The following is a 57,671-nucleotide window of genomic DNA, read 5'->3' as shown; positions in this document are numbered from 1 at the left end:
CTCGTTATGCCTTTTGTCAAGCATCGCGGGATTATCCATAGTCCGGAGTTTGCCGGTGTCTTGAGTGTTAGCGTGGTTTCGTTTACTGCTACACAGCCGCTCTTGTTCCAGGCACTAGGCTTAGGCCTGCTGGCCGGATGGTGGTCGCACTTAGTAGGGGATTCAGTGACGGTGGAGGGGATTCGTTCGGTGCTCATTCCACGCCTCAAAGTGGCGCTCAATATTCTGAGAAACGGCGGCGCCGCCGAACGATGGATTGCCAGAGGTTGCTGGGTGAGTAGTATTGCATTGTGGCTTATTACATTCTAGTAAACCCAGAAGGGAAGAGAAAAATGAAAATAAAAAAGACATGGACCCTACTATTGGTCCTTTTTAGCATGTTTGTAATGCCGATGATGGCCTATGCCGATGATAATCCAATCACCAAGATCAAGGAAAAGTTGAAGTTCAACTGGAAGGTGCTAGACGGACTGGACTTTGTCTTTACACCGATTGGACTGTTTATCTCTTTAATTACAATTGCAACATTGATTTTTGTAGTGGTCCGAGTCATTATGAAACTGGTAAAAATCAGTACAGGTAAAGGTACAATTAAGGACAAATGGTTTTGGATCGAAGCCGGTATTCTTGTATTTATTGTCTTCCTCTTTATCAGCGGGGCATTCTTTAGCTTTCTGGAAAACGTTTATAATTGGACCTCCACCCAAGATCTCGGGGAAACCGTGGAAAAGACTTCGTTTATCCAATTATTGGATGATACCCGTAAATTCTCTTAATGGCTGCGCTGAAGATGGACGACGATTATATCTCGAAAATGAAAAAAATGTATACCGTTGATCCGGGTGTGGTGGATGATATGAACTGGTTTTTGGTCTTAGCAGGAGCAGCAGGGACGATTCTTTGTGTCCTTGCTCTTGCCTACTGGTTAATCCGTTTTTTTGCTTTCCTGCTCTCTGTTAGCCGGGGAGTTAAAAATTTGAAAGATACCAAGTTCTGGAAGAACATGGGCGTAGCGATGCTGATCATTCTCTTATTCATGACAGGCTCTGTTTTCACCTTGTTGTCTCAGTTTTATGATTATATGGCGCTATGGGGGTGGGGAGCGTGAGGAAACGTATTGGTCTACTGACAGTCATACTGATGATGTTGATCGGCATGACCAGTAGTGTAGTTCAAGTTCAGGCTGCATCCAGTCAGGTCATGCAAGCATCTGATATCAGCGGGGTGAAGACAGCATCTGCACTGCCCACACCCACAACAGCACCGAACGGTGCAGCAGAACCTGCGGAGCGTGAGACGAGTTGGTATATCCCCGATTGGGTAGACGACATGATCCATAAGGTTGATGAGATGATCCAGTCGTTTAAAGACCTGATGTCCGGCAAGCTGATCAAAGATGCCATTGAAGGCCTCATCGTGCTGTTGGTGGATGAGCTCATGACTCCTCTCTATGATGCGTTCGCCAAGAGTTATTTGTTTACACCACAAATAGCCGAAATCGCTTTGGTGCAATCCGGTTGGTCCATATTTATGATCATCGGCCTTGTGTCGCTATTTATCGGGATTTCTTGGCTTGCTTTTAAAATCATTAAAGGTAAAAAGGACCTGGGCAGTTTGCTCAAGGTCTTTTTAATTTGCTTTGTTGCTACCTATTTCTCCTTAACAGCGCTGAACATTGCCAATGTCGGCATCAATTGGATGGCCAGCAAGATGTTCGAAGGCATTATCGGCACCAGCAGTGTTACGTATGAGGGACTAGATGGCCAACAAATTTTAAAAGCCATGATTGTTGGCTCGGATGGAATAACGGAAGCCTCATATGCTGCTCAAACCCTTGGTGAATTAACGGCATCTACAAGCGGCGGGATTTTTAGTCTGCTCAGTTATTTGTTACTGGTAGTACTACCTTTGTATATCGTAGCGGTGCTAAAAACGTTGGTTCTGATGTTTATGGCCATCCTAGTGAATCTGTGGATCACCCAATCTGCCTATACAGGTAAATTGGAGACGATGATTGGGTTTGCCAATTTGTATTTGCGGACCTTAATTGTCGGACTGATCTGCGGATTACACTGGGCCATATTTGTCAAAATGCAGACCGACTATGGTGAGGGTACCGGCTTTTCCGCAGCGATCGGAATTCCTCCGATCATCTTCGCAATTCTCAGTGCACTAGCCTTGCTGGTATTCTTTTTCTTTTTCTGGATAAAGCCGCTGATGAAAGCGGCGCAAAGCCCGATGACGCTGAATGGAGCCAATGTAGTGGAGTCGATGGGGAAATGGGGAGAACGTACTTCAACGTCTCTGGATTCCATGGGAAAACGGATGGGTTCCGAGGGTGTGCAGAAGAAGGCGCTCAGCATGAAAGAGGGGAGTAAACGGATGCAGGAAGCGGCAAAACGCATGCGTACCCAACGCAGCGTGGGCAAGGACAAAATGGTGTCCAATCTCACAGGAGGATTGTCTGAATCGGTGCAAGGTATTGTCTATCAAGAGCCGGAGCAATGGCTGGAAGAAGGCGGACAGGTCCATATCGGTGTTGAACATGAACTGGCGTTTGGAGAGTCAGAAATTAAATCGTCGGCACTAAACATTTCCACGGTTTTGGGAGAAGAAGGATTTAGAAGTGTTTCCCTCCTGCAGGCACCGGTAGCCCAGCGTAAAAAACTGACCGAGAAGCTAAGTACTCTTAAGAAAGAATACAAAGAAGATGTACAGTGGGACGAGAGTACTGGAGAACTAATTTTGGCTGGTGAAACCCTCGATATGCTGCCGCAACTGCAGAAGGAAGGGTTTAATGTATCGGATGTGCGTGAAGGCATGTATAAGGATGGGGCTTTCGTGGATCTGAACAACACACCAAAGATTACGAAGCTGGAGGACTCCTCCAAAGCTGAGCAAGCGGTGGAACAAATTAAAGAGTCCTTACCACTCTATACCCAAGCCAAATTGCCCCAAGACAAAGCCTCTGCTGCTTATCATGCATTGCAAGATCGCACCGATGAATACCCTTGGGTTAAAGAGTTGCTGCTGGAGCAGGGGGCGTTATGGGTGCCCGATGATTACATGGAAGAAGCCACTGAAGTGCTGGAGGGGATGATGGCCCAAACCAGCCGAAAGATACGGTGTAATTTCCCGCGTCACTCGCAGTTTGCTGCCAGCATGTTGGATGAATGGAGGCGTTCCAGTACATCGAAAGGGCTGTCGGAAGTGCTGGAGCTCGCTAAAGATGAGTCCCATGTCTTTGTTCCCGAAGAACTCCTAACGGAATTCCAGAAGGCCTACGACTCGTACCGAAAAGACCGTACCCCTTACTGGCGTGCTAAGGATGGCACGGTCTACGTGATAAAGGATCGGGTACCAGTCAACTATGGACAACCGCCATTGGATGGATTAGATATGGGGAGTTTCGAGAAATTGCAAAAGGAAATGCTGCACCGGCATGAGCAGCAGCGGGAGAAGGAAAGCCAGGATGCAAAAAAGAAGGAAGCTTTGTCGAAATCGAAAACGGCCGGAAAACCGAAAGAATAAGGGCAGGTGAATAAAAATGGATCAGGAGAATCAGGACCGGGAAGATGAGCTCCTGCGGGCAAGCTTTATGGGCGATATCCGTGAGGACGTACAGTTTTTGGGACTTTCCCTGAGAGATATTGGCTGGATTGTAGCGACGACTCTGGTGATCGGGGGCTTCCCTTTTCTAGTTCCGTTCCCGGTCGTGTTCAAAATGACATGGATTGTCGTGATTTTTATGGTGAGTACAGTGGGGCATATGCTCAAATGGCCGTATCGCGTAAAGCGCTACATCCATGATGTACAGCAAAAAAAAGAAGGAACCGGTGAAGACATCGGTTCCTTCCTTGGCGTGGAGGAAGACGGATGGCTCTACCGCAGCGGGAAGACGTTGCATGTGGTTTTCTCGTTATCGGCAGTCCCCTGGAAGACTGCTGTATATGGGCAGAAACGGACACGGGTCGGTGGCTTTGAACAGTTTCTGCGTGCGATCGTACAGGAAGGATTTTCTGCCCAAATCTCGGCAGAGCAAATTCCCGATGTAAGGCATGAGCTGTGGAACGAGAAACGAAACCGCCCGGCTAAGAGTGAAGGCATTCAGCAAATGAAGCAGAACCGTATCGAGATGTGGGATCGGTTGGCGCGAAACGGCGAGGCATTACGCAGTGAATATACCCTGACCCTCACCACGTCGGAATCCAAGATCAATATCAGGGAGCGGGAGGATGAACCTGCCGATCTCAATCCAGGCGAGCTGAAACGGTTCCGACTACTAAGTGAATTGAAGGAGAAGAAAGATCGGGTGCTGAACACACTCACCGCTCATGGAGGGCATTCTACGTCCCTATTATCCGGTTTTTCACTGCCGGAGATCCTAGGGCGCTGGTGGGACCGCACCACTTGGGAATCCTGGAAAATGGCTGAAGGTACGTGGGCCGAACCCAGCTTGTCTGAAGAATTTGAGGATTTGGAAGAACAGGAGGAGCAAGCAGTGGAGCGTTCGATATTTAGCCCGTCCCTTGCAAAATCCATTCATGATGAACCCATGGAAGATGAACTTGAGGATGCAAAAAGCTCTGAGATCAAGGAGGAAGAACACTTCCTGCCATTGGTCGTCGAAGAAGTTCTTCTGAACTCTAGGATGTCTAAGAAGGAAAGGTGGCTGCGTAGCTGCAAAAAGGGGTTCTCCAGCCTCAAGAAGACCTGGAGTGACTCCATCCTTCCTTTGTTAAACAAGTGGACGAGGATCTGCCGTTTGGAGTGGCAGAAATTCAGAAAACGTAAAGTTGTAGACCCAGATGAGTTAGTGGAGGAAATGCTGGAGGAGCTGCCTGGAGAGGAAGTGCTGCAGACAATTCTGCCTCGCACCGAACAACTCCGAAAGGGGCTTCAAGGGATTGTGCTGCTAACCTCACCTGTACCGAGTGGAGTGTCTTTTTTAGCCGCAAATCTGGGGGTGGCTGCAAGCCTGAGTGGTAGCTCAGTGAGTATTGTGGATTTATCGAAGGACCAGGGAACCAAGACGGTGCTGAATCCGTTAAAACATCCTTTGGATTTGGAAGGATGGGACACCTGGTCTGGCAAGGCAACAGACTGGTTATTGTTTACGCCAATGTGCTATCCGTCTTTGATGCAGGTGGAGCAGCTGCTTCATCGCCGCGTAGTAGAAGACGGACTGGTCATTGCCGAAATTCCGTGGAACTATCCCGAACGGGAGACGCTGATGCAACGTTATCGTTCCGTGGCGGTCGTGGACTGTGACTATCATCATTGGCTGCAGTTAAAAGAAGCGGTCTCACGTTGGGAGGGTGAGTTCTGGCTTAACCGGAGTACCCCGGAGATGACTTCCAAGATGATTTCACTGCTTAAGGAGCAATATAAGCAGTCCTTCGCAGAGGTCTATCCGTATTTTCCAGCAGCAGATTATTGCTTGTACCAAGGCCGGCCCCTGGCTCTTGATCCGGCGCTTCGCACATCGTTGAATGTGAATGTACAACTGAACAGAGAGGGGAAATCCAATGAGCCTGCTCAAACATACGAATCGGTTAGTTAAACGTTGGATGAAACGTTCACGGCATGTCGTCGTGAATGCACTGAACGGAAAAGACGATAAGACAGGACACTTTGTTCGAGTGCTCATGGTCCAGGAGTATCCTCCTGAGATTATTGCTGGATATCTCGATCACTTGGATGGTGTCGTTACCAAAGCCGGGGCAACTTTGCGCAAGACGATTCGTTATGCACAAAGCGATATCAAATTTAACACCGGGATGAAATATAAACTGAACCGTTTGACGGCAAGCATCGATGATCAGAGCGAAAACGACCCGGCGCGGAAGGCAGAGATTGCTGCGAAGGAAACCATTCTTGCCTTGCGGGACTCTACTTTATCGAATGACCACAAACTGGTTGAAGTTCAAACCTTTTTGACGTTATCCGCACCGAAGCTACATCAGATCGAGGCAGCAGAGGCGGGTCTGAAGCTTTGGTTTGATAACATGTCTGGAAGGCTCAATGAATTAAAGCGTGAACAGAATGAAGCTATGCGGCAGACCGCCCCCGCGTGCGATCCTTACACGAATCACAGTGAATTTTATAACAAAACCCATTATGGGCGTGTCACGACAGATTCTGTAGCGGCACGCACGTATCCAATGACCCGAGGCTCGTTTTCAGACGCCGAAGGGCTTTATTTTGGTCGCCGGACCGAGGACGGCGGCTTTTGTTTTGTCAATTTATGTGACCCGGATGATCCACGGGCGCAGAATATTACCGTGTTTGGTAAGACGGGAGAGGGGAAAAGTTACTTTCTTAAGGCGCTGGTAGTATCGCTCCTGGAAGAGGGGGTTCATGTGTTTGTCTTCGATCTGGACGGGGAGTGGCGTGAGCTTTGTGCATATGTCGGAGGCGTGTACATCGATCACACGACGGAAGAAGGTCGTTACTTTGAACCGCTAACGATTATGCCAGCCATCACTGAGATCGATGAGGACTGTGTGCAGTATAATCGCTCTCGGTACAAGATGGCCGAAAAAAGCGGTGTGCGAACCTTTTCGCTGCTTGGGGAGAACTTAACACGCCCGGAAATTTTTGAAGTAGGTGAAGCGATCCGCAGAGTGTACCGGGCAGCAGGGATTGATAAGAAAAAGCCGGAAACCTGGAATGCTCCCACCGGGCCGAAGCCGACGATTCACGCCGCGTTCGCGGAAATTGAAGAGGCTTCTCGCACGAATGAAGATGCCAAAAGCTTGTACGACAAGATCAAAATTTATTTTATTGGAATTTATGATGATATTTTTCAAATTGAGGAGGCTTCCAGTTTTCATCTTAAAGCCCCCCTTGTGGTTTATCGAGTGGGCTCCGGTGAGGAAGACGAATCCAAGAAGGATGAATCGACCAAGCAAGCACAGATTAAAATGTCGATGGCTTTTGAACAAGTTAATGCCAATGTCCACCTGCTTAAAATTGCCGGGCAAGACTTCTCTGCTGTGCTGGTGGATGAAGGTCAGCGGCAGTTGCAAAATCCGGAGCTTCGCAGTTATGTATTCACCTGGTACACGGCCATTCGTAAGCAGAATGGCATGATGATTTTGGCAGGGAATTCTCCAGCCATAATGCTGGATACCGCAGCAGGTGTGGGAATGTGGGAAAACACAAGTGTCCGTGTCTACTTTTATATGGAACAATCGGCCGTACGATTACTCTCCTCCCACGCGGACCTTCCCGTGGAGATTCAGGAACTGATCACCCAAAATGAAGGTACGCAGCGGTACATTTTAGAGAATCACAAGAGGTACGATGAACTGATCATGCACGTGCCGCCTGAAGAACATGTCCTGTACAAAACGCGGGGTCTTAAAACCGCAGGATAAAGGAGGGGGACATGTGGAAGTCGTCAAAAAGGCCAAAGATATCAAGAAAACGATTGCTCTGATTTCGGCATTGGGTTCCCCAGGTATCGGTTTGGTGCTTATCTTATTTGGAATCGTAGCACTTATTATATTGTTTGTATTTTTACCATTTATGATTTTTTCGGATGCGGACACATATAAGACTCAGCCTGCAGGCGAGTATGCCTGGGGGGCTCCGGTGCAACTAGATGTAGACGGCTCCGGATATACTTGGCCAGTGCCTACGATTCCCCGGGTGTCTTCTCCTTTTGCTATGCGGGATTTGTTTGGAACAACCCGAATGCATAAGGGCATAGATATCGCCAATGGAGCCGCGAACACCGAGCTGCAGCCTGTCTATGCGATGGCTGCTGGAACGGTGACTGTAGCCGGATCGGCCAGCGGATATGGACAAGCGATTTACATCGATCACGGTTCTGGATTGGTCACTAAATATGGACACCTATCCACACAGATGTTTGTGTCGGTGGGCGAAATGGTGAGTAAAGGTCAGCTGATTGGTACAATCGGACAGGGCATTGTAGGGAGATCTACCGGGCCGCATTTACATTTTCAAGTCGAACTGAACGGAACGCCGGTCAATCCATTGGATTATATCCAGGTACCCGGCACAGAATTGCCAAGCTTGCCAAGTGAGCTGGGGTATACGCCTTTAAATATTGATTATGTGTTTCAGTTTTTGGATGAGCGAAAATCAGCACTGGCAGATCGCGGCTTGCTGCAGCTGATCGATGATGCCGGAAGGACCAAAAATGTATCCCCCTATCTCCTGATCGCAATTACTGGCCAGGAGCAGTCTTTTGTTCCACGGAAAAATAATCATGCCTCGCAGATTATCAAGAATCCTTGGAATGTATTTGGCTGCTGGTGTAAAGGCAAGGGGGCTACACTGACAACCGGTGAGTCTGCGCAGATCGCGGCCAACACCATTATTAAGTTATCGAAGGACCGACCTGACGGACGAGACCCCATCCAGTGGCTATCAGCGAAAGATAATCCTCGTGGGTACTACGCGGAACACAATGGCTGGTGGATTGGGGTATCCAAATACTTCAAGCTTTTATTAAAAGGGGGCGGTTAAGTGAATTTAACAGTGGTTATTATTGCGATACTACTATGGGTGTTTTACAAGAAAGGCAGTAACGGCCTACCGACCTGGTTAGTCAAAGCTTTAGGTGTGTTTCTAGTAATCATGTTGCTACGTAACTTGAATGAAGCCTATCATTTTATTTTTGACGAGTCAGACGCGTGGTGGCCACTGGTGAAAGAAAATGCTGCTCGTTTTAATCAGCAGCTTAGAGACTTAATCCAAACCATGATGAAGGGAAGTTGAGTCACAGTGAGCACTCCAGATCCACCGAAAAAGGAGACGTTTAGCCAGTTCGTAAACCGATTAACAGTCTTCGCTGCACTCGGGAGTGTAGCCGTACTGTTTTTGGGCCCCGTCCCGGAATTGAGCAGTTTGGCACACATGGTTCTTCGATATGCTTTGACATTATGGATATGTATTGTGGGCGTGCCTCATCTCACTGCACTGACTTGGAAGAATAAAAGTAGCATAAGGCTAAGGCTTGTACAGGTCCAGCAAATGATTCGGAATCGTGAATGGAGATTGAGTAGATCATCACCGGACATCTCGCTGACTAAACTGCCGAGTGCCGGAGGCATTGAGTCTATTCCAACGGCACCTCAAAGTGCTGAATCTGGTAGCTCGCAGAATTCGCTAACAGGGGATCGGAGTAGCCACCAAGTACCCTATGCTCTATTCCCGCCGAATCCCCGGCCATATTCCTCATCAACCTTATCATCGGAGCAGGCTTCTGAGCTCATCTTCAACACTGTACAACTGGCGGGGCTTAAAATGGATGAACCTCCTGAAATCTTGTCCATCGATGCAGGTCCTACACTGCAAACCATCTCGTTTCGCCTCCCCGCCCGTCTGCAGCTGAGTGATCTGGTTAAAAAAAGGGATGATCTGGCCAACCATATCGGACATGACCGTAGCTTTTCAGTAACCTCATCCCCTTTTTCCAGTGCAGCAGCTTTTGTGCTTCCGCATAAGGAAAGAGCATTTGTCTATATGAGTGACATGACAAGGGATCTGATGGTATTCGCAGAAAAAGCTCAACTGCCGATGGTCTTTGGGAAGGACATGGAAGGGAATCCGATGCTGGTGGATTTAGCGAAATTGCCGCATCTTCTGGTAGCAGGGGCTACCGGCTCGGGGAAATCCGTTTTTATCAATGGGTTGCTCACTTCGTTGGCCACTACGCGTTCTCCGCAGCAAGTCCAGTTTCTGCTCATTGATCCCAAAATGGTCGAGTTTACGATGTATACCGGGTTGCCGCACCTGATCTCCCCACCGGTAACTGATCCGAAACGGGCGGCACTGACGCTCAAAAAGCTTGTTGTGGAGATGGAAAAGCGGTATAAGCGTTTTGCTGAAGCTGGAGTACGCAACTTGCTTCAGTACAACCGGAATCATCCTCTGGATCAGATGCCTTATATCGTCACCGTGATTGATGAATATGCAGACTTGATGGTGATTGCCCGGAATGATGTGGAGGACACAGTACAGCGGCTGACCCAAATGGGACGAGCTGCAGGACTCCATTTGATCTTGGGGACCCAGCGCCCCAGCGTGGATGTCGTGACGGGTGTTATTAAGTCCAACCTGCCGTCCCGGGTAGCTTTTCATTTATTGAGTGTCTATGACTTTAAAACGGTGATGGACACAGGTGGTCCGCATTTGCTCGGTGGCGGGGACGGCATTTGCATGCTGAACGGAGGAGGGCAGAAGAGATTCCAATCGGCAGCAATCAGCGCTGATGATGATGATACGACTCGTTATATTGAAGAGTTAAAACGTTATTGGCAGAATGAAGTACGGCTAAAGAAAAAAGATAGGGGAGTGGAAGCAAATGGGGTTTCATCTTCACTCATTACAATGACCGATGAGGAAGAAGTGGAGCCATTGGAAGTGGAGGATGAATTTCTAGAAGAGACACCGATGAACACAGTCCCATCGCAGGAATGGACTAATTCGGAAGAAGAAGAAGAGATGCCTTCCATCAATGAAAGTGTGTACGATCAAGTGATTCGCATAGCGAGTGGGCATAACGGTGTTTCTGGAAGGCTGCTGCAGCATGAGCTTAACATTGACTATGTCACGGCAGCAACATATGTAGAACAACTCAGCAAAGAAGGGAATGTCGCACCCGAATATGATCCGGAAACGGGACTGAAACCCTGGCTGGTGGATACCCGGGAGAGCGATGATGAAATACTGCTGCGTGTGCAGCGGATGATTTGTCAAACGAGATCAACCCGTTCTATTGATGTACAGCAAGCACTAGGTATTCGCAAAGAGAAAGTGCTGCAGCTGATGAGCCAACTGGTGAAGCTTGATTTCTTACTCCCCCCAACCAGCACCAAAGGGGGATACACGCTGGCTTGGGATGAGGATCAAATACAGCAGTTTTTATTAAATGTAGGAGAACAAAGTCAGTTCAATTGATTTCTAGTTCCCGTTTCTAGTTCCCATTTCTAGTTCCCGTCCTTCAAAGCCGAAAACCCGCGTGGTTATTGGCTTTTTTCTTTTTGAAGTATTGTCACTCTAACCGGGAACTGGAATGGGAACTAGAAAATACAGCCTAACAATGATTTCGGAGTAGATCGCAGATTTATCGGAGCAGTTGCTTGACGAAGTATCCCGAGAACGAGGTAAGAGAATTGCGACGTACATTTAACCAGACGCGAGAGCGAATAGCATAGGGGCTGGATGAATTGGAGCAGGATGCAAATGAATATGCTCGAAAAATTGAATATCTGAGAGGATTAGACCCTAAGCAACTGGGACAAAACGCTTGAATGATTTGATCGAATCCTATAAAAACGGAGAGCTTTCTGCAGATGATCTACGCCGATATACCAATATTGATCCAGAAAGCTTGTAGTCATTACTTTATCAGTTAGGAGGAATGAGAGGATGAGTGAGCGTGATCCATCGGTAACGCCCTGCTCTATTTGTGAATGCGAAGGTGATGAGGATTCGGGTGTCATCTGCGAGGAATGTCTTGAAAAATACGAGAATGGAGGGATGGGGAGATAAGTTAGTTCCCTTCTGTCAGTATATTCAGAATTTAAATGATTAGGAGGAGTTGTGATTATGATTGATACGATGGCGAATTATCAATTAGCTATTCAGAATACGAAAGAGGCTATTAAGCGTGCCCAAGCAGCTGGTAACACCCATGAAGCAGATTTTCTGACTCACAGAACATTGCCTAGACTGGAGAAACTGCTGGGCGAGACTCGGATGCTGCAAGACTAAAAACCCATACTTTTTACGTACTTTTATAATACGTTTCACTTGAAAAAATGAGGTAATCTTAGATCATGCAAGAAAACAAAAAGAGGCCGCCCCAGTATTCAGAGGGGTGGCCTTTGCGCTTAGGGAGGAGAGTGTTGTGCAGGAAGTTGGATTTAAAGAAGCAGGGGAAATGTTGAAGACGCCGGTGAGCACACTTCGGCGCTGGGTCTTATTGCTGGAAGAGCAAGGGTATGCCTTTAACCGCGATGGGAAGCGTAGGCAGCTGGACTGGAAAGATGTCGGTATACTACGAGAAGTCAAAATGGGGTTGCAGGAAAGCCCATTGGAAGAAGCGGTTCGCAAAGCCCTGTCTGAGGTTGTGAAGGATATCGAATCGGAACCTCAGTCAAATCGGGATGGAGAGTCTATTGAGGTTTTCGATGCTGAAATCGGAGAGTTGAAGAAGAACCTGTTCTGGCATGGGCAAGATCAGGCAGTGAGCACTCTACTCACAGCTTGGACAGCACTGAAGAACACGATAAGGAGGGAATAGAGATGGCGAAAAAGTTCACACTCGGGGATTTAAAGGCATTACCTACCCTGCAGCAGTCGCATACCGATGAGCTTAAGCTAGACACCGGAAATGATCGAATTTGGTTGTCCCGAATGACCGTAGCTGATGGCATGGCATACAACAACCAAGTCACTGTAGAAGTGTATACAAACGGGAAATGGTCAACAACAGAAACCTATCAAGCACAGTAGAGGAGTCAGAGCATGGTAAAAACTTATGAAAACTGGAAAGGGGATCTGGAGGATTACCTTCAGCCCGGAGATGTAGTGGATGAGGAGATGGCTGATCACTTTCTGAATGTGTTGCCCCCGGCCTGCTGGACAGCAAAAATAATTCAAATTGGTGAGCCGAATAACCACATTGGTGGAAGAGCAACATATGCCACGCTGGAAAAAACAGTTGAAGGATGGGTATACCGTGGAAATTGTTACCGTGGCGAGACTGAGGCCAGATCGTGACCCTGAAAGGAGGGAGTTCCCTTGGAATTGACTCGCAAGGCTCAGGTTGTTGCCTTTGCTAATATTGGGGGAGGGGATGCGATTCAAGGGGTTATGAAACTGATTCGCACCTTTCCCAAAGAACATCGAATCATCGTGGCTGAATTACCCTGCGTTGGCCTGCCACGCATTGCTTACACGTTTAATGAGCAGATTGCGGAGCTGAGCAAGGAACGTACGATCGATCAGTTCCTGCTGGATCTGGATCGCATGGCGTTAAAACCGATGCAAGCCTACATGGTGCAACGCAGCGGGGTAGATTATCTGCTCGTTAATCCGCGTTCCCAACCAGAGGCACCGGTTATTCGCAAACTGTCGTCCAACCAGACGCTTATTTCAGCACCAAGCGTGCTGCGGCAGCAATTGGAAAACGCTTATGATGTGATCGTTTTGGTGTTGCAGGGTTCGCTCATTCAGCCGACCACGCACTTTGCCCTCAGGACTTCGGATGCAGTGGTGCTATATAGTGCCGATGCGATTGATTTCGTCGGCAACTATACCCATTATCGCCGTTTAATCGAGGTGTTCGGCGTAGAGCAGGAGCGGTTATTTCTGTTCACAGCCGATTCCAATGTCAAAATTCAAGAAGCGCCGGTCTATTCCAAGTTCAGTGATTTGCTCAAGGGCTGGAAGAATCTTGCGCCCAATGTGTTTCCTGTACGGGAGGAGATAGAGACCGGGCGTGAAGGTGAAACTGTCGGTATCATTGAACCGCTGGAATACCTGGATGTCCACGTATCCGTACAGCCGGTGAATACTGAATATTCGGAAGGGGATTACAAGAAGCTTGAATCCCTCCTGAACTATGTGCGCTTTCGGCTGCAAGAGGATCATCTGGACGAATATGTACAGTCCTTGACGCATGAGCCTTCCCGCCAAAAAATACGTTATTACATTTCCGATTTGGTGCGCGAACAGACCGATTACGCCCTGACCATACCGGTTAATGTAGCGGTGGAGTGGGTGCAGAAGGAAATTACGGAGCTTGGTGTGCTGCAGGGGATTTTGGATGATCCAAGTATTAGTAGTATAGAAATCAATGGACCGGATCAAGTGATTGTGGAGCAAGGCGGGGAGGACAAGCATCTGCCCGATATTCGTTTCCAGAGCATCACGCATCTTTATGAAGTGATCAATAAGATGCTCATGCCGATTGGCAAGCCGATCTCCAGCACCGATCCCATTGTGGATGCTAACTACCGTGGATTCCGCATCTGCGTGGTGGCGGATACCAAAGAATTTCAAGGTGTGAGTGCGAATGCGCCTTTGATTAGTATCCGGAAGTTTCCACCAGATGTGTTCACGGATGAGCAGTGTGTCCGGTACGGAAACATAACACAGGAAATTGCTGACTTTATGCATTTCATTGTACCCAAAGGGGCGAACATTGTCATTGGAGGCGGGACGAACAGCGGGAAAACTACACAACTGATTCGTCTGCCAATGTGCGTAGAGCCGATTACTCGGATCATCTCTATTGAGGATTCCGAAGAAATGCTGCTGGCCAGCAAGACTCAATATCAGCGTTACCCGAATTTGCCTTCCCTGCTCGTCAAGGAGCTGGAGGACGAGAAAAAAAGCTTTGGCATCGCCAAGCTGATCAAAGCCTGCTTGCGGCTGCGGCCAACCGTGATGTGTATCGGAGAAATCCGTGATGAAGCGGCAGCGCAGCAAAGTCTGATCGGGATGAACACGGGACACACCGTGTGGACGACGATCCATGCCAACAGTGCGCGGGAAGCGGCTACGCGGTTTTTGCAGTTGAACGGTAATACAACGGCTGCTGCCAGTCAAATTTCAGGTTCCATTGACCTGATTGTATTTCAGAAGAAACTGCGCAGCGGTGTGCGGGTCGTGACCGAAATCTCCGAGCTGATCGGGTATAAAGGTACGGAGGAACCGATCCTGAATCCGATCTTTAAATATGACCATCGCTTGAAAAAGCAAGTGAAGGTGGGCCGGATCAAGTCAGAGTCGCTGATGGAGAAAGTCTACCTGCAGGAGCCAGGGCCTGAAGAATTACGGCTCTGGTGTGAGGTGAAGGAGTTGAAGGCTGTTCTATGATGCTAGGCTATTGGTTAGTAGCAGGACTGCTGATCTCCTTCGGGCTTTTTTCGCTTGCACCCATTAGTGTCAGCCGTTCCAAGAGGATGCGGATAGCCTTTGGGTTTGAACAGACGGAAGCAGAGGCAAAGGCAGCGGGAATTCGGCTGAGCGGGAAGAATATGATACAGATTCTGCTGGCGGCTCTCCTGATCGGTGTAGCGATTGCTTATTTTACAAGAAATATCTGGTTTGTTGGCGTCGGTGGGGCGATGGGAATTATTGTCCCCAAGATGGTGATTTCAGCGGTGAAGTTTAAACGCCGTATGGAGGTCCTGATGAACCTGCCCGGCAATCTGAGACTCTTGTCATCTAAGTTTCGGGATTGTAAATCCCTGCAAAAATCACTGGAGATGTCGCTCTCTATGATGAGCGGTGTGACGGTGCCTCTATTTGAGCAACTGTATGCTTCGCTACGGATTGGCCTCGATGTGCCTACGGCATTGCAGAATATGAAACGATCTGTTCGCTTTAAGAAATTCGACGATTTTTGTGAAAAAGTCATCGCCGGTAACAAAGACGGCTTCCATCTGCGATCCGTCGAAGGTATTCGTGAAAGTATCGCGGATATCGCATCCGATATGAATTTGCTGCAGGAGATCGATATTGAGAACGAAAAGAAACGCATCGAGCCTTTTGTGGTATTCGGGTTTAGTCTCGTTTTTCCGTTTTTGTTCGGGTATTTGGAAAGCCAAATGGTTGAAGAATTCAGACTGGCGACTACTCTGCAAACCGGGTTTGGTAAACTGCTTTTGGCCAGCATGATTGTTTCCGTGCTCGTGGGGCTTTGGAAAAAGGATAAGCTATTACGCCTGAATCTGGATGATCTGTGAACACATCAGTGAGCACTGTGAAAGGGGGTGAAACATGCTAACATCCATACTGTTTTTCCTTGCTGCAGGCTGTATCGCATTTCCAATCTTGCGTTTGGTAATTCCGGGATTCCAGCGGCAGAAGCAAATGGTACATCTGGCCGCACTGGTCAATCAATCCGAAGCGCAGCGTTTGCGGATGGGACAAAATGCTATCGTACGCTCTTTTGCGGATCGGATGGCCAAAGGAAGCGATAAGCGTCCCCTGAGCAAACGGAGAAAGATGTATCAAGTCCTGGCCTATGAAGAAAGTTACGAATTGTATACAGCTAAAGTGATTGTGCAGTCGCTGTTGCCAGGACTGTTCGCGCTGGCGCTGGCCGGAATGGTTCAGCACTTCTTTTTCCTACTGGTAGCTCCTGTCCTATCCGGACTGTTTTTCTGGATGTCCTTACGCTGGATTCCCCAGGCTTACCAACAACGGCAAGATCGGCTAGTTGCGGACTTGCCGTTTTTAATTAGTAAAATGATCACGGCACTTGAGGTGGGGAAGCCACTGAATGTGATCTTTCAAGAGGTCAGTGGTCGGTGTGGTCCGATTCTTTCGGCACTACTTAAGCGTTTGGTTGCCAATATGGGGACAATGTCTCAGAAGGATGCCCTGCACCTGTTTGCCAAAGAAGTCAATGTGCCGGTCGTCTATGACTTTATATCTGTCGTCAATATTGTCGCAGAGAAGGGATTCCATGAGGCAGAGGACGATTTAAATCATATCAAAAATGATTTGCGAAGTTTAAGTAAATTGGCTTTGAAAGAACGCACCCGAGGCAATCCGGCGAAGATGAATCTGTACTACGGAATCGTCATTGTCCACGTGGCAGTGTTCTTTTTTTTGATGCTCATTAAAATGTTTGCTGCTTTTAATGCGCTGTAGTACCCCTAATATAACCCATTTGAGAGGATGAATTTATTTATGAAAAAGCTGCTGAACAAAGTGAAACGGGAAAGTCAACAAACGATGCTTTTCGCCACCACTGCATTTTACACCCGAATGGAACGTTTTCGGAAAGAAGAACGCGGGGATGCCATGTCATGGGTGATCAGTATCCTGATTATGCTGTTATTGTTTATTGGAGTGTACATCCTGTTCAAAGCCCAAATCGACACCTTTGTCAAAGATAAAATCTTCGGCAAAATGAATTCCTTGGACTAAGTTCATTATGAAGCGCAGGCTGAACACCTTTAAAACATCGGAGCAGGGGGACGGGATTATTTCCGTCTTCTTTCTGATGATGATTACACTGATCATTTCGCTCCTCGCTGTCACGATCGTGCAGTACGTCATGATTCGTTCTAACCTTCGTACCGCCACAAATGAAGTGTTGCAGGTGATGAAGGTAGAGAATGGTGCGGATGCCCTAACCCGGCAGCGTTTTGATGACTTGCTCCAGAGCATGGGCATGAACCCGGGGAAAGTTACCTTTACTGCTACGAATAAGCCGGTGCAGCGCGGTGATGTGCTGGAAGTGACGGCGGTCAGGCAGTATGACGTTTTTGCATTGAAGGCGGTTGGGGTTTACTATAGCGTGCCAATTAAAGTGCATGTTTCCGGTCTGGCGCATAAGTTTTACCGAACGGGGGAGTAGGCGATGTGGATCAAGGTATGCGGGGCTATTTTGTTTGGTCTGATTCTGATCGTACTGGTCATGGATCTACTAGTCGTGGACAGTGTGTATGATTCCACCGGCAGGGCCATGGAGCATTCTATTGATGCAGGCATTGTGCGCTCGGGAATTGTGACGGACGCGCAGCAGGGCAAAGTACAGTTAGAGCCAAACGCTTTGCGTTCAGCCACCCGTGAGGCATTCCGGCAGGCTTTAAGTTTGAGTGGAAACTTGGAAAATGCGGTTATGAAAGATAGCCAATTTGAACTGCAACTGAGTTACGATGCCGATGAGGTGCCGTGGATTGATGTGGTGTATCGTACCCATGTCTCCTTTGCCCTGCCCGGTGTACAGTATCCGGTGACCGTTCATCGCAATATTCCATATGAGAGTATCTTTAAGTAAGCAAGGAGGAGAATCACTCATTGAAAAAGCTTTGGAATAAGTATACACGTAGCGCACTCATCGTCCTCCTCGGACTGGTGATTGCGCTTGTTGCCTTTAAAATGAATCAAAATCAGATAGCCGAGCAGGTGAAAACCCAAAAAATCATTGTGGCTAAAACGGACATTGCGCCTTACGCAGCCATTACCAAAGAGGTACTAGAATATCGGGAGGTCGTGCTCAGTGAGGTGCCCGATGATGCTTTGAAGTCGCCAGATGAATTGGATTTCAAGGATGCTTATGCCTCCAAATACGGCTTTCTACAGAGTACACCGATCCGCAAGTCACTGATTACAACTGCGGCGGCTTCCGGGATGGGAGCGGCAGTTTCGCTGAAAGCGGGTATGCGTCAAATCGGGGTCAAGACGGATCTGGCCATGTCTTCCGGAGATGAGGTGAAGCCGGGGATTGTCGTCGATGCTTACGCCTATGTTAGTGATCCTACAACAGGCCGTTCTACAAGTGTAGTTGTACCGGAATTATCCAAGCTAAAGGTCATTAAACGACTTAACTCTGAAGGTAAGGTTCCCGATCCAGTGGAAGGTGGAAGCCTAATTCCGGCAGTGGTTGTGCTTGAGGTGACACCCAAACAAGCTAGTCTGCTGATGGAATATCAAGAGAGTGGGAAGGTGTACTTGCTGCCAGCAGGCACAGCCTCTCCATAAGAAGGGAGAGACTGATGGGAATGAAAAAGTTAGGGTTGACGTTTCTACTACTGGGGCTGCTTCTTTCAATAAGGGCCGAAGCGAGTTTCGCAGAACCACTGCCCACTGCGCAGCATGTATCTGACCAGGTGTATAGCGCAACATCCGCCACATACCAAGTGTATTCGTTCGGCCGGTTGAGACTGGCCGAACCTACACTGCCGCTCGTTCTGGATGCCTCCGGAAATTTGCAACTCAGCAAGCTTCTGTACATTGAAGTGGAACATGGCTCGGACTCCGGTTGGCAATATGCGGTGACACTCGATCATTTTTCGGTACGGCACGCGTTGTCTGACGGTGATCTGCTGGCCACGCTGCCCGCCGGATATGTCTCTTATGCTGTTCAGGATGTGGTCACCGAGGGCAGAGACACTCAAGTCTCTGGAAACACTGGGGTATTTTCGGAGGATGCGCCGCAAATGATCATGCAGGCTGAGGAGGGGGCGGGGCGAGGGAAAACCAGTGCATCGCTTGGCCTGCTCATTGATTTGCCGCCACTCATCGAATTGAACCAAGTGAGTGGTACAGACCGACTTGCCTCTGGTCAAACTATCGGACGGTTCAGCGGGGATTACACTGCCCATTTTACATTTACCCTTGTGTCAGGGATATAAAGAGAATAGAGGTTGAAGATGGTTATCAAAAAGGTGAGTAAGTTGGTGAAGTTATGGATGCTGCTGCTGGTGGCGGCTTGCTGGGTGAGCCTGGCCAGTGTAGCCAGTGCGGATGGCTCATCCTTTGTTCTTTCTCCGGTGAAAGCGGTGGAGGAGGGGCGCGGCTATTACAAGGATACGGTCCAACCCGGTGAGGAGAGAGAATACACGTTTTACCTGAGAAATACCAAGGAAGTTCCGGTGCAACTCAAACTGTATCCCGCCGATGCACTGCCTGCACAAAATGGTGGTCGCAGTTTTTCTGAAAAAGAGCAAAAGTTACGCCTGGTGGGAAAGTGGTTATCCCCGCAAGGCGTGCAGCAAATCACACTGAAAGCTAAAGAAAAAAAGAACTTTACCTTCAAGGTGGCTATTCCCGAGGATATCCAGCCTGGTCAATATGTGAGCGTTATTGCAGCGGAAGAATTGATCAAGGCTGAAAATAGCGAAACGAATGCTTCCGGGCAACAGGCATCTGTCGCCATCGATGTCGTCAATCGTGCGGGTGTCCAGATGGTCATGGAGTATCTGCCGGATCAGGCCAAACATAGCATGACCATTGATCACTTCAATCACGACTATATTGCCTCTGGTAATTCGCGGCTTACCGTGTTGCTGAGTAACACGGGTACGATTCTGGAAAAACCAAAGGGCAAAATTATCTTGCGGGATAGTAAACGTCAAGTGATGTTCCAGCAGGACTATCAGGCGGAATCGATCTACGCGGGGACAACCGCAGATATGGTGTACCTAGTCAATGACAAACTGTTATTGCCGGATACCTATGAGGTATATTACGAAGCTACATTCTCGGGGCAAACCATAAGCCGCACTTTTTCGTTTACAGTCACCCCCGAGCAATCCCAATCGTCACAGTATGCCTTGACTGAAGCCGGGAAAATTGAAATCACGCAGACGTTTTGGGATTGGCTACAGCTCCATATCTGGGTGCTCATCCTGATCATCGTAGTTATTATTCTATTTATTGGCGTATTATTTTGGCTTTTGCTGCTCTTGTTCAAAAAGAAAAAAGAGGAGAAGAAGCAATCGGAAGAAGCGTCTGCTGCTCATAATGACCAAACACACTAATGGCCGTAAGGAAATTAGTGTGTTTGGTATGCCTTGAACCTAAAGATTTCCTGCTGAAAGGGGGTGTTGCAACTCAGAGAACATCGCATGACAAACCGATCATCAATCATTTTAAGGAGGAGTACCATGAGAAAAATAGTATTAAGCCTGTTGGCTGCACTGACCTTGGCATTGCCCGTTTCGTCCGCCTTTGCGGCAGAAACGGGAGAGTCAGAGGTCGTCGTCACGGGGGCCGGGCTGCAAATGACACAAACGAAGCCGGTATTCAGCACCGTTACACTGGATACTAAACAGAATCAAACCTCGGCTGCAGCGAGTAATTTGTATGTCATGGATGCACGTGGTACGGCGGCAGGTTGGGGTGTTTTGCTGCGAGCTACCGATTTTAAATTAACCAAAAGGGTGGGTGAACAGACGGTTGATTTTGTCATTCCTGCCTCAGCGGTTACGATCTCTGCAAGTTACAAAAACGCAATCGTGGGTACACCGGTTGATTTTGCCGGAGCCAAGGGTGAATTGGCGAATCATCAGGTGTTGTCTGCGGCAGACACCCGAATTGTGGGAGTGGTCCCATCCGAAGGTGCAGGTACGCACCAGATCGGAGTGGACTATACGTTGAACGTCCCCAAATTGATCCAAGGTAGTAATGGCAAAAGTGTAGGTTTGCTCCAAGGCACGTATACATCCACGTTTACGTATACCGCAGCAGCGGGCATTTAGGCATATCATGAATGGAGGATTGGCGAATGAGTAAAAACAGAAAAAAGGTGTTTTTGAGTTTTATGGTACTGGCACTCCTACTTCCGGGGTTTGTGATTCGCTCTGATGGTGCTTTCGCAGCGGAGTCAAAGGCGATTAAAGATTTATTCCTTTCCCAGAGTTATAGTTATACTGGGAAACCGTATGTACAACTGCAAGATGATGTCACTGTGACCGATAAAGGCTCTGTGGCGGGGTTCAAAAAGTACATCGCCATCACACCCAGCAAGGGAGTCACTGCTGTTGGTTTAACAGGGGCAGGAGAACTGTACACCTTGGATGCGACCAATAACAGAACGTTGATCACGAGTAACGTCAACGATTTTACCTATACGTATCGGGCCTACAGTGATGGGTTTGGCGGCAACTTTTATTATGCGAGTTTTTATATCATCAAAAATGATGGAACTGCGTATGCCTGGGGAGATAATACGGGTGGCCAACTCGGGATTGGGGGTCCCAATCAAGATAAATTAACGCCAACGCCTATCGTGGACGCACAAGACAATGAATTAACTGGGGTTAAAAAGATTATCCGTCTAACCATCCATAACAAATATGATTACAAAAATACTGCGATCTACCTGATTACGGACAGTGGGGCATATGTTCTTGGTTCTCTGGAAGGAACTACGGTTAATCATGCCGTTAAAGATACGGCCTTTCCGGCCTTCAGTGGTGCCAATCAGGTCAGTTATAAGTACATGGGAGAATTTGATCGCGATCCGGGATTGGCAATTCAGACGGTTTGGTCCGCCAAGAGCCTGATCTGGACGATAAATGGTGTGGACTACACTGTCTATGATTTGTATTCTACAAATCCTGCTCCTGGATATTATGCCTTGCCTAAGACATTCAGTTACTTGTACACCCCAACGCCAGAGAATAACACATTGACACTTGGGGTGACTGGCGGGGAAATGTCTGTGTGGTCAAAATCGACACCGAAGTATACCGCATCCGGAGTGATCAAAGGACACATTCTGAAGGATGGGACGTATTCCTATTTGAAAACCAATGGGCGAATTTACTTTGTTGGAGACGGTATGCAGTTGGGAATTAGCGGATCTTTTCCTGCTGAAACACGATTTTCAGGAACCAGCAATGAGTTGACCGATGTGGTCGATTACAGAGTTACGTACGGTGTGCAAGCTGCATTAAAAAAGGATGGGAACCTTGTGATCTGGTCCAATGGTGCTACGAAAATATTGGATAAAAAGTTCACCAAATTATATCAGCCTGCCGGTGCTATGGGAGTTATCTATAGTTTGAGTGTAGATGGAGGCATATACCAAATAACGCCTTCCGGATACACCCTGATTTCTTCGGACTATACTTATGCCGCACCGGATGGTTTGGATTTGAAGATTCCGGTTCCGGTTGGAACACAATCTGTGAACAAGTTCAAACAAACGGTTGTCACTATAGATTATGGTAAAGCAAAGAGGAAGGAATATTCCGTTGACGGTGGAAAGACCTGGGTTCACTACACTCAGCCTGTGTTGTTAACCGAAACAGGGACGATATCCCTATCAGCACGGGGTGGAGATACCCAAGGCAACTTTAGTGATGTCCTTCTTTTGAGCATCGTGAACAATCCTATCGTGATAGAAGCCGGACATCCTAAGATCGTTGATAACGGGAACGGCAGCTTTGCAGTAGAAACAGGAACGACGAGTCCAGATGCCAAAACTGAAGTAAGAATCGATAACGGAACTTGGTTCGAGTATTCGGGTCCAGTTACGCTGGCGGTGGGTAGCCATAACATTGAAGTCAGAATTATCAATCTAGAGGGTGAGACGCTAGCGTCTGGACAGCAGATGATCAACGGTCCAACACCGGCGCCGACGGTATCTCCAACTGCTACTCCAGTACCAACGGTAGAACCGACGACAGCTCCGTCACCCGTGCCAACCAGTGTGCCTACAGCGTCTCCTCTTCCAACGGTAGTACCATCGCCAACGGCAACACCGGCACCTACAGCCACTCCAGTGCCTACGGTGGCACCTACACAAGCCCCACAGCCTACCATGGACCCAACTTGGGGCCAGCCGATCGGATCTGAGGATGTAACGTTCACGGTGTTGAGCGGTGGATTCAGTTCTCGTTTCAGTGGCCTGCTGCTGGACAACGTAACTATCAGCACAACCAACCCTTATCAGGCGATCAACTCTGTCACTCAATCTGTAATTGAGGACTCGCGTGGGACGGGGGCTGGGTGGAATTATTCTTTAAAAATCACGGACTTTGTAAGTGATCCGGTAGTGGACAACAGTAAGGGAAGCAATGATTTAGTCGTTAAAATGCCAACCAACTCGTTGAGTGTTGATGTTACCCCATCGACCACTTTAGCTGGACAGCCCGGCGATTTGAGTTTGAGTGGAAATTATGTCTTTAATTCGGAAGCGATTGTCCTGGCCCGAGCTAATGAATTCCAGGGGATGGGGCAATATCAGATCCCAATGAGCTACAATTTACGTGTTCCCGATAAGGTGGAAATTGTATCTGCGGGAGCAGGAAGTTCCTATCAGGCCGGAGAGAAAACAGGCCTGCGGGTAGGGACATATCGTTCACAATTTACATTCACACTGGCTTCAGGGATATAATTTATACACTTTCAAGTTGCCCATCAGCTGCGGCTGATGGGCTTGTTTTTGGTTCATTTAGTTGCTCAAAAACCCATACTTTTTTCATACGCAGACCTTGAAGTTTTCCATTATGATTGGTACTGTGGGATTAACGAAGAAAGGAGCATTGCCATGAGCCAAAGAGTTACGGAGATAATGACTGGAATCGAAGCTCTGCCAGAAGAGGAACGTCAACAACTGCTGCAGCAACTGAACTGGAAGTATGCAGGGGAACATATTGGCTTATGGCGGAATGAATTGAATGAGAACAGCCATATCCCTAAGGAGGGGAAAGAAGTGAACCAAAACATTGAGTTACAAGAGGCAAATCGTAAAGTAGACCAGGTGCTTCCGGACTTGTGGGTCCAGGCAGAGCGGAATTTGAAGGAAGCGGAAGCCGAATACAAACGAAAAAAAGGGGAGAAATAGACTAATATCAATATATTAGTTTAGCTTACACATGTATCATAATCGCGGAGATGTATACCTTGTACTGTATCCTTTTGACGATGAGGAGCGAGAGAAACTGAGGCCTGGCATTGTGCTGGATACTCAGGGGGAGCGCTCCATCGTCATTAAGGTGACCACACACGCCGAACGTGCTAATGACAGCAAAGACTTGGATATCAGATTTTGGCAGCAGGCCGGCCTTAGTCAACCTTCAGTGGCACGTTGTTCGCAGTTTGTGCCACTACATCATGATAAAATCCAAAAATATCTTGGCAAACTGCACGATGAAGATCTCTTAAACATTTTAGAATTGTTTTATCAATAGGTTCACCGTGAGCGCCGATGAGGGGCTTTTTATTTTGTCTTATTAACGGTTAAGGGGTCGATAGGGGAGAGGGGAAAGGGCGGAATTGGTTTAAATGGAAAATAATTCTTTACTAATGGTATTCTTTATGTTACTTTATTTGTATACCATTAAATAGGAGGTAGATAGCTTGAGTTCTTCAAGAATGGGCAGGCCTCCCTCTTCAAATCCTAAAGATAAAGCTATACCGGTACGACTGGACGAAGCAACAAAAGATATTCTCCAGAGATACTGCGACAAGCATAATGTGAACAGAGCAGAAGCTATTCGTGCTGCAATTCATCGGTTGGAAGAAGATGAAACCAACTACTTCTGGACTCCAGAGTGGCGACAAGAGCTTGTAGAAAATGAGGAATGCATCAAAAATGGAGCAGATGAAATCCAGAAAACGACACAGACGCTGCTAAGGTTGATCCATGAGATGAAAATGAAGACAGGGAGTGAACAAAATGAAACAGACAAGGAGTAAAATCATCAGCTCAGTGCTCATTGTGATGATGTTGATGGGTGTAATGGTGAGCAGTGCTGTAGCAGCTCAAGTTACCGTTTCGGTCCATGTAGATGGTAAGCCGGTCAAGTTCCCCGATGCAAAACCGTATTCTGAGGATAATCGTGTTATGATCCCGATCCGGTTCGTGAGTGAAGCTCTTGGGGCCAAGGTGAGTTACAATAAGGAACGGGTCGTCACCATTGAACAGGGAACAAAAAAAATTACGATGAAGGTAAACAGTGACACAGTGACGGTGGACTCAGTGATCAAGAAACTTGACGTACCAGCCCGGTTGCAGCAAAACCGCACCTACGTACCCCTACGGTTCGTGAGTGAAGCTTTGGGAGCCGGTGTTGGCTGGAATCAGCAAAAGCATCTGGTGACAATTACAACCGCGACAGCGGAGGGAGAGAAGCCTACACCAACACCGATCCCAGGAACCAGTGAAGACAATAATATGTTCACAAAAGGGTTTAAGTGGCAGGAGGGTTACACTAAGCTAGCAAAAATTCTGTTTGTCAATAATATGAAGGTTAGCAATGGAAAACTAACCTTTACTTTACCCAAAGAAGCAAAGGCTACCAAATTTACACTCAAAGATGCTGTCAATTTGACCCCTGGGAGCACTTATTCTTATGAACTTGGAAAAGGTAAAGGGTTTATTAGTTTCACACAGCTCTATCCTGGGCGTGAGAGTCAAGAAGGTTACTCTATTGCCTTAGACAGCAGTTTTAATGAGGATCTAGGAAAATTGTTTGGACATATTACCAATGATGCTATAGTGGTAAATATGTCTACGGCAGCAACGTTATCCGAAGTACAGGATTTGGCCTTGAAGTTGAATTAAGCATTCATCATTCATATTACAGAGTCTGCTGAAGCAGGCTCTTTTTGTTATTCTTTTTTTGAGAGGAGCCTTTAAATGATCAAGAAAAAGTGGATGTTTCCCTTAGCTTTTGTGCTCTCATTGTTAATAAACTCAATTGCTTCAGCAGCAACTGAGCCGATGCTAAAACAATATACTGGGTGGAGTTATGGGGATAATTACGGGAAATTTAGTGGTTATGTTCCTGCCTTGGAAAAGCAGGTCGAAGCAAATCCGTGGCAATTGGCCCAGTGGGCAGGGATGTTTACTTTTGCTGACAAAAATACTCGCGTTGTCCCAAATTATGATGTCTTTAACGTTAAAAAGAAGCCGGAGGACGATAAGTTTGATAAGGAAAACGGTTTTGGTTTGGTTTATAAGAGTACAGAGTCTCTTGGTGTTTTGTTTGATAGTATCTGGGCTGGGCAGACGGGAATTACTACGAAGCAAAGGGAACATTTCCGAAAACAATTTAGTGAGAGTGCCAATGATCCGATTTTCAAAAAAGGACATGATTTTTATTACACTTTAGAAGAGTTTCATCCGTTCCTCAGAACCTCCGGTATCGTCCAACGTATGGGGATAAAATTCAACAAAGCCCAGAAGGTGAACGAGAACAGCTACCGGGCCTTATACGATGTTTCGGCATGGCCGGAACTGAAGGTGACAACTGGAAACACCCTTACTATTAACTATCTGAGTTATGGGTTTACTGAAAGGGATATTCGCATAGTTGCAACGGCTAAAGGGAAATTCCCCGATTTTACGAATGCAGTGAGCTTAACAGAAGGAAAACTGATTCACACATCGAAAGAGAAGCAGGCCGGAACCGTTCAGGTACTTGCCAAGGACCTGGTCAAGACTTTAGGTAAAGACGTAGATATCATTCTTGAAGATGGCTACGGAAGAACGGTGATCCAAAGCATCACCCTACCGGACGATCAGACGCTCGATTTTGTACCCACGAAGCTGACATTTACGAAAAATGGCCAATTGTGGGTCAAGATTCGCTATGACGGCAACGATGTGATTTCATCGGATTATATTCATAAGAATGGCATTCCGAACATTGCAGGTATTAAAATTGGTGGAGCACTTACCAATGAATTTACGATGGGTTCTAGATTCACGGATATATCACAGACACTGGTTAAAGGGACAATATTTAATGTTTATTTAGGCAAGATTAATGTGGGCACAAAGCCAGGCAAATATTACATTAAAGCGACAACACTTATAAACAACCCTAATCATCAGGAGCGGGCGCTAGAATCACCAGCCGCAGCATACACAAACAATGAGATCAAAGGGGAATGGATGATTGAGGTGGAGGAGCCTAAGAATGATATGGTAGCTTTATCTGTTACCACCTCTCCTGATTCGATCACTAAAGGTGGGCAAACCGTGATCACTGCAAAAGTGAAGAATGACGGCACGAATGGACAGAACGATGTGCTCATTCGCTTCTTCGATAACACAAAAAAAATATATGAAACACGAAAGACATTTGAGGCAGGTCAAACGCTTACTATAGGTTCTTTTAAATGGACCGGTAGCTCTACGGGGATACACAACATAACTGTCTCCGTAGATCCTGAAAAGGAAAAGCCAGATAAGAATCGTAGTAATAATGTGGCCACTACCGGCTGTAGTGTAAGTTCCTCGGCATCCGGAAGTGGGGGAGAATGTAACAATCCGGAGGCTAAAGGTGAATGGTCCATATCATACCCAGTTATTACAGGGTATCCCACAAAAACCTACGAACACTATTATACAAATACCGAAGGAGTTAGAAACTGGTATACCATTAGCTACACGGATTACAATGATCCCATTTGGGAAAACCGTAATGTGCAGTATAAGGAGAACCTGACCATATCGGCAGAAGTTAATACGAAACAAGGCATCGCCACGGATCTCAAACGTCCGAAAGAATCGGACCGGGAAAGCCGAGGGTCCTGGGAGATCATCCCGTATGCTAAAAAGAACGGCAAGAATGCCAATGAGATTACAAGAGCAGGTTATGGAATTGAACTGAAGGTGAAAACAGATTACTTCACTGACTGGGAATCCAAAGTTCCAAATGGATTGGAAGGAACTGCATATCCTATTGGTGGAACGTACTACGGGCCTGAAGCGGTGTACGCAACTTTCTATACCCCTAATGGAAAAATGGAACGCCAAGTGAAGCTGGAGAGAACTAGCGGAGATCGGAATAACGCTACTTGGGAACTTCCTCTACAGACGATCACCTCGGATTCGGGGAAAGCATATCAAAGTCGTAAGTATATGACTTCAGTTAATGCAGCAGATGGGTACTACCGTATCAAGCTTTCTACGGGTCCCTCAGGGATGAATGGATTAGTTGCTTGTGTCACGAAGCAAGTGCAGATCTTAGGTAGCGTGTATGATGATGTTCAAAATTTAAGACGAGTGAACTAATATTATTGTCCCCATCTAATAAAGATGGGGATTTTATTTTACTGTATATTATTGTTCTAAGTGGAATTAAAGCTGATGGGGAGGTATTTATGTTTTCAAATCTTTGGACGATGGTGGAAGTTATTATAGTATGTGCTGCTCACCTTCTCTTTCCAGAAATAGGAGGTTGAAGTGCTCATGTTGCTTAATCAGATCTTAACATTCGGTTTGCTAGTCCTCAGCTGCTACTGTAGTTATACAGATTTGTTGGAGCGGAAAATACCGAATAAGTGGACTCATCCCACGATTTATATACTATTATTACTCAGGCTACTGTTCAGTCCTGAATACTTGATGGGCATAATACCTGCCTTTGTAATATTTCTAATCTTCATATTTAGTCCTGGTTCGATTGGAGCTGGTGATATAAAGCTTGTGGCTATACTTGGATTATGTATGGGTCTGGAGCAGTCGTTGGTTGCTCTCTTGTTCATGTGTATTTTTGTTTTTCTATATTTAGGCGTAAGAAGGCTAATGTCGTACACGCCTACATTTTCCATTCCTTTAGCTCCGTTCCTTTGCTTAGGATTATTTGTCGTGGTTGTTTAGTCTAAAAAATGGAGGTTTTAATAATGAATACAATGTATGTAGCAGTAGAAGTGAGTAAAGAAATATCGTGGTATTACATCTTAGGAGAATATTTCCACAACGTTAGCGAAACGGGCAGGCGTAGAAAAAAATCTTGAAAGGTCCAGAGCCAATCAAGATTTTTTTGTTGCTTCGAGCAATTTCGTACAGAAATACAGCGCATTAAATGGTCCAATGAACATGACTGGTGCCGACCAGATACCACTCACCTTGATAAGACTCAAAAATAATCCGCAGACTGGAAAACAGAAATTCACTGATTTCGCTGGATTCTGGCCCTTTAAAATGATATTCAACAAAAATGGCATCCGGGTAGACCTCCCGAAGATTATTGGTTGAATTGCTATGTGCGATGAATTGATTGTAGGCTGTTTCCTCGGCATTAGCATAATCGCGATCATATACAAAGCTGTTGAGGTACTGTTTGAAAGTAAGATTAATGGGGTCTCCAGAACCATCGTATGCCCCCCATTCGTATACCGTATCCTTCTGAATGAGAGCTGCAAGCTCGTTTCCTTTGAACACGAGATCCCCGCCAGCTTGAATTGTGGCATCTGGAGAAAAGCGCACTCCCTTGACCGGATGAACCAGGGACCCGAGCTTCTTCATATCCGATTCTTTAAGCGCCATAATGACCTGCTCGGCCCTCGAAGCGATAACCTTCTCAGCTTCAGCCGGACTGAGCTGTGCCCCGGTAGACTGGTTCATTAATTCCACCCGGTCTGGAATAACCTTCAGATTCATTACTGAATCAGAGCTTTCATATGCCAACCCGAAGGTTGCCAGGCCAGCCAACAGGACAATGACCCCTTCTTTAAGCATTAACTTACGCCCCCCTGTGACAAGTTTTTCTCTGTATAATTGCCCGGTTCCGTTTCATTTATACACTGCATTTTTGGTCTAGAGAAGAGTAATGGTTGCATCCCCGGCTCTTGCCAAGAAGCCGACCCGTCCTGTTGCCACTACCTGCACCAAATCGAAGACGGCAAGAGCTCCCGGTCCGGATATATCGCCTGTAGGACTGGGAATGTACCATCGGAGCACGATGACAGGGGTAGCCTTCGTCAGCAGGGTATAAGTGGAATCAAAGGCAGGCGCATTGTGCAATTCAGTGTCTGAGGTAGTGAGATGGATTCTTTTAGTCCATACAGGGATAAGGTCCATCCGCATAAGTCCAATTCTAGCGGAATCAACCACTATCTCGTCCGGGTCATTAAGCAATGCCTGTTCCAGAGCCGCCCTTACAGCAGCTCCTGTTCCAATCCTGCCCAAGCTTCGGACCGCAGAGTCCCGAATTGTGTTGCATGAATGATTGAGTAATTTTGTCAAGTAAGGGACAGCCGTTTGACCAAGTGCTTCCCACTGGAACTCTTGGTGATATAAAGCTTCATCCCAGATGGAATTAATATAGCTACATTGCTCTTCGCTGATATTCCAGCTGTTATACAGTGAAACAGGGTTTACTTGGTACGTGCTTACTAACAGTTCAGATCCTGCTGTGATGAGGTCAGGATTGGCACTTTGATTTGCCTGAATAAGGGTTTCAGGGGTAGTGGCGAATTGTTGAGACAGGCACCATAGTGAATCGCTGGGCATGACTACATAATAGGGAGAGCCGCCCGCTTTGGGCAGCGGGATATTGGGGTCAGGAATAATCAGGGGCATACCAATAAAAATGTAATTCGGATTGCAAATGACGTTCGCGGCCATAATGGCAGGCATTGTAGTCTGGAAGCGTTGTGCGATTGCAGACAGAGTATCCCCGGATTGCACGATATACAACATGACTGTAGCCTTCTTCCACTAAAATGTAGGGCACTGATTGTGCTTTTCGCCCAGGATAACAGTCTATGCAATCCTTTAGAAAAGGGGAACTTCAATAATTCACCATAATGAAGCTATAAATCATCATTTTCTTCATATACATGAGAGGTCAATATATATTTGGAGGGATGGAGTATGTCTTCTGGAGCTACGCTTGTATACACCCTGGTGAATGGTGAAAGCATCAGTTCAGTTGCCCGTAAATTAAATCTGGATGCAAATGAGCTTGCACGCAGCAATTCACTGCCGGTCCATTTTTCTCCGCCACAAGTGTCCGCCATGATTACAGTTCCCGGAATAAGCTTACCGAGCTCGGGTGTGTACTACAATGTGAATTCAAATGAGCATTTGTACAGCATAGGCTTTCGTTTTCTAGCTTCACCTAACCTGATTGCAGGGATCAACCCTGTTATTATTAACCAGAATCTAGTTTATATAGATCAAAAAATCCTTGTTCCAGCGTTTGTTCACACCGTTGAGAATAACGAAACATTAATAGATATATCCAACCTGACGGGGATACCTTTGACATACTTGGCCCGGGTCAATGAGGATAGACCCAGCTTTACCTATGAAAGCTTGCCCAAAGGTTTCGATGTATTAATTCCGCTTCCCTCATCCCAAGGAACTGTAATTACCAATCCTGTTCCTGGTACCCGAATCGATGACGATGTGAGCAGAACCCGGGTTCAAGGCTTTGCCTCGGAATTTGAGGGAAGCTTTCTGTACCGGGTCCTTGACGATGACAATCATGTGCTAATGGAAGGAAGCGACTCAGCGCCTTGGATCGGGGATACATTTTTCGGTGAATTCGACTTTCCGCTTGAATTACATATACCCCCTAGCACACCTAGAGGTAAAATACTCATATTTGCTTATAACGAAGGCAATGGAAGTTTAATTGACCTTGTGGAGACACGGATATATTTTTAGAGCAAAGTTGAATTCCAAGGAGGGTGGAGTGTGGTCTGGACCAGCGGATTAAGCGGACGTATCGTTGAACAGGGTGAACCCGGCTATGAGGAAGCACGACGCATCTATAATTTACGGTTCCATAAATTTCCTAGGCTTATCGTGTATTGTCAAGCCCCCATCGATGCTGCAAATGCGGTCATTTGGGCCAAACAGCATCATATGGATTTCCGGGTGCGCTGTGGAGGACACAGCTATGAGGCATATTCCAGCTTGGATGGGGGGCTTGTCATTGATGTCAGTGAGTTGACACATATAGAAATCGATAAAGCGGCAGGTACGGCGAGGATTGGGGCAGGAGTTCGCCTAAAGTCGTTATACGACGCCTTGTGGAAGCAGGGACTAACGCTTCCGGGAGGATCCTGTCCATCGGTAGGGGTTGCGGGTTTGACGCTTGGGGGAGGCTACGGCTTTTTATCAAGAGCTTTTGGGTTGATCTGTGATGCTGTCCAAGAAATCGAGGTGGCCGATGCGTATGGCAAGCTTATACGTGCAAATGATATGCTGCGAAGCGACTTGTTCTGGGCTTGCCGTGGTGGCGGAGGAGGGAATTTTGGCATCGTGACTTCTTTTGCTTTTCGAGTATACCCCATCGGCGATGTTGCGCAGTTTACTGCTTCATGGGATTATAGCGATCTTGAGAAGGTTATCCGCTTCTGGCAGAACTGGGCGCCCCATACGGATTCCCGCTTGACCTCCAATCTTAACCTTCCGGCTGAAGGTCTCGGGGACATTGGAGCAAATGGAGTATTCATAGGTATCGAAAAAGAACTTAGAAGCCTTGTCCGGCCTTTCCAAGAAGCCATACCACCCAAGCAGTTGACTTTCAGATCATCGACTTGGATCGAGGCAATTCGCAGATTGGGCGGGAAAGAGGTTAAGCAGGTCAAATTCAAAAACAGCTCCACCTATGCCTATAAGCCTCTCTCAGCTGATGCACTTCAAGCATTATCTAAAAATTTGCAAAACGCACCTGGCCCCAGCAATCTTGTCAGTTTTGTTGCGCATAGAGGGGCGATCAGCGAAGTAGCTTCAGAGGCTACAGCATTTCCTCACCGCGAAGCGTTGTTTGTGCTGCAATACCAGTCCTATTGGCAGAAGGATAGAGATGCCTCTGCCAATATTCAATGGATAGAACAATTCCGGAGCTCGATGCTGCCCTACACGCACGGTGCTTACGCCAATTATTGTGACTCGCTGATTCCAGACTGGCCAAAAGCATACTATGCCGAGAATCTAGCGAAGCTTAAACAAATCAAGCAAATATATGATCCCGACAATCTTTTTCGATTCGAACAAAGTATTCCCGTGCAACAAGAGGATCTTTAAAATCGTGGATCTATATGTTCTTGTATGTTCTGTTCATAATACTTTTGGATTTCCACCGCTCATTTTCGTCTAATTTACTCATTTGTATTGTCCCCAATCTGTTCGGCTCTCTCCAAAGCAACCCCCGATTAAAGCAACGAGGATGCCCGAATAAGCGATCGACTACCGTAACTTGTCTTTATTTGATCAATTGCACGCTCTTCGGTTATAGGCACGGACACGGTCGTCAAAAAGAGTAAGCTGTATAGAGCATACATAAAATAACCCGCCAGGTAAATTATACTGGCGGGGTTTCCAATGTGGATCATAATTCAAACTCAGTCCACCCAGGAGCCCATCTGAGCAGTGTGCTGAAAACAGGATACACATACAACAAAGCGCTCAACTGGATGGAAAGCGTAACGAATACCAAAGGCAGCACGGTGCTCTCCAAATATGTGTACGGATATGATAATAATGGGAATATCACCTCGGCCACGGAAACGAAAAGTAATGGTGCGACCCAAACGACAACGTATGCTTACGATGCCCTGAACCGGTTAACGACAACAGTCCATCCGGGTGGCGGCCGCGACACCTACACGTATGATGTACGAGGAAACCGCTTGACACTGGAGCAAAGCGTGAGCAATCCAGCGGAGTTCCAGGACACCAGCTACAGCTACGACTTGCAGAATACCTTAACTTCTTTAACAAAGGGCAGTAGCAAGACGGATTTCACCTACTATGCAGATGGTCTGCGGTTCAAGAAATCGACCAGCGGGGTGCAAACCCAGTACAACTACAACTTTAACGGCGAAGTGATTACGGAGGCGAAGAGCAACGGTCAGAAGGCCAACTACGTGCGCGGGGATCGGGTGCTGGTCAAGAAAGATAAGGGTACAAGTAAAGATTATTACTACCTGTATAACGGCCATGGTGACGTGGTACAGATCGTAGATACGAGTGGAAACATCGTCAACAACTATGCGTTCGATGAGTGGGGGAATATCACCAGCCAGACGGAAGGGATCTCGAACCCATTTAAATACACAGGTGAGATTTAAGTTGAAGAAACGGGACTTTACTATCTGCGGGCACGGTTTTATGATCCGAGTATCGGTCGGTTTTTAAATGAGGATACGTATGAGGGGCGGATTGATAATCCGTTAAGTCAGAACCTTTATACGTATGTGGGGAATAATCCTTTAATTCGGAAAGATCCTACAGGTCATGATTGGTTGGATAAACTTTCTGGTTTCTTAAATGGTGTTTCGGATGATCTCACCTTTGGTCTCTGGACTTATGCTTGGGATAAAGTGTATACAGAAAGAGATGCTGATTACTATAAAGGTTACAAAACTTACACAAAAAATTTCACTCCCCAAACTAAAGAACAAGAATTAGCATTGTTTGCATTAATGCATTCGCAGGGTTTTAGTAAGATGAAAGCTTCTCAAGTCTTAGATGAGGTAATGGATGATGTCAAATTTAAGTTCATAGCGTATGATGGAAAGCATTTTCCTAATAAGAATGTTTCTTGGAAAAATGTAGTGGAATCAACAAAAAGTGGTCCTGCTAAGTACAAGTATGGAACAAATGTAGAAAAACTCGAAAGGAAAGCATTGGATCAAGGCGTTTTTGTCAAGCAATGGAAAACCATGGGTGGTTTATGAGTTTGATGATATTATCAGAGCTAAGAATGGTGTGGAAACCCCTTATTATAAGGGTGGAAATAAGTTCGGATGGTACTGTTCATAGTCATCCAATAACACCACAAGAGTATAAAAAGTATACAAAATAAGGAGTATGGTAAGATGATATTCGAAAAAATAAGCTTCTATCCCGGTAAAATAACATACGAAGATTTTGATATCGATATTAATAAACCACTTGATTTTGAAGATGATGGATTAAAAGAAGATATGTTTAAAGTACAATACCCGGACAACTTTATCTTAGATATTGGATGGTATTCGGGAGTTAACAAATTTAATATTTATATTATTAAAGATTTTGATTGGGACAATCCAATTAAAAAAACTGAATGTGACTTAGTAGACCTTTATTCCAAAACTGAAACCTATGCAGTATATATTAGAGATTTGTTATCAAACTGAAGCCGGAGTCGCCAACACTTCTGCTTCATTGAACAGGTTCATCTCCGTATAGCCCTCATCTTGAAAACAAGGTGTGGGCTGTTTGACGCTTACGAATTAAAGAACAAGGAGCAGAAGTTGTAATATATGATTTGACATTCTACAATGTTGAATATGATTTAGAGGATATAACGGAATTAAGCGTCAAACTTGCAAACCGTTTTAAAGATACAACCTACATTTATGATGTTCAAGTTTCGACAAATGAAGGGATTTTCTATTTTGACTGAAAAAATGGAGATGAGACTTTAGCAACAAAGACATAGGAGGATGAATTGTGGAAAAACAAGAAATATTTATGAAGGGATATCTAAACAGAGTGGAACCTCGAAGATGACGATATACTAGAAGGAGAAGGAACCTTAGTCGACACATATTATTTAAAATAATGCCTGAAAGTCTAAAATGACCACGTGCGAGTGTAAACTCCATGTGGTCTTTTTTATTGCAACAGCACTGGACGATAACTTGCTTTTTTCATACCTATAATAGACCTTCTGTGATCCACTCTCAGACTTTGATACAAGAATATATGTGTGTATTGGGAATAACGAAAGGTGCAGGGCCAGATTCTCTTCGTTTCTCGCCGATGTTTTCTATTCGAAATGAAAAACCGACTCAGCTCAATTTTTATAGTTTTTGCTGTAGTAGAGGATTTGATGTTGGCCAGGCGCTTGAGTAGATCAAAGAGCAGGGGACACGCCGCAGTGATGTGTGGCAGCTTAGCCTGCATATGTGAATCTACAGACGAAGAGGAAGACAGGCAGCTGATAGATGGAGAGCAGGCGGCGCTGGTTTTGGCGGACCCGCCGTATAATGTTGCAGAAAAGAGTGATTAAGCGCAACTAACCGCCGATGGCCGCGGATCTATTATGAACGACGATATGCCCGCAGAGGAGTTTGCGGGCTATTTGCATGCCGTCTTTGAACAGTACATGTAGCCATTGAACCCACTGCAGCAATCTATGTCTTCCATCCACCATCCTATCAACGGGAGTTTGAGGACGCGATGAACGCTGCAGGTATCAAGGTCCCTTTTAGTGTGTTTGGGTCAAGAACGTTGGCCACTTTCGGTTGGGCGCAATACCGCTGGAAGCATGAACCGGTGTTTTATGTCCACAAGAGGGGCAAGGCCCGTACGGGAACCGAAGCAAACTACGGTATGGTGGATCGGCTTACCAGTAGAATATCCGCTTCTGGAAAAGGTCTGGGAGGTTTCGAAGGGGGATGTGAGTAAATACGCTCATCCTACTCAGAAGCCGCCGGTACTGCTGGCCATTCCGAACCGGAACAGCAACCGGCGTGGGGACACAACAGCTGATTCCCCGGCCTCCTGCAGCTCGCCAAGCTATTATATCTTACCTGCTCCATACAATCAGCATACTGCATTTCTGCCATTTCTGATGGAGGAGTTCTATGATGCCAATAATAATCGCCACTATATCGTATCAAGGCTGACCCCCGGCTTCCATCACGATACTTTTATACCGGGTGTAGAAATCACTGATTGGAGTGGAGTTCCGATAGACCAGGCGGTGGCCATAAATGCCGACCGGGAAGCTGGCAGTAACAAAGCAGCTCGGTACGTGCGAGGATTGGACGCCATGACAGTACGGCCAATGGCTATGTCGTTGCCACCAGCTGAGCAATGGGTCATTGTCGGTTATTGCAGTAATAGTCAAAACTACAAGATACAGCTATACTGGCAAGTGAATCAGATTAGCTCATTCAACGAAAGTTTAACCCCTGCTGCAACCGGGAAATTTGCAACTGCTAACGGGCAAGATATTAATATGGAACTTACCAATAACGCCAGAAAGGTTCTATTCGCCCGGAATGCCATTGATTTGAGCAAAAAAGCTGCCGATCTCAGGGTCGATACCGTCCATAGCCGATGTAACGGCGATCTGAAACAGGATGTAAACAATCAAGTATCCGCCACAACCGAAACCCTGCTGTTTTCGCATACGCCAGCGTCCCGGTGCTTAATGACCTATTCAATTAGCCTACGGACAACAGCCGCTGTCACGGTCACACTGAGGGCAGAATACACAACCCCAGAAGGCACGACGACAACATCCACAAAGCTACTGGATGCGCAAGCCCTGGCCCCTAATACAGATTACTCGCTGGTCCCGTTTTTCACAGCATCGGAACAAGGGAAGCCCGTCCGCCTCATTTGCAGAACGCTGGACAAAGTAGATCAGAAATACTGTGATCCCTTATCGAATTTCTCAGTGTCAAAAAAACACAATTTGTGTTGTACGGCAATTTAACTACATGAGGAAATTTCTTGTCTACAATCTCCTTGATTTGAGCGAGCATTAATGCTATACCGAAACATTGTTCGAATAGCCTGATCCGTCGTAATAGGTACTAACTACGGTTCGTTAAAAACTTGTTTCATAGTAAGGCAAGGCTTTGGATTATTTACTGAAGAATTGAATAATAACGTAGATGGTTGCACACACTCAAAAGAGTTAATTTTAAGGGGGCTTAAGTTTATTATGATGGATGAACTGCAGAAACTTAACATTGAAGATCTTCTGAACGAATTACGAAACCGTGAGCAACAAAAGATGGAAAGCGAAGATTTAACAGTGCACTCAACAACTAAAATAAATAATGCTGTGAATTTATTAACGACTAAGGAGTTAATTGATACTGCTACGGAAAAGCTTGAAGCCATTTATGATACTGATGATCGTGTTGACTTGTTTCGCGTCAATGATAAGAACATTATAGAACAGGCGGATAGTGTCGTCTCATTATTCAAAAACGAAAATATTGTTGATTTAGGTAATGGTTTTTCCGAATTAAAAATTAAAACAACGGGTGAATTATATAATTTTTGTCGTGTGGAACCTTTTAATGATCAACCGTCAGGTGCATTCTGTACTGGATTTTTAGTTAGTTCCGATATAATTGCTACTGCTGGTCATTGTATTAACGAATCGAATTTACATGAGATTCGATTTATATTTGGGTTCAGAATGCTTGATGAAAAAACAGCTCAAACTCAAATAAGGAATTCAGAAATATACAAGGGGATTAAAATCATAGGACACCAACTGGAAAATAACGGATCTGATTGGGCTTTAATTAAACTTAACAGGAAAGTTAATAATCATAATCCGCTTCAAATACGAATGAATGGTATAATAAGTAATCAGGAAAAGCTGCATGTGATTGGACATCCGATCGGGCTTCCAGTTAAGTATGCTGGTAATGCTAAAGTGAAAAAAAACGAAGATTCTTCATTTTTTTTGGGATCACTCGATACTTATGGAGGTAATTCGGGCTCTCCTGTTTTTAATAGCAAAGGTGTGGTAGAAGGAATTTTAGTTAGGGGAGCGACGGATTTTGTTTCACTGGGAACTTGCACTGTTTCATTTGTATGTTCTGATCAAACATGCGAAGGCGAATCTTGTACTAGAACAACTGAATTTGCATCTTTTTTGGAATAATCATCTTACTAGTGTGACACTCTGAATTTAGTAGTTATATTTCAATAAAACAGAGCTCTGTATAGCAAAGAGTCGACACAAGTTAGGAACAAAGAGGATGGAATGACTTTAAAGGCTAAAATATAGTAACCTCCAAGACAAGTTTTTTATATCTTTCTTGGCTGATAACACTAAGTTAAACTTGTTTTGTTAATTGAACGACGGAGATCGTCGTTCAAGATATCAAGTAGGTACAGGGGTAGAAAAAGCAGCGAATGCTAGGTTTATCCGACCGATCCTGCTGGTGATTCAGGAACTGTACCGTCAACAGCTCCACTTGTATAACGACAGGTGGAAGATCGGATTGTCCGGCCGATTGTGTGAAGAGTGATCTGTCGGTGGACAAAAACATAGCCCCATAAGAGCCCGCGCCCAGCGCGGGTTTTCTGTTTTAAGGGACCAAGTTCTTGTCCTTTGCTCAGGACAAGAACTTAGGGCTATTGCTGATTTGATAAATGTCTAATGGCTTTTTTTGAGGCCTTATTCTGAGAAGTTGACTTAAATTAGTGAAAATTTACAATTCATTTTCTTTTGTTAGCTCAACAATCCTGCTGGCCGCGGTCGGCGGAAGTATTGAATACAGAGGAATTATCGGCACGTACATTGCTGTGTATCCCCTTCACCAGCTGGAAGAATGGCTACAGCAGGCCGGTTACGAGGTTGAAGCTCATTGCGGCATACATAACGTCTACGGATATATCGATGACAATGACATCAAGCATGATGAAGCCTGGCATGAACAAGTCCGGAGCCTGGAGCTGACAATTGTCAGGCTCAGTCCTTACCGGGATAATGCGGTGTTCACACATATCATTGCGTGGAAAGCTTAACACAATAACCCCAAGGCCCTTTAGAACAAGATAAAGGGTCTTGGGGTTATTATTTAAATAATATAAACCAGCTTTTTGATGGGGATGTCTCTGCAATGCTGTAGTCTTCAGAACAGGTACATCTGATCAACTGTTCCCAGTGCGAATTATCAGCTCATGATCGGCTCCCGTGCAGGAGCGGCTACACGCGGATACATTTGACGCATGAAGTTTTTATCTGTTTCCGACAGGGTGGTGTTGAACGGCGTACCTCTTCCGTCGCAGGTCAATTCACCCGGGAAAGGATACAGCATGATTGAATTGCGGTCAAATGCAGTGAAGTTTGTATTTAAGGGGCTTTCTTTATCCAATACATTGTGTCTTGTTGTCTCCTCGTCCCAGCCCCTTCTCCGGAAATAGTCCAGAACGACTTGTTCGTTCCAGCAGATACTGGACGATGGACTCTGGTGCTCATGAATACATCCCAGGGCATGGCCGAATTCATGCATGACGGTTCTTTCGAACTCCGATTCCTCGGTATCCTGGTCAAACCAGCCGAAATTCATGGTTGCCCCCATATTGGACAGCAGCGCATCCGTCCCTACGGCCGAATAGGCTTTCCCTTTGTCGAGAAAGGTAATCCGGATCTCCGCCTCCAGGTGATCGCCGAAATCAAAGGTGATATTCGCGTACTTTTCCCATTCCTTGGCCCAATGGACGACCTTGGCCTGAATCGCAGGCTCTCCGTCCAGAAAGCGGACGCGCAGCGTTCTGCCGTTTCGCCACAGTTTTCGGACCATAACGGCCATCTCGGGGCTGACTTCATTGCGGACGGTCATGTTCTCTAAGGCGTCGGCTTCCAGTTCAAGCGGGCCGGAATTATCCGCGCGTTCTTTTATTGCGATGGATACCGCTTCGTTGATTTTGTCGGCAGGTGGCTTCAAGATGACACAAATCTTCAATGAGTTCTGCGGTTCGGTCATTGACGCTGCTCCTTTTCGTGATGAGTATTTTTTAACCAAACTATATTATGAACCAAGGATCACCCGGTATCCGGATTAATTTTTGGAAAATCGGCAAATGCGCTGCAGTGGCTTAACACGTTAACAAAAAAAGGAGGGGATGATATGAAAAGATACACAAATAATAACCACGCAGCTAAAAGCTGAAATTTGTTACAAGAGGTGAATCATGTCAACGTTAGTAGGCAATGCAGATGATGTACAGCTGCCTCCGGTCGAAACGGTAAGTGTGCGGCAGCATGTGAAAGAAATCCCGAAAGGCGTGCAGATGATCCAGGCCCCGCAATTCTGGGAACAAGGAAATTATGGGAAGGGGATTATGATCGCGGTCCTGGATACAGGCTGTGATGCCGAACATCCCGATCTGCGCGAGCGGATTATCGGCGGTAAGAACTTCACCGATGATGACGATGGAATTCCCCGCGTGTACAAGGACTACAACGGACATGGAACGCATGTGGCCGGGATTATCGCTGCGACGAAGAATGGGGACGGCGTGGTCGGCATCGCTCCCGAAGCGGGGCTGCTGATTCTGAAAGTTCTCAACCGTCAAGGGCACGGAAGAGCGGAATGGATTGCCCAGGCGATTCATTATGCGATTGACCAGAATGTACAGATCATCTCGATGTCATTGTCTTTTGCAACTGACCACAAAGGGATCCATGATGCCATTAAGCGTGCAGTGGACAACGATATTATTGTCGTGTGCGCAGCCGGAAATACGGGGAAAGAAGAGTTTCGTTATCCGGCCGGCTTCAATGAATCGACTTCAGTCGGAGCCATTAATTTCAACTCTGATTCGGCACCATTCCTGACGATGAATAATGAAATTGATCTGCTAGCTCCGGGTGTGGAGATCAAGTCGACGTATCCGCTGGAGCTGGCGGAGGATAAATCCATCCCCTACAAAATCCTTTCCGGCACCTCGATGGCTGCCCCGCATGTAGCCGGGGCATTGGCGCTGCTGATCAATAGCTGCCAAAGTGCGGAACAGTTCAACCGTCAATTGACCGAGCCGGAGCTTTACGCCCAATTGACGAAGCGGACGATCCCGCTGGGAAGACCTAAATCCGTTGAAGGCAACGGTCTGTTGTATCTTACCGCCGACAAGCTGCTGGAGGAACATTTACGGCAACACCCGGTCAATGTCAGTGAATATGCCTAATCTAGAAGAGCAAAAAGGCTGGATAACGAAAATATGTACAAATATTCGTAAGGAGTGAATATAGATGGCTGATACATTGCATAATATGGTGAGCGGTAAAGGAGAAGTTATGGCCGCCGCTACCAATACAGCGGCTGATTCGGCGCAGACCGAAGCTTTTCAAGGAACGGGTACGCTCCCCAATGGGGGGACGGCGGAGGCAGATATCGAAGACAAACAGCTTCCATCCATTGAGTCGTTGCTATTTGTGAATAAAGAGGACGTCTGCCAGCCTGATGACAGGCTTAGAGTAATGGACACGGCGAAATTCCCCTGGTCCGCGGTCTGCCGGTTAATTATTACACTGGATGATGGACGTCAGGGCGTTGGGACGGGGTGGCTATGTGGTCCGGGTACGGTGATTACTGCGGGGCATTGTGTATTTGACAGCGAAACTAGAAAGTGGCATAAATCGATAGTCGTCATTCCCGGTAAAGATGACAGACGCGAACCTTATGGACGTTTCACGATTACAACCGAGCATTTCTGGTCCGTCAACGGCTGGGTTCAAGATGGCAATCAGGAGTATGACTACGGGGCAATCATTCTAAATTCTACCATCGGCAACAACACCGGCTATTTTGGCTTCAGGTATGATCCTAATGACACTATCAATCAGAAGCCTATATTGAATACAGGCTATCCTTCTGATAAGAACGGAACACAGTGGTACATGAAGGGGATTGTCGATAACGTGCAGGCGCGAAAAGTATATTACAAACTGGACACGATGGGCGGTAACAGCGGAGGTCCGGTATGTCTAGGCGAGACCAATCAAGTCATTTGTATTCACGCTTACGGCGGTTGTGCTGTCACCGGCAGCAACTCCGGTACCCGGATTAACCGTGATGTGTACGCCAATGTGCTGAAATGGAAGGAAGCCGGCGCATCTCCCCAAGCATCCGCAGAAGCCGGACACGAAATGGTAACGGTATGAGTCGGTCATCGGCGGCTGGACGCATGCCCGAGAACAGACGCGAGCTGATCGTTATATCAGACCCCGGTGTATTAAATCCTCCAGAGAGCTCCTTGATTCAACCACTGCCTACAGTCCATACGCTATTGTCGGAATTGTCTGCGGAGATGGGAGAACCCTTTCAACTGCTCCCTTTATTTGCGCGGGAACCGGAAGCTGAAACTGAAACTGTTGATATGACCGCTGAAATGGCCGAGGCCATAGAGGGATTGCACAACTTCTACAGGGTCGACGCTCCCGAAGATAAATTGGATCAGATTGCCGAGAAATTGCGTCAAGACAGCCGGATTCAAGGTGCTTATGTCCGGCCTGAACCGGAAATTCCCCGTCCTGTTGCATTGGAACCGGAGAAGGATGTATCCCCCTTGCCGTCAGCTACTCCGGATTTCGGCGAACGGCAGGGTTATTTAAATGCGGCACCGGCCGGGATTGATGCGTATTATGCCTGGACACTACCCGGCGGTTATGGTAACAGAGTGCGGATCATTGATCTTGAAGGCGGCTGGAACTTTGCACATGAGGATTTGCAGTTCAATGAGCAAGGTGTCATTGGTACGGCGAATGATTATAACGATCACGGGACTGCCGTGCTTGGGGTGATGGGCGGAGATCACGATGCCAAAGGGATTAAAGGAATTTGCCCCGAAGCGCGCATAGCGGGCATCGCCTGGAATGAAAGCTGTGCGTCTGCAGGGGACAGCCCCGACGTGCTTCTGGATTCCATCCGGATTTGCGCCCCGGAAGCGATACGCAAAGCGGCTGATCAATTGCGGACCGGGGACATTTTGCTGCTGGAAATGCATGTCCCCGGTCCGCACTATAATTATGTCTGGCGTCCCGATCAACGTGGATATATTGCCATTGAATGGTACCCCGATATGTTGGCTGCGATAAAATATGCTGTTGCTAAAGGGATTCTTGTTGTGGAGGCGGCGGGGAACGGCGGCGAAAATCTGGATGCTCCGATGTACGATCAGCCCAAAGATGGCTTTCCTCCCAACTGGAGCAATCCCTTCCGCAGACAAGGAAGGGATTCTGGAGCCATTCTTGTCGGAGCAGGCGCTCCCCCGAAAGGAACCCATGGCCGAAATCACGGTCCCGAACGCTCTAGACTGGACTTCTCCAATTATGGATCGGCGATTGACGCCCAAGGTTGGGGTAGGGAAGTGACTACTGCCGGTTATGGCGATCTATCACGGGGCAGCGGCGAGAATTCGTGGTATACCGACCAGTTCAGCGGCACCTCCAGTGCATCTCCGATTGTTGCCGGCGCTCTGGCATGCTTGCAGAGCATTCATCTGACCCGCGGCGGACGGCAGCTGCCCTATGCAACTGTGAGGGAGATGCTGCGCACAACGGGCACTCCGCAGCAGGACGCACCGGGCAGACCTGCCAGCCAACGGATTGGCAATCTGCCGGATTTGAGGGCAATGATCTCACGTTTGAACGGATTTTAGGGAACAAGTTTACCGCCATGTGGATTTTGTCAGCATATGAAAGGAGTGGGCTTTGCATTGAGTAATGTAGACACGCAGTATGAAATCAAGTTTCTGCTCGATGCCAACCAGGTGCTTACGGATGAGCATACATTGCGTACAGAGCTTGTGCATTTAGATCTCGGAAGGGCAACAGATGGATATCTGCTTCATGGATACGCCAGAACTGGATTTCTTCCGCGATAATTGGATATTGCGTGCCCGGCTCAAACTGAATAAAGATCAATGGGAGATCACCTATAAGAAGAGGTTTAACTTTTCTGAGGGTCAAGAACTGCAGCATTTAATGGATCATGCAAAGGAGCTTGGATTTGATCTTGAGGACCCCACCTGCAAACAAGAGGTTGATTGGAGCGGAGCTGACCGTACGTTTGATCTTTCCTATGAAGTAAAAGCAAAGATCGTCCAAGCGGATAACTTGGATGAGTGGAGAGGCATTCTGGATGAAAATGCCCCGCCAATGCTGAAGACTCAGAAATGGGGAGAACGCGACTTTAGTGCCATTCTGACAGAAACCAGGGTGTTAGGCCCAATTACTGCTCACAAGTATAAGGGACAATGGAGCGGATTTCAGGAGAGTGTGGAGATCTGGACGGTGGCCGGCAATTCTATCGTGGAGATATCGATAGAGGAGACAGGATTAGAGGCAGCGGAAAGCAGCCACCGGACAATGGAGAGTCTGCTGCTGGTGCAGCAAAAATTGCTCACGATTCAGCATAAAATTTCAAAAACTGGCTGGGCGCTGGATATACTTCAGCATCCAGCTAAAAGAGAGGATCCCTTTTCGCTGTTGCTTCAGGGTGGCTTTAATCTGTACTTTCGCCATGCACGGCCGGTTGGGGGCAGCGGTGATGAAGACCATCTAAGCGAGTTGGGGGAAGTACAGGCGCGGCAGTTAGGGGAAATTTTGAGGAATAAAAAAATTCCGTTGCAAATACCGGTTTTATCCAGTCCGGTTATCCGTGCGCTGCAGACGGCTGTCTTGGCTTTTCCGAATGAGGGTGAGGTGAAAACCGATGAACGCCTGCCCAGGGTAGATGGATTACTGCAGGTGCTGGAGGAGAAGCCGGAGCTCGGAACCAATCAGGTTTTGGTTGCCCACTATCACACATTCAAGAATCAGCTCCAGGAGTTTCTGGATCATATAGGTTTGGTCATCCTCCAACCCCTAGGAGCAGAGCAAGGATACCGGATCATCCGACAACTGGATATCTTGCAAACATCGCTGGTAAAGTATGGTAGCTGAGTTATTGAACCGGCAGCCTCCAATGACAACAATTGAATCGGGGAGTGAAAAAAGGACGGTGAATTCGCCGTCCTTTTCACATTAGAGACTTTCGCAAAATGCTTAAAAATAGTAGCCTCACAAGTTATACGATGGTTCATTAGACAACACGAAGATTCCAGAATAATAAGTTAAAATCAAATAGGAGAATGTGTTCACACTCATGTTAATGGTAAATCAATACCTGGGGAGTTAAACCAGCTAGACCAGATGAAATTCCAAAGAAGAGATAAAGATGATGAATACATTAAAATGGATTCAGAACTGGTACTATGAAAAACTGTAATGGTGATTGGGAACATTCATATGGTGTGAAAATTGATACAGTGGATAATCCCGGACGGTCTGTTGAAATCAACTGGGCGGAAACTTATTTAGAGGATCAGCCGATTGATTCGATAGAAGAAGAGAGAACTGATAAAGATTGATTCTACTGTATTGTGAGGGATGGAATATTTCATGGTGCAGGCGAAACATCGAATCTAGAAGAGATACTTATTTACTTTAAAAATTGGGCTTCAAGCATAGAAAGACAATAATTACGCAATAATCAAAATGGGGATCTTGATTAGGTAGTATGTTCAATCAAAGTCCTCATTTTATACTGTCTGACTTTAACAAAAAGCAGTTTTCGAGGGAAAAACATGGTACGATTACCGATTAGGTAAGTATCTAGTCGGTTTTCCCTCGTTAATTCATTATCGTTAATCTTCATGTATCTAACAACAGCAGTTAGTGATGAATTAAGTAACAAAGAAATTAGAGAAGATCTAAAAGAATTTCAGAAGAATTTCTCTGATTTATTAGGTCGTTTCTGAAAACTCATCATTGAGTTAATTTGAAAATGGCAGCTACGTATACAAAAGCCAGGAATGACTTGGCTAACTTGTCGTAACGAGTAGGCACACGGCGAAAGTGTTTGATTTTATTGAAAAAGCACTCCACTAAGTGGCGTTCTTTGTAGCGATACCAATCGACTTTCCATGGGTTTTGACTATTCGTTTTAGGCGGGATGGTGTAGGATGCCTGCTTAGCTGTAATCCAATTCCGAATCGCTTCTGAGCCATAAGCTTTGTCGCCAAGAATATGACTTCCTGTAATATCAAGCTTCTGAAGTAAATCGATCGCTGGAACGGAATCGTAGACTTGACCACCCGTCAGAAGAAAAGCGAGGGGGTTTCCTAATCCATCGACGACGGTGTGAAGTTTGGTTGTCTTTCCGCCACGACTGACGCCGATGTGCTGATTCACTTCGTGTCCTTCAACGTTTTTTTAGCACCGGCACTATGTTGATGTATGAGTATGAGCCGGTTCTTCGTCGTCTCAATAGTAATGAAAATATTTTAGAATACCGGATGAAATCGAGAAGTGATTTTACCGGATCCAAGGCATATCAGCAAGTAAGCTATTCGTATATAGGGGATTATACAGGCAATAAACCTTATGAGTTTCCGCTAAATTTACCTGACGACTTTCGTTATAGTACTGCGTCTACAGTAATAAGTAGTTCAGCCAGCAATGGGCTTACCACTACAAACACATTTGATAAAGAAGGCAGAGTTCTTCGTACAGAGGTCCGAGAAGCGGGCGGGGAACGGAAAGTAACGGAGAATACCGCCTTTCATCCTCTTTTCATCCAGTCGCCTACCCGATCAACTTTTTCGGAATATGGACCCCAGGACAGTGAAGCCACTGCAAATCACCGATACAGTGAAACTAACTATAACGAATGGGGGCAGCTTCAGAGCCAAACCGACTCTTTAACCAGTGATCAATTTAATAATCCCTCGGTGAAGCAGCACTATACAACAACCTATGAATATGAACCTAAATATCGGTTATTGGCAACAAAATCTTGGTATCAAAATGAAGGAGATACTACACCATTAACCGAGCGTTACACTTACACTGCCCAAGGAAGACCAGAGACGGTAACGAACGCGTTAGGAGAGCAAACCGTATTTAGCTATAGATTTATTAATTGGACTAAAGTAGTAACAGCTGAAAAAACGGTTAACGGAAAATTGGTTGCTAAAACTGCAGAGTTGTTCGGTGAGCAAGGAAGACATGCCTATCCTACCGAGCAGCATCAAATGTTCAATATTGGACGATCTGACGAGCAAATTGTAAAGACTAAAATGAGTTACTATATGGGAAGCGGAAGGCTAAAAAGTAAAAGTGATGGTAATGGGCAAACTATTCAGTATGAATACGATGCGGCGGGTCGACTGAAAAAAGAAACGTATCCAGTGAGGACCAATTCAAACGGACAATCATTCAGTGAAGTCATGGAATATAACTATTCCAACATGATCTCCAGTAACTTTGATTCCGTGAATGCAGGTACACCTGTCCTGAAAGTGGATTCAATTAAAACCGTAACCCAATTGTCCAATAACGATACCGTTAGAACGTATGCGAATATACTCTATAATGGAGTAGGGCTTGCGTTGATGGAAGAGCGTTATGATGAGAATGTGGGCAAATGGGTCTTCACCCAATATCATTATGATGATCAGGGCCGCCCGGTGTATCAGAAGGATGCACTCGGTAATGAGATTACGGTGGGATACGATGCGTGGGGAAGACAGAACCGTTCAACGGATCCCTATGGCAACGTGTATGTAATAGACTATAATTTGAAACAACGAAAGTCCGAAAGTTATCTGGTTGCCGCTGGCACCCAGGAACGATTAAATTATCTGGAAACTGTTTTTGATCCATGGGGCCAGCCGCTTACCAAGAAGACATACAAAGACTGGCCAAGCCAATCCCAACCTGTATCTGAAAGCTTTCGTTATGATATTACCGGGAACGTGATAGGCTATACTGACCCAGTGAATCATCTGAACGACGCTGGGGTAACCACATCGTATAGCTATGATGCTTTAAATCGGCTTATTTCAGTTTACGATGCACTGAATCAGCGAACACGCTACACCTATGATGGTACAGGTCAGCTTTCTAAAGTAACCGTACAAGCCAAAGGTGGAGCGGAGCAAACATTAAATACCAAGAGCTATAATGAAATTGGTTTAATGACCAGTAAGCTTGATGGGGCATCGCAAAGTGAAAGCTTGTCTTATAATGCTTTGGGGCAGTTAACGAGCAAGACAGATCGCAACGGCAGTGTGTTCGGATACAGTTATGACGAAGGTGGTCAGATCAAGTCCAGCACGGTGAGCGGGACCATCAATAATACAGCGCAGACGCTGAAGATCGAGAACGTTTATGGAGACGGATCGCCGCGAAAACATACGACGAAGCGTTATGAGAATGGAGTCGTCCAAACGACACAGCAGTTGACGATGGACAGTCTGGGTCAAGTGCGCCAAAACATTTCTACCGTTCATTCCTCTGCGGGTGCATTCCATATTGTGAATGTATTAAACCAGAGAGATATCTTAGGGCGGATTACACAAGTCATCGACAGTTACCTGAACTTTTACACCCATTATCAATATAACAAACAGCGATTAGACAAAGTGCAGGTGAATGGTGGATCTGCGTTAACCAGCACAGCAGCAGCCAATGTACAATACAGCTACTACGCCAATGGTCCCGTACAGTCGATTACGTACCCAGCGCTGACAAACGGCAGTGTGCTGAAGACAGGGTACACGTATAATAAAGCGCTCAACTGGGTGGAGAGCGTGACGAATACCAAAGGCAGCACGGTACTCTCCAAATATGTGTATGGGTATGACAATAATGGGAATATCACCTCGGCCACGGAAACAAAAAGTAATGGTGCAACCCAAACGACAACGTATGCTTACGATGCCCTGAACCGGTTAACGACAACGGTCCATCCGGGTGGCGGCCGCGACACCTACACGTATGACGTACGAGGAAACCGGTTGACACTGGAGCAAAGCGTGAGTAATCCGGCGGAGTTCCAGGACACCAGCTACAGCTACGACTTGCAGAATACCTTAACTTCATTAACAAAGGGCAGTAGCAAGACGGATTTCACCTACTATGCAGATGGTCTGCGGTTCAAGAAATCGACTAGCGGGGTGCAAACCCAGTACAACTACAACTTTAACGGCGAAGTGATTACGGAAGAGAAAAGCAACGGTCAGAAGGCCAACTACGTGCGCGGGGATCGGGTGCTGGTCAAGAAAGATAAGGGTACAAGCAAAGACTACTATTACCTGTATAACGGTCATGGTGATGTGGTACAGATCGTAGATACAAGTGGAAACATCGTCAACAACTATGCGTACGATGAGTGGGGGAATATCACCAGTCAGACGGAAGGGATCTCGAACCCATTTAAATACACGGGTGAGATTTATGATGAAGAGACCGGTCTTTACTATCTGCGGGCGAGGTATTATGATCCGAGTATCGGGCGGTTTTTAAATGAGGATACGTATGAGGGGCAGATTGATAATCCGCTGAGTTTGAATTTGTATACGTATGTGGAGAACAACCCATTAACTCATGTCGATCCCTCAGGGCATTATACTGAGAACCAAGTGGATGCAATGATTACAATTGCCAGGAAATATGGAGAAAAATCACAGGTTTATTGGGATATTAGAAGCGATCTTGGTGAACAAAAGCCGATACAATATCTTAGCAAAAGCCAAAGAAATCAATGGTTATATCTCTTTGAGATGGCTACATCTTCTGAAAGCACAGATGGGCAGGCTTCATGGGCTAAGAGCCAATTAATGGAAATATATGGTGAAGATCAAGCCATAAAAGATACAGCTTTTAGCATGGTTATAGGTATGACTGGTGGTGGGGGTAAAAACAAACCCTTAACAACCCAAATAAAAGGTCAGACTTTGATGTTGACAAATAAACAGACAGAGGCGCTAGCTAAATACCTTGGCTTCACGAAAACAAATTATAAAGTTAAGAATAAACCTGTTTATTCTGATGGGAAAAATTACATTGTACAGGATATCGACTCACATAATGGGGGAATATGGAAAATGGCGAAATCAATAAATGAATTAACCAGTAAATCTACTCGGTCAGGTACTTTTGATGCACTCTTAACTAAGATTGGAGAATAAGATGTATTATTATTCTTGGAGAATTACTAAATATAATCCAGCTAATCGTATTAATGGGGTTTATACAAAACAGGAATGGACTTCAATAGGCGATATTGAGAAGGTGTATCCAGATGGTGAATTTTTGATTGAACATTATTTACATACTGAATCGTTGTATATAATGGCTATAACTTCAATAATGAAAGAGATGAAAATAAACTCACTTCAAGTGACTAGCTTTGAGAAATATGATTTTGGCCTTTTGGAGGACAGATTTCGTTTCATTTATTCTGACGAAATAATAGAACTCTATAGTAATATAAAGAATGGTGATTTTGTTTCTGGGAATGAATTGGAGTTATTATGTAAATTAATTCTAAGAGAAAAGCTTTGGTGCAAACTTCAGAGTAGTAGTATGTTTGTTCACTTTGGATTTGATTATTACATGTATATTGGAAGTAGATTAGAGTGTAGTGATTCTTTAGAGTTAATAAGTAATTCAGGTCTGTTTATTGAACCTTTTCAATCACCTTATTTAGAGGAAGAATAGCACTTTATTTTATACCACATGTGAGTCACATACTCCATGTGGTTCTTTCTTTTGAAAAAGCATCAGACATTCCGAGTGTGTCATAGTATAGTTGGTTTAGTGTGACATACTAAGTATGTCGGTGAATGTGATGAAAGGATTACAATTTATAGCAGATACGTTTCATATGTAAGCGTCAAGCCCAGCACACCTGTAAACCATAGGCCAGTCATGAGATCATAGGCATATCTTAAATCAAGGAGATCTGCCTGATGACGAAAGCATAGCAACGCCTTAAGGAATGGACCGAACGCATCGAAAATACGTTTTTGGTGGTTATACAGGTAATTATTACACGGTCAGCAACGGAGTTTTTAGTAACATTGTAGAAGTTTATGATCCAGCGACTGATATATTAATAAAAAAAAGGCAAATGTGTCGAAATATCTCATGGACCAAACTACAGCAAGTTTTAATGGGGAAATATACCTTTTTGGTGGATTGTCATTCACAGACAGATATGTTTCGTATAACAATGTATACGAATATGATCCGATTAGTGATACTTGGGCAGAGAAAAATAAAGTGGATAGAAATGTACACGTAGCTACGGTAGTCACTTATAACAATAATATTTACTTGGTAGGTGGAAGAGTCTTTAGTAACGGATCAATTTATTCCTACGATACTTTGCGTGTGTATAATCCGGCGAACGATACATGGGACACTAGGGCAAGGATGAACTATACTCGAGGAGGACCGGCAGTCGGTGTAGTAAATGATAGAATTTATGCTGTTGGGGGAGTAGGCCCCACTACAGAAACTAACTCAACAGAATTCTATAATCCTTTGCTTGATAAATGGGAGACGTATAGTAATTTAAATGAAGCTAGAAGCGGGACTAGTACCTTGACCAATTCTGATTTAATCTTTAAGCTCTCCCTATAAGAAGAATTTGGGAGGATATCACATAAACAAAAAATACGAGATTTAACTCCAAGTAGAGGAACGCCAACGGATTGAGCAACTCCTTCACAGCGTTTCCACATATAAAGGTATTCGAAATCGTTGTCTCGTACTTCTTCTTGCAGACGAAAGCCAGGGAGTGATTCCCACTCACGCGGAAATTGCCAGGCGCGTGGGAGTCAGCCAAGTCACGGTACACAACACGGTTAGAGACTATTGCACTCGTGGGATTCAAGAGACTCTGCGTTACCGTGATCGTACCGAGCCTGCACGGCCTTCTCAAGTGACTGGGGAGGTCGAGGCACCATCGTCGCTCTGGCCTGCTCCGAACCTCCTAAAGGCTATGCCCGCTGGACGGTGCGTCTGTTGACTCGCCGAGTGATTGAATTGAATATTTTGGAGTCCGTAGGACGGGAGACGATTCGAACGACTTAACAAAAACAAGGCTTAAGCCTCACCTGAAAAATAGTGGTGTATTCCCGCTAAATCCAGCAGCGAATTTGTTGCTCGTATGGAGGATATACTGGAAACCTATGCCCTTCCATACGACCCGGAAATTCCACTGATTTGTATGAATGAGCAACCCGTTCAATTGCTGGATCATTCGAGGCCTCCACAAATGTTGAAGCCTGGACAAGTTCAGAAAGAAGATTACGAATATATCCGTAAAGGAAGCTGCAGCCTGTTTATGTTCACGGAACCGCTGGCAGGGTGGCGTCACGTGCAGGCTTCGGAAAGACGCACTAAATCCGACTGGGCCCTACAGATCCAAGAACTGCTAGAAGTCGATTATCCAGAGGCGAAAAGAATTCGACTGGTCATGGACAACTTGAACACCCACACGATCTCTTCCTTGTATGAAACCTTTGCACCTGAACAGGCTTTAGCGCGAAACGGTTAGAAATCATTACTCCCCTAAGCATGGCAGTTGGCTGAACATCGCAGAGATTGAACTTAGTGCACTGACGATTCAGTGCCTGAACCGCCGAATCGCCTCTATGACCGAATTACAAAGTGAGGTATCGGCATGGGAAACCGAACGTAATCAATTTCAGAAATCGATTGATTGGCAATTTACCACCCAGCAAGCAAGAGGGAAATTAAAACCTCTCTATCCTCAAATTTGATGCGGTCAAGGTACTATTTTGTTTCAAATGGGCTTTTCTTATCTGCTCGTCCAATGTTTTTTCGGGTAAGTCTTCAAAACATCCAAGAAAAGAGATTGGAAACTCAAGAACATCGGAGAGCCTTTTTAATGAGGAAGTACGGAGTATTTTTATTTCTTTCTATATTAAAGAGTGCTTTCAAGGAGATTCCTATTTTGACGGCAAGGTCAACTTATGCAAAATTTAGCGCCACTATAGCAATGGGAAATAAGGTTGGGGGATACGAGGTTGAGATTAAACCGCTGCTTCCATTTAGGGTCATGAAGGAGAACTTCTTGTTCCTCAGTAGTAACCAAGGGGAGAAAATCAATGTCTTCATGGGAGAGCCGCAGGCTGCATTTACTTTGGTGAAGGGGAAGATGGAATCACCGTGAGGTAACCAGCCGCTGTGTGAAGACCGACGGATCGGGTGTGGTCGTGGACGTTTAAAATCGGGAAGAAGATCTCAATCAAAGGTACGTTGTTTGAACGGGAAGGCGATAGTGGCGTAGCTGAAGAAGATTCCGAGGAAGGTAGAACGTTGATCCTGAGCACTCAGGCGATCAGTCAGAAGAACAGTCGGATGGAGTAGGGCTAACTCTGGTTGTAGAGATGGTGATAAGGGCGAGAAGCAAGGAGACGGAGTAGCTGAAGGGAGGGAGACGGAGAAACCTCAGGTGAGAGTGAGTAGCGGTTATAAGAGTCAAGGTGAGGAACAAGACACTGGCGGCACCTTGGAAGATGTGGGCAAGGAAGCACTTGAAGCATTCATTCTGAGCAATCGTCCTGTTTACAATGACACAGGTGTAGGAACTGCTGAGATAGAGAGCATGCTTTTAGCGCTTGGCAATAAATGAGAAGATAATCTATATTGTTGCTGATGTATACTTGCTTGGTCTTTATACTTATTTAACGGTTTTGGATTCAAATAAGTAGGGCGGATGTATCGTCCTCATATTTTGGAGACCTTTCCGACAAACAGTGAAAAATTGACATCACTAATTATGTATCCAGTAATTTTGCTGCTATTTATATTATCACATTAACTGAAGTCGCTCATTATTGGGCGGAATTATATTGAAGAAGAAGCAACAACAGCGGTTATTAGACCCACCAAGGCAGCCAGTTAAGTGTAGAGGCTGTATATGGGGCATATGGACTGGAACCAAACAGTGCTGTTCACGTATTCACTGTCAGAGTAAAAAATAAGCATTAACTTAAAATTAAGAATTATGATAAAAGGGGGAGCAACTGTGGATGGAAAACCTTTAGTTGATACAACAAAAGTATGGGAAAAAGCCACTGCGCATATTTCACATTACTTAGATTTAAAAAAAGGGGTAACTGAGAGTGAAGTAGTTGAAGTATTAGGTGATGCATTTAAACTTGTAGGATTTGTAAAGAATACTACGACTCTCATAATGCAAAAAAGGTTCGAATCATTTTTAAAAGGATTTAATTCTGAAGGAACACCAACAGAGGCACAAATTGAAAAATTAATTGATTATATTGATGATGAAACTAAGGCGGAATTTATTGCTGATACTTTTTCTAAAATAATGCTTGCGCGTTCAAGCAAGGCTTGTCTCATCATGGGAACGTTACTTAATGAATTTTTAGAAAAGAAAGATCAACTTACTCATGATAAATTAGTATGTATGCAAGCACTTTCCCAGTTTTTTGATGATGATATTAAAAACTTTAATTTCATACGTGGTTATTTACATAACTCAAAAAAAAGAAGTGTAAGACCAACGGGGCAGTTTATAGGTAAAGCGTTCTCCAGTGCTATTTCTGAAAAAGGGTTAGATAAACATAGTGTCTTTCTTACTATTGAGAAGGCAGTTTCCGCGCAATTGCTGGTAAAGTATAACGAGGTGAAACTAGACATTGCTGAAGATGATCCATCAATTAGTAGTTCAGCAGAAGTAGAAGAGTATTTTCAAGTAACCGAACCAGGGGAATCTTTAAATTGGTATATTATTAAATGTGGGCTTTATGTTTAGATAAAATAATCGTTTACCTTAAATATTCTCATATAGGCGCTTTAACGATAAGGTTTGAAGCGCTTTTTGTAAGTCAATATCAGACGTTATGTTTTGTAACGTCTATTTTATATGGATAAATCGAAATAGGAGTAATTGGTCTATTTCTGTTGGACTTTTCAAGTTTATGGTAGTGTCAAGATAAAAAAACGATTCAACTCAAAGGAGGGTCCTTAGGGACATCAGAATCATACCTATTGAGCAGCTTAACACAGCTGGCTTTAATCTACGCGTCGACCTCCAGTGAAATGCAGGAGACCGGCGTGATTTGGATTTTTTAGAATTTGAGCTGGGGGATATTGAGGTACTGATTGCAGAGTTTTCTGACATTAAGGACACAACTTCGCTTCCCAAACTAAAGAACAAAAATTAGCATTGTTTGCATTAATGCATTCGCAGGGTTTTAGTAAGATGAAAGCTTCTCAAGTCTTAGATGAGGTAATGGGTGATGTCAAATTCAAGTTCATACCCTATGATGGAAAGTATTTTTCCTCTAAGAATGTTTCTTGGGAAAATGTAGTGGAATCAACGGGAAGTGGAGTACAAGTATGGAACAAATGTAGAAACCATGGGTGGTTTATGAGTTTGATGATATTATCGGAGCTAAGAATGGTATAGAAACCCCTTATATAAGGGTGGAAATAAGTTCGGATGGTACTGTTCATAGTTCCAATAACACCACAAGAGTATGAAAAGTATACAAAATAAGGGGTATGGTAAGACGATGTTCGAAAAATTAAGCTTCTATCCCGGTAAAATAACATACGAAGACTTTGATATCGATATTAATAAACCACTTGATTTTGAAGATGATGGATTAAAAGAAGATATGTTTAAAGTACAATACCCGGACAACTTTATCTTAGATATTGGATGGTATTCTGGAGTTAACAAATTTATTATTTATATTATTAAAGATTTTGATTGGGATAATCCAATAAAAAAAACTGAATGTGACTTAGTAGACCTTTATTCCAAAACTGAAACCTATGCAGTATATATTAGAGATTTGTTATCAAACTGAAGCCGGAGTCGCCAACACTTCTGCTTCATTGAATTCATCTCCGTATAGCCCTCATCTTGAAAACAAGGTGTGGGCTGTTTGACGCTTACGAATTAAAGAACAAGGAGCAGAAGTTGTAATATATGATTTGACATTCTACAATGTTGAATATGATTTAGAAGATATAACGGAATTAAGCGTCAAGCTTGCAAACCGTTTTAAAGATACAACCTACATGTAGGATGTTCAAGTTTGGACAAATGAAGGGATATCTAAACAGAGGTACTAAGATCACATTTCTCGATAATATACATGTAATTGGAATGTACATTGATTATTATTGCTTTAACAATGTTCTAGTTATTGTACCTTGGGAAGCTCATGATGACACACGGTTACTAGTTCCAATGAGTGCAATAAAAACGATAGAGCCTTGGAACCTCGAAGATGACGATATACTAGAAGGAGAAGGAACCTTAGTCGACACATATTATTTAAAATAATGCCTAAAAGTCTAAAAAGACCACGTGCGAGTGTAAACTCCATGTGGTCTTTTTTATTGCAACAGCACTGGACGATAACTTACTTTTTTCATACCTATAATAGACCTTCTGTGAGCCACTCTCAGACTTTGTATTGGGAATAACGAAAGGAGAAGGGCGAGATCCTCTTCGTTTCTCGCAAAGAGTTGGAGGCAGATGGCCTTATTATACGCATGGAGTTTCCCCAAGTACCTCCAAAAGTTGAATATTCATTATCTGAACATGGTCTTTCTCTCATTAAGGTGCTAAATATGATGTGCGAATGGGGGAGAAAAACAATGTGCCGGCTTTGGGGGCTGTAGTGATAGGCGCATAGCTTTTTTTGTTTAAATCAAAAGAAGCATCTTCTTTTTGACTTCATAAAGCTGCCTTTTACAGGTTGTCAACAAAATTCAAATAATCTTGTGCGCTTATTTCCAATTCGCTCGCAGACGTCTCACTTTCCGTACCGGGCACATTTTCACCTGGCTCGTTTTCCGTACCATAAAACGCAAAGAACGAACGATAATTCGCATAGCAGTATCGGAAGGTCGTTTCAAACGGAACCAATATTTGTTCAATGCCTTTTACGGCTCTAACCGCTTTCCGTCTTTTTCCAAGATGGCGATCGCTTCGATCTCGATTAAAAGATCAGGACTGACAAGTTCAGACACTCCGATGTGAGAACGAGCCGGTCTATGTCCATTGAAAAAGGCGTTATAGACTTCGTTTACTTCATTTTGCAAATCCATACGCTTATTAAAGATGGTTGTCTTAACAATATCGTTGATCGTACCTCCGGCAGCTTCCACGACAATTTTGAGATTTTCAAGAACAATTTGCGTCTGTTCTTTAATCGAGCTTGGCAGAGACATACCCGTATCGCTTCTCTCGGACTTTGGAACCCACCCAAAAGAGGGGTGACTGTAATACAGAGGATAGGCCGTAGCACCCGAGAGGTATAAGGTTGTTGCTCCATGCTTCACTTC

The 57,671-nt window shown here is 45.5% G+C and carries 59 protein-coding genes and 3 pseudogenes (1 of these 62 running past the window's edge); 56 read left to right on the top strand and 6 right to left on the bottom strand.

Annotated features, from left to right (window positions below; all coding sequences use genetic code 11):
• The 31 genes from IEY53_RS28985 to IEY53_RS36205 form a co-directional block, all read left to right on the top strand.
• Positions 1 to 309, top strand: partial view of a metal-dependent hydrolase gene (locus IEY53_RS28985; protein ID WP_189031159.1) — the final stretch only. 408 nt of this gene lie to the left of the window's left edge; the window shows 309 of its 717 coding nt (coding positions 409-717); the start codon falls outside the window, past its left edge; it ends in the stop codon at positions 307 to 309.
• Positions 291 to 776 (top strand): hypothetical protein, encoded by a 486-nt coding sequence (locus tag IEY53_RS28980; protein ID WP_189031157.1) that lies wholly within the window; start codon positions 291 to 293, stop codon positions 774 to 776. The genes IEY53_RS28985 and IEY53_RS28980 overlap by 19 nt, the downstream gene beginning before the upstream one ends.
• A 38-nt stretch (positions 777 to 814) precedes the next feature.
• Positions 815 to 1,108 (top strand): hypothetical protein, encoded by a 294-nt coding sequence (locus IEY53_RS28975; protein ID WP_189031155.1) that lies wholly within the window; start codon positions 815 to 817, stop codon positions 1,106 to 1,108.
• Positions 1,105 to 3,531, top strand: a complete 2,427-nt coding sequence (locus IEY53_RS28970; RefSeq protein ID WP_189031153.1) for a hypothetical protein — start codon at positions 1,105 to 1,107, stop codon at positions 3,529 to 3,531. The genes IEY53_RS28975 and IEY53_RS28970 overlap by 4 nt, the downstream gene beginning before the upstream one ends.
• Before the next feature lie 16 nt (positions 3,532 to 3,547).
• Positions 3,548 to 5,563, top strand: coding sequence for a hypothetical protein (locus IEY53_RS28965; RefSeq protein WP_189031152.1), 2,016 nt, complete (start codon positions 3,548 to 3,550; stop codon positions 5,561 to 5,563).
• The gene (locus IEY53_RS28960) at positions 5,529 to 7,382 is read left to right on the top strand and encodes a TraG/VirB4 family ATPase (RefSeq protein WP_189031151.1); all 1,854 of its coding nucleotides are present in this window, start codon (positions 5,529 to 5,531) and stop codon (positions 7,380 to 7,382) included. Before IEY53_RS28965 ends, IEY53_RS28960 begins: the two co-directional genes overlap by 35 nt.
• 13 nt (positions 7,383 to 7,395) lie before the next feature.
• Positions 7,396 to 8,502 (top strand): M23 family metallopeptidase, encoded by a 1,107-nt coding sequence (locus IEY53_RS28955; RefSeq protein ID WP_189031150.1) that lies wholly within the window; start codon positions 7,396 to 7,398, stop codon positions 8,500 to 8,502.
• Positions 8,503 to 8,754 (top strand): hypothetical protein, encoded by a 252-nt coding sequence (locus IEY53_RS28950; protein WP_189031149.1) that lies wholly within the window; start codon positions 8,503 to 8,505, stop codon positions 8,752 to 8,754. It begins immediately after the preceding gene.
• Between the two features lie 528 nt (positions 8,755 to 9,282).
• Entirely contained in the window at positions 9,283 to 10,938 is a 1,656-nt protein-coding gene (locus IEY53_RS28945; RefSeq protein ID WP_189031148.1) for an FtsK/SpoIIIE domain-containing protein, read from the top strand.
• 471 nt (positions 10,939 to 11,409) lie between these two features.
• Positions 11,410 to 11,532, top strand: coding sequence for a hypothetical protein (locus IEY53_RS35795; RefSeq protein WP_268240828.1), 123 nt, complete (start codon positions 11,410 to 11,412; stop codon positions 11,530 to 11,532).
• A gap of 57 nt (positions 11,533 to 11,589) precedes the next feature.
• Positions 11,590 to 11,754: a hypothetical protein gene (locus IEY53_RS28940; protein ID WP_189031147.1), complete on the top strand. Its 165-nt coding sequence runs from the start codon at positions 11,590 to 11,592 to the stop codon at positions 11,752 to 11,754.
• Positions 11,755 to 11,890: 136 nt separating this feature from the next.
• Entirely contained in the window at positions 11,891 to 12,286 is a 396-nt protein-coding gene (locus IEY53_RS28935; protein ID WP_189031146.1) for a hypothetical protein, read from the top strand.
• 2 nt (positions 12,287 to 12,288) lie between these two features.
• Positions 12,289 to 12,498, top strand: a complete 210-nt coding sequence (locus IEY53_RS28930; RefSeq protein WP_189031145.1) for a hypothetical protein — start codon at positions 12,289 to 12,291, stop codon at positions 12,496 to 12,498.
• Positions 12,499 to 12,510: 12 nt separating this feature from the next.
• Entirely contained in the window at positions 12,511 to 12,765 is a 255-nt protein-coding gene (locus IEY53_RS28925; protein ID WP_189031143.1) for a hypothetical protein, read from the top strand.
• A 21-nt stretch (positions 12,766 to 12,786) separates the two neighbouring features.
• On the top strand, positions 12,787 to 14,868 hold the full coding sequence (locus tag IEY53_RS28920; protein ID WP_189031141.1) for a TadA family conjugal transfer-associated ATPase: 2,082 nt from the start codon (positions 12,787 to 12,789) through the stop codon (positions 14,866 to 14,868).
• Complete coding sequence (locus tag IEY53_RS28915) at positions 14,865 to 15,740, top strand: type II secretion system F family protein (protein WP_189031139.1); 876 nt, start codon at positions 14,865 to 14,867, stop codon at positions 15,738 to 15,740. Before IEY53_RS28920 ends, IEY53_RS28915 begins: the two co-directional genes overlap by 4 nt.
• Before the next feature lie 127 nt (positions 15,741 to 15,867).
• Entirely contained in the window at positions 15,868 to 16,653 is a 786-nt protein-coding gene (locus IEY53_RS28910; protein WP_189031137.1) for a type II secretion system F family protein, read from the top strand.
• A 39-nt stretch (positions 16,654 to 16,692) separates the two neighbouring features.
• Positions 16,693 to 16,932, top strand: a complete 240-nt coding sequence (locus IEY53_RS28905) for a hypothetical protein (protein WP_189031135.1) — start codon at positions 16,693 to 16,695, stop codon at positions 16,930 to 16,932.
• A gap of 7 nt (positions 16,933 to 16,939) precedes the next feature.
• Positions 16,940 to 17,365: a DUF4320 family protein gene (locus IEY53_RS28900; protein ID WP_189031133.1), complete on the top strand. Its 426-nt coding sequence runs from the start codon at positions 16,940 to 16,942 to the stop codon at positions 17,363 to 17,365.
• Positions 17,366 to 17,368: 3 nt separating this feature from the next.
• Positions 17,369 to 17,788 (top strand): hypothetical protein, encoded by a 420-nt coding sequence (locus tag IEY53_RS28895; RefSeq protein WP_189031131.1) that lies wholly within the window; start codon positions 17,369 to 17,371, stop codon positions 17,786 to 17,788.
• Between the two features lie 20 nt (positions 17,789 to 17,808).
• Positions 17,809 to 18,492, top strand: a complete 684-nt coding sequence (gene cpaB / locus IEY53_RS28890) for a Flp pilus assembly protein CpaB (RefSeq protein WP_189031129.1) — start codon at positions 17,809 to 17,811, stop codon at positions 18,490 to 18,492.
• Positions 18,493 to 18,512: 20 nt separating this feature from the next.
• Complete coding sequence (locus tag IEY53_RS28885; RefSeq protein ID WP_189031127.1) at positions 18,513 to 19,145, top strand: hypothetical protein; 633 nt, start codon at positions 18,513 to 18,515, stop codon at positions 19,143 to 19,145.
• 18 nt (positions 19,146 to 19,163) lie between these two features.
• Positions 19,164 to 20,273: a COG1470 family protein gene (locus IEY53_RS28880; protein WP_229696423.1), complete on the top strand. Its 1,110-nt coding sequence runs from the start codon at positions 19,164 to 19,166 to the stop codon at positions 20,271 to 20,273.
• Positions 20,274 to 20,399: 126 nt separating this feature from the next.
• Positions 20,400 to 20,993, top strand: coding sequence for a hypothetical protein (locus IEY53_RS28875; protein WP_189031123.1), 594 nt, complete (start codon positions 20,400 to 20,402; stop codon positions 20,991 to 20,993).
• Positions 20,994 to 21,019: 26 nt separating this feature from the next.
• Positions 21,020 to 23,638: a hypothetical protein gene (locus IEY53_RS28870; protein ID WP_189031121.1), complete on the top strand. Its 2,619-nt coding sequence runs from the start codon at positions 21,020 to 21,022 to the stop codon at positions 23,636 to 23,638.
• A gap of 153 nt (positions 23,639 to 23,791) precedes the next feature.
• On the top strand, positions 23,792 to 24,088 hold the full coding sequence (locus IEY53_RS28865; protein ID WP_189031119.1) for a hypothetical protein: 297 nt from the start codon (positions 23,792 to 23,794) through the stop codon (positions 24,086 to 24,088).
• Between the two features lie 31 nt (positions 24,089 to 24,119).
• Complete coding sequence (locus tag IEY53_RS28860; RefSeq protein WP_189031117.1) at positions 24,120 to 24,434, top strand: type II toxin-antitoxin system PemK/MazF family toxin; 315 nt, start codon at positions 24,120 to 24,122, stop codon at positions 24,432 to 24,434.
• A gap of 169 nt (positions 24,435 to 24,603) precedes the next feature.
• A complete protein-coding gene (locus IEY53_RS28855) occupies positions 24,604 to 24,942 on the top strand; it encodes a ribbon-helix-helix protein, CopG family (protein WP_229696422.1) in 339 nt (112 codons plus the stop codon).
• A complete protein-coding gene (locus IEY53_RS28850) occupies positions 24,923 to 25,810 on the top strand; it encodes a copper amine oxidase N-terminal domain-containing protein (RefSeq protein ID WP_189031114.1) in 888 nt (295 codons plus the stop codon). The genes IEY53_RS28855 and IEY53_RS28850 overlap by 20 nt, the downstream gene beginning before the upstream one ends.
• A gap of 75 nt (positions 25,811 to 25,885) precedes the next feature.
• Positions 25,886 to 28,270, top strand: a complete 2,385-nt coding sequence (locus IEY53_RS28845; protein WP_189031112.1) for a CARDB domain-containing protein — start codon at positions 25,886 to 25,888, stop codon at positions 28,268 to 28,270.
• A gap of 177 nt (positions 28,271 to 28,447) precedes the next feature.
• Entirely contained in the window at positions 28,448 to 28,858 is a 411-nt protein-coding gene (locus IEY53_RS36205; RefSeq protein ID WP_189031110.1) for a prepilin peptidase, read from the top strand.
• A gap of 201 nt (positions 28,859 to 29,059) precedes the next feature.
• Here IEY53_RS36205 and IEY53_RS28835 read toward each other — a convergent pair whose 3' ends face one another.
• Positions 29,060 to 29,719, bottom strand: a complete 660-nt coding sequence (locus IEY53_RS28835; protein WP_189031108.1) for a hypothetical protein — start codon at positions 29,717 to 29,719, stop codon at positions 29,060 to 29,062.
• Between the two features lie 78 nt (positions 29,720 to 29,797).
• Positions 29,798 to 30,682 (bottom strand): LysM peptidoglycan-binding domain-containing protein, encoded by an 885-nt coding sequence (locus IEY53_RS28830; RefSeq protein ID WP_189031106.1) that lies wholly within the window; start codon positions 30,680 to 30,682, stop codon positions 29,798 to 29,800.
• Between the two features lie 174 nt (positions 30,683 to 30,856).
• On the opposite strand from IEY53_RS28830, the gene IEY53_RS28825 reads away from it, so the two are divergent.
• From IEY53_RS28825 to IEY53_RS28790, 8 genes and pseudogenes are all read left to right on the top strand, one after another.
• Positions 30,857 to 31,654 carry a LysM peptidoglycan-binding domain-containing protein gene (locus IEY53_RS28825; RefSeq protein WP_189031104.1) on the top strand — a complete coding sequence of 266 codons (798 nt, stop codon included), beginning with the start codon at positions 30,857 to 30,859 and terminating at the stop codon, positions 31,652 to 31,654.
• A gap of 30 nt (positions 31,655 to 31,684) precedes the next feature.
• Entirely contained in the window at positions 31,685 to 33,022 is a 1,338-nt protein-coding gene (locus tag IEY53_RS28820; protein ID WP_189031102.1) for an FAD-binding oxidoreductase, read from the top strand.
• 347 nt (positions 33,023 to 33,369) lie between these two features.
• Complete coding sequence (locus IEY53_RS28815; protein WP_229696421.1) at positions 33,370 to 34,068, top strand: RHS repeat domain-containing protein; 699 nt, start codon at positions 33,370 to 33,372, stop codon at positions 34,066 to 34,068.
• Positions 34,069 to 34,083: 15 nt separating this feature from the next.
• Positions 34,084 to 34,677 (top strand): annotated as a pseudogene (locus IEY53_RS28810) (RHS repeat-associated core domain-containing protein); the annotation flags it as partial.
• A gap of 141 nt (positions 34,678 to 34,818) precedes the next feature.
• A complete protein-coding gene (locus tag IEY53_RS28805) occupies positions 34,819 to 35,121 on the top strand; it encodes a hypothetical protein (protein ID WP_189031100.1) in 303 nt (100 codons plus the stop codon).
• Between the two features lie 1,151 nt (positions 35,122 to 36,272).
• Positions 36,273 to 37,436 carry a hypothetical protein gene (locus IEY53_RS28800; protein ID WP_189031098.1) on the top strand — a complete coding sequence of 388 codons (1,164 nt, stop codon included), beginning with the start codon at positions 36,273 to 36,275 and terminating at the stop codon, positions 37,434 to 37,436.
• Positions 37,437 to 37,667: 231 nt separating this feature from the next.
• Entirely contained in the window at positions 37,668 to 38,627 is a 960-nt protein-coding gene (locus IEY53_RS28795; protein WP_229696419.1) for a trypsin-like serine peptidase, read from the top strand.
• A 545-nt stretch (positions 38,628 to 39,172) separates the two neighbouring features.
• Positions 39,173 to 39,496, top strand: coding sequence for a hypothetical protein (locus IEY53_RS28790; RefSeq protein WP_189031096.1), 324 nt, complete (start codon positions 39,173 to 39,175; stop codon positions 39,494 to 39,496).
• A 149-nt stretch (positions 39,497 to 39,645) separates the two neighbouring features.
• Here IEY53_RS28790 and IEY53_RS28785 read toward each other — a convergent pair whose 3' ends face one another.
• A complete protein-coding gene (locus IEY53_RS28785; RefSeq protein ID WP_189031094.1) occupies positions 39,646 to 40,458 on the bottom strand; it encodes a zinc metalloprotease in 813 nt (270 codons plus the stop codon).
• Positions 40,459 to 40,666: 208 nt separating this feature from the next.
• Between IEY53_RS28785 and IEY53_RS28780 the strand changes: the two genes are divergently transcribed.
• The 6 genes from IEY53_RS28780 to IEY53_RS35460 all read left to right on the top strand — a co-directional run bounded on the left by IEY53_RS28780 (position 40,667) and on the right by IEY53_RS35460 (position 45,886).
• Positions 40,667 to 41,662, top strand: coding sequence for a S8 family peptidase (locus tag IEY53_RS28780; RefSeq protein ID WP_189031092.1), 996 nt, complete (start codon positions 40,667 to 40,669; stop codon positions 41,660 to 41,662).
• 64 nt (positions 41,663 to 41,726) lie between these two features.
• A complete protein-coding gene (locus IEY53_RS28775; RefSeq protein WP_189031090.1) occupies positions 41,727 to 42,638 on the top strand; it encodes a trypsin-like serine peptidase in 912 nt (303 codons plus the stop codon).
• Positions 42,635 to 44,134, top strand: a complete 1,500-nt coding sequence (locus IEY53_RS28770) for a S8 family serine peptidase (protein ID WP_189031088.1) — start codon at positions 42,635 to 42,637, stop codon at positions 44,132 to 44,134. The genes IEY53_RS28775 and IEY53_RS28770 overlap by 4 nt, the downstream gene beginning before the upstream one ends.
• Positions 44,135 to 44,191: 57 nt before the next feature.
• Positions 44,192 to 44,359 (top strand): hypothetical protein, encoded by a 168-nt coding sequence (locus IEY53_RS28765; RefSeq protein ID WP_189031086.1) that lies wholly within the window; start codon positions 44,192 to 44,194, stop codon positions 44,357 to 44,359.
• A complete protein-coding gene (locus tag IEY53_RS28760; RefSeq protein ID WP_189031084.1) occupies positions 44,325 to 45,419 on the top strand; it encodes a histidine phosphatase family protein in 1,095 nt (364 codons plus the stop codon). Before IEY53_RS28765 ends, IEY53_RS28760 begins: the two co-directional genes overlap by 35 nt.
• Before the next feature lie 311 nt (positions 45,420 to 45,730).
• Positions 45,731 to 45,886, top strand: a complete 156-nt coding sequence (locus IEY53_RS35460) for an Imm53 family immunity protein (RefSeq protein WP_229696418.1) — start codon at positions 45,731 to 45,733, stop codon at positions 45,884 to 45,886.
• Positions 45,887 to 46,283: 397 nt separating this feature from the next.
• Here the strand turns inward: IEY53_RS35460 and IEY53_RS28750 are convergent, their stop codons facing one another.
• Entirely contained in the window at positions 46,284 to 46,709 is a 426-nt protein-coding gene (locus IEY53_RS28750) for an IS5 family transposase (RefSeq protein ID WP_189031082.1), read from the bottom strand.
• A 35-nt stretch (positions 46,710 to 46,744) separates the two neighbouring features.
• Here IEY53_RS28750 and IEY53_RS28745 point away from each other — a divergent pair, with 35 nt between their 5' ends.
• The 11 genes and pseudogenes from IEY53_RS28745 to IEY53_RS28695 all read left to right on the top strand — a co-directional run.
• Positions 46,745 to 50,491, top strand: coding sequence for a toxin C-terminal domain-containing protein (locus IEY53_RS28745; protein ID WP_189031080.1), 3,747 nt, complete (start codon positions 46,745 to 46,747; stop codon positions 50,489 to 50,491).
• Position 50,492: 1 nt separating this feature from the next.
• On the top strand, positions 50,493 to 51,023 hold the full coding sequence (locus IEY53_RS28740) for a hypothetical protein (protein ID WP_189031078.1): 531 nt from the start codon (positions 50,493 to 50,495) through the stop codon (positions 51,021 to 51,023).
• A 429-nt stretch (positions 51,024 to 51,452) separates the two neighbouring features.
• Positions 51,453 to 51,950: a Kelch repeat-containing protein gene (locus tag IEY53_RS28735; RefSeq protein WP_189031077.1), complete on the top strand. Its 498-nt coding sequence runs from the start codon at positions 51,453 to 51,455 to the stop codon at positions 51,948 to 51,950.
• A gap of 529 nt (positions 51,951 to 52,479) precedes the next feature.
• Entirely contained in the window at positions 52,480 to 52,869 is a 390-nt protein-coding gene (locus IEY53_RS28725) for a transposase (RefSeq protein WP_189031076.1), read from the top strand.
• A 97-nt stretch (positions 52,870 to 52,966) separates the two neighbouring features.
• Positions 52,967 to 53,095 carry a hypothetical protein gene (locus IEY53_RS35790; RefSeq protein ID WP_268240827.1) on the top strand — a complete coding sequence of 43 codons (129 nt, stop codon included), beginning with the start codon at positions 52,967 to 52,969 and terminating at the stop codon, positions 53,093 to 53,095.
• 128 nt (positions 53,096 to 53,223) lie between these two features.
• Positions 53,224 to 53,508 (top strand): hypothetical protein, encoded by a 285-nt coding sequence (locus IEY53_RS28720; protein ID WP_189031075.1) that lies wholly within the window; start codon positions 53,224 to 53,226, stop codon positions 53,506 to 53,508.
• 35 nt (positions 53,509 to 53,543) lie between these two features.
• Positions 53,544 to 53,705 (top strand): hypothetical protein, encoded by a 162-nt coding sequence (locus tag IEY53_RS28715; RefSeq protein ID WP_189031074.1) that lies wholly within the window; start codon positions 53,544 to 53,546, stop codon positions 53,703 to 53,705.
• Between the two features lie 91 nt (positions 53,706 to 53,796).
• Entirely contained in the window at positions 53,797 to 53,970 is a 174-nt protein-coding gene (locus IEY53_RS28710) for a hypothetical protein (protein WP_189031073.1), read from the top strand.
• A 396-nt stretch (positions 53,971 to 54,366) separates the two neighbouring features.
• A complete protein-coding gene (locus tag IEY53_RS28705) occupies positions 54,367 to 55,119 on the top strand; it encodes a hypothetical protein (RefSeq protein WP_189031072.1) in 753 nt (250 codons plus the stop codon).
• Between the two features lie 763 nt (positions 55,120 to 55,882).
• Positions 55,883 to 56,182, top strand: coding sequence for a hypothetical protein (locus tag IEY53_RS28700; RefSeq protein WP_189031071.1), 300 nt, complete (start codon positions 55,883 to 55,885; stop codon positions 56,180 to 56,182).
• A 646-nt stretch (positions 56,183 to 56,828) separates the two neighbouring features.
• Positions 56,829 to 57,005, top strand: a pseudogene (locus IEY53_RS28695) (winged helix-turn-helix transcriptional regulator); the annotation flags it as partial.
• 70 nt (positions 57,006 to 57,075) lie between these two features.
• Here the strand turns inward: IEY53_RS28695 and IEY53_RS35450 are convergent.
• A pseudogene (locus tag IEY53_RS35450) lies at positions 57,076 to 57,264 on the bottom strand (NAD(P)H-dependent oxidoreductase); the annotation flags it as partial.
• 5 nt (positions 57,265 to 57,269) lie between these two features.
• A partial coding sequence (locus IEY53_RS28690; protein ID WP_189031070.1) for a RidA family protein occupies positions 57,270 to 57,671 on the bottom strand: 402 nt, incomplete at its 5' end.

The sequence above is a fragment of the Paenibacillus albidus genome, from assembly GCF_014644435.1.
GTDB lineage: Bacteria > Bacillota > Bacilli > Paenibacillales > Paenibacillaceae > Paenibacillus_AQ > Paenibacillus_AQ albidus.
The sequence above is the reverse complement of the archived record's forward strand: the minus strand, read 5'-3'. Positions and strand labels throughout refer to the sequence as shown.

Excerpts from the sequence above, each read along its gene's own strand:
- IEY53_RS28775 (WP_189031090.1), top strand. The coding sequence starts at position 41,727 with ATGGCTGATACATTGCATAATATGGTGAGCGGTAAAGGAGAAGTTATG.
- IEY53_RS28940 (WP_189031147.1), top strand. The coding sequence starts at position 11,590 with ATGATTGATACGATGGCGAATTATCAATTAGCTATTCAGAATACGAAA.
- IEY53_RS28825 (WP_189031104.1), top strand. The coding sequence starts at position 30,857 with ATGTCTTCTGGAGCTACGCTTGTATACACCCTGGTGAATGGTGAAAGC.
- IEY53_RS28925 (WP_189031143.1), top strand. The coding sequence starts at position 12,511 with ATGGTAAAAACTTATGAAAACTGGAAAGGGGATCTGGAGGATTACCTT.
- IEY53_RS28910 (WP_189031137.1), top strand. The coding sequence starts at position 15,868 with ATGGTACATCTGGCCGCACTGGTCAATCAATCCGAAGCGCAGCGTTTG.
- IEY53_RS28960 (WP_189031151.1), top strand. The coding sequence starts at position 5,529 with ATGAGCCTGCTCAAACATACGAATCGGTTAGTTAAACGTTGGATGAAA.
- IEY53_RS28805 (WP_189031100.1), top strand. The coding sequence starts at position 34,819 with ATGATATTCGAAAAAATAAGCTTCTATCCCGGTAAAATAACATACGAA.
- IEY53_RS28770 (WP_189031088.1), top strand. The coding sequence starts at position 42,635 with ATGAGTCGGTCATCGGCGGCTGGACGCATGCCCGAGAACAGACGCGAG.
- IEY53_RS36205 (WP_189031110.1), top strand. The coding sequence starts at position 28,448 with ATGTTGCTTAATCAGATCTTAACATTCGGTTTGCTAGTCCTCAGCTGC.
- IEY53_RS28905 (WP_189031135.1), top strand. The coding sequence starts at position 16,693 with ATGAAAAAGCTGCTGAACAAAGTGAAACGGGAAAGTCAACAAACGATG.
- IEY53_RS35795 (WP_268240828.1), top strand. The coding sequence starts at position 11,410 with ATGAGTGAGCGTGATCCATCGGTAACGCCCTGCTCTATTTGTGAATGC.
- IEY53_RS28735 (WP_189031077.1), top strand. The coding sequence starts at position 51,453 with ATGGACCAAACTACAGCAAGTTTTAATGGGGAAATATACCTTTTTGGT.
- IEY53_RS28865 (WP_189031119.1), top strand. The coding sequence starts at position 23,792 with ATGAGCCAAAGAGTTACGGAGATAATGACTGGAATCGAAGCTCTGCCA.
- IEY53_RS28830 (WP_189031106.1), bottom strand. The coding sequence starts at position 30,682 with ATGTTGTATATCGTGCAATCCGGGGATACTCTGTCTGCAATCGCACAA.
- IEY53_RS28850 (WP_189031114.1), top strand. The coding sequence starts at position 24,923 with ATGAAACAGACAAGGAGTAAAATCATCAGCTCAGTGCTCATTGTGATG.
- IEY53_RS28880 (WP_229696423.1), top strand. The coding sequence starts at position 19,164 with ATGGTTATCAAAAAGGTGAGTAAGTTGGTGAAGTTATGGATGCTGCTG.
- IEY53_RS28720 (WP_189031075.1), top strand. The coding sequence starts at position 53,224 with ATGAGGAAGTACGGAGTATTTTTATTTCTTTCTATATTAAAGAGTGCT.
- IEY53_RS28835 (WP_189031108.1), bottom strand. The coding sequence starts at position 29,719 with ATGCTTAAAGAAGGGGTCATTGTCCTGTTGGCTGGCCTGGCAACCTTC.
- IEY53_RS28725 (WP_189031076.1), top strand. The coding sequence starts at position 52,480 with ATGGAGGATATACTGGAAACCTATGCCCTTCCATACGACCCGGAAATT.
- IEY53_RS28900 (WP_189031133.1), top strand. The coding sequence starts at position 16,940 with ATGAAGCGCAGGCTGAACACCTTTAAAACATCGGAGCAGGGGGACGGG.
- IEY53_RS28915 (WP_189031139.1), top strand. The coding sequence starts at position 14,865 with ATGATGCTAGGCTATTGGTTAGTAGCAGGACTGCTGATCTCCTTCGGG.
- IEY53_RS28860 (WP_189031117.1), top strand. The coding sequence starts at position 24,120 with ATGTATCATAATCGCGGAGATGTATACCTTGTACTGTATCCTTTTGAC.
- IEY53_RS28885 (WP_189031127.1), top strand. The coding sequence starts at position 18,513 with ATGAAAAAGTTAGGGTTGACGTTTCTACTACTGGGGCTGCTTCTTTCA.
- IEY53_RS28895 (WP_189031131.1), top strand. The coding sequence starts at position 17,369 with ATGTGGATCAAGGTATGCGGGGCTATTTTGTTTGGTCTGATTCTGATC.
- IEY53_RS28800 (WP_189031098.1), top strand. The coding sequence starts at position 36,273 with ATGTCCACAAGAGGGGCAAGGCCCGTACGGGAACCGAAGCAAACTACG.
- IEY53_RS28760 (WP_189031084.1), top strand. The coding sequence starts at position 44,325 with ATGGATACGCCAGAACTGGATTTCTTCCGCGATAATTGGATATTGCGT.
- IEY53_RS28795 (WP_229696419.1), top strand. The coding sequence starts at position 37,668 with ATGATGGATGAACTGCAGAAACTTAACATTGAAGATCTTCTGAACGAA.
- IEY53_RS28965 (WP_189031152.1), top strand. The coding sequence starts at position 3,548 with ATGGATCAGGAGAATCAGGACCGGGAAGATGAGCTCCTGCGGGCAAGC.
- IEY53_RS28845 (WP_189031112.1), top strand. The coding sequence starts at position 25,886 with ATGATCAAGAAAAAGTGGATGTTTCCCTTAGCTTTTGTGCTCTCATTG.
- IEY53_RS35790 (WP_268240827.1), top strand. The coding sequence starts at position 52,967 with ATGACCGAATTACAAAGTGAGGTATCGGCATGGGAAACCGAACGTAAT.
- IEY53_RS28945 (WP_189031148.1), top strand. The coding sequence starts at position 9,283 with ATGGATGAACCTCCTGAAATCTTGTCCATCGATGCAGGTCCTACACTG.
- IEY53_RS28780 (WP_189031092.1), top strand. The coding sequence starts at position 40,667 with ATGTCAACGTTAGTAGGCAATGCAGATGATGTACAGCTGCCTCCGGTC.
- IEY53_RS28930 (WP_189031145.1), top strand. The coding sequence starts at position 12,289 with ATGGCGAAAAAGTTCACACTCGGGGATTTAAAGGCATTACCTACCCTG.
- IEY53_RS28870 (WP_189031121.1), top strand. The coding sequence starts at position 21,020 with ATGAGTAAAAACAGAAAAAAGGTGTTTTTGAGTTTTATGGTACTGGCA.
- IEY53_RS28785 (WP_189031094.1), bottom strand. The coding sequence starts at position 40,458 with ATGACCGAACCGCAGAACTCATTGAAGATTTGTGTCATCTTGAAGCCA.
- IEY53_RS28700 (WP_189031071.1), top strand. The coding sequence starts at position 55,883 with ATGTTCGAAAAATTAAGCTTCTATCCCGGTAAAATAACATACGAAGAC.
- IEY53_RS28875 (WP_189031123.1), top strand. The coding sequence starts at position 20,400 with ATGAGAAAAATAGTATTAAGCCTGTTGGCTGCACTGACCTTGGCATTG.
- IEY53_RS28975 (WP_189031155.1), top strand. The coding sequence starts at position 815 with ATGAAAAAAATGTATACCGTTGATCCGGGTGTGGTGGATGATATGAAC.
- IEY53_RS28745 (WP_189031080.1), top strand. The coding sequence starts at position 46,745 with ATGTTGATGTATGAGTATGAGCCGGTTCTTCGTCGTCTCAATAGTAAT.
- IEY53_RS28740 (WP_189031078.1), top strand. The coding sequence starts at position 50,493 with ATGTATTATTATTCTTGGAGAATTACTAAATATAATCCAGCTAATCGT.
- IEY53_RS35460 (WP_229696418.1), top strand. The coding sequence starts at position 45,731 with ATGAAAAACTGTAATGGTGATTGGGAACATTCATATGGTGTGAAAATT.